Origin of the sequence: Massilia sp. ST3 (genome assembly GCF_018119405.1) — a bacterium.
GTDB lineage: Bacteria > Pseudomonadota > Gammaproteobacteria > Burkholderiales > Burkholderiaceae_D > Telluria.
The window spans coordinates 1-44,604 of record NZ_JAGPWC010000039.1 but is presented as its reverse complement, the minus strand read 5'-3'; the positions used below and the strand labels follow the sequence as shown (position 1 = coordinate 44,604).

Annotated in this window: 43 protein-coding genes; 23 read left to right on the top strand and 20 right to left on the bottom strand. The window is 67.8% G+C overall.

Annotation, left to right across the window (positions count from 1 at the left end; genetic code table 11):
* The first annotated feature begins 306 nt into the window (after positions 1–306).
* Positions 307–1,119 carry a helical backbone metal receptor gene (locus KBW98_RS14570; RefSeq protein WP_211520870.1) on the top strand — a complete coding sequence of 271 codons (813 nt, stop codon included), beginning with the start codon at positions 307–309 and terminating at the stop codon, positions 1,117–1,119.
* Positions 1,120–1,152: 33 nt separating this feature from the next.
* On the opposite strand, the gene KBW98_RS14565 is transcribed toward KBW98_RS14570, so the two are convergent.
* The gene (locus tag KBW98_RS14565) at positions 1,153–1,527 is read right to left on the bottom strand and encodes an HPF/RaiA family ribosome-associated protein (RefSeq protein ID WP_211520869.1); all 375 of its coding nucleotides are present in this window, start codon (positions 1,525–1,527) and stop codon (positions 1,153–1,155) included.
* Between the two features lie 174 nt (positions 1,528–1,701).
* Between KBW98_RS14565 and KBW98_RS14560 the strand changes: the two genes are divergently transcribed.
* On the top strand, positions 1,702–1,992 hold the full coding sequence (locus KBW98_RS14560) for a hypothetical protein (protein WP_211520868.1): 291 nt from the start codon (positions 1,702–1,704) through the stop codon (positions 1,990–1,992).
* 37 nt (positions 1,993–2,029) lie between these two features.
* Complete coding sequence (locus KBW98_RS14555; protein WP_211520867.1) at positions 2,030–3,583, top strand: methyl-accepting chemotaxis protein; 1,554 nt, start codon at positions 2,030–2,032, stop codon at positions 3,581–3,583.
* Between the two features lie 6 nt (positions 3,584–3,589).
* Here KBW98_RS14555 and KBW98_RS14550 read toward each other — a convergent pair whose 3' ends face one another.
* The 5 genes from KBW98_RS14550 to KBW98_RS14530 form a co-directional block, all read right to left on the bottom strand.
* Positions 3,590–4,492, bottom strand: a complete 903-nt coding sequence (locus KBW98_RS14550) for a PHB depolymerase family esterase (protein WP_211520866.1) — start codon at positions 4,490–4,492, stop codon at positions 3,590–3,592.
* 31 nt (positions 4,493–4,523) lie between these two features.
* Positions 4,524–5,747 (bottom strand): HAMP domain-containing sensor histidine kinase, encoded by a 1,224-nt coding sequence (locus tag KBW98_RS14545; RefSeq protein ID WP_211520865.1) that lies wholly within the window; start codon positions 5,745–5,747, stop codon positions 4,524–4,526.
* Positions 5,740–6,462: a response regulator transcription factor gene (locus KBW98_RS14540; protein WP_211520864.1), complete on the bottom strand. Its 723-nt coding sequence runs from the start codon at positions 6,460–6,462 to the stop codon at positions 5,740–5,742. The genes KBW98_RS14545 and KBW98_RS14540 overlap by 8 nt, the downstream gene beginning before the upstream one ends.
* A gap of 49 nt (positions 6,463–6,511) precedes the next feature.
* Complete coding sequence (locus KBW98_RS14535; RefSeq protein ID WP_211520863.1) at positions 6,512–7,741, bottom strand: MFS transporter; 1,230 nt, start codon at positions 7,739–7,741, stop codon at positions 6,512–6,514.
* Between the two features lie 184 nt (positions 7,742–7,925).
* Positions 7,926–8,948, bottom strand: a complete 1,023-nt coding sequence (locus KBW98_RS14530) for a CDP-6-deoxy-delta-3,4-glucoseen reductase (RefSeq protein WP_211520862.1) — start codon at positions 8,946–8,948, stop codon at positions 7,926–7,928.
* Positions 8,949–9,108: 160 nt separating this feature from the next.
* Here KBW98_RS14530 and KBW98_RS14525 point away from each other — a divergent pair, with 160 nt between their 5' ends.
* Positions 9,109–9,990 (top strand): NAD-dependent epimerase/dehydratase family protein, encoded by an 882-nt coding sequence (locus KBW98_RS14525; RefSeq protein ID WP_211520861.1) that lies wholly within the window; start codon positions 9,109–9,111, stop codon positions 9,988–9,990.
* Positions 9,991–10,012: 22 nt separating this feature from the next.
* On the top strand, positions 10,013–10,237 hold the full coding sequence (locus tag KBW98_RS14520) for a hypothetical protein (RefSeq protein ID WP_373888949.1): 225 nt from the start codon (positions 10,013–10,015) through the stop codon (positions 10,235–10,237).
* Positions 10,238–10,415: 178 nt separating this feature from the next.
* Here KBW98_RS14520 and KBW98_RS14515 read toward each other — a convergent pair whose 3' ends face one another.
* From KBW98_RS14515 to KBW98_RS14505, 3 genes are all read right to left on the bottom strand, one after another.
* On the bottom strand, positions 10,416–11,123 hold the full coding sequence (locus KBW98_RS14515; protein ID WP_229429201.1) for a glycine-rich domain-containing protein-like: 708 nt from the start codon (positions 11,121–11,123) through the stop codon (positions 10,416–10,418).
* A 296-nt stretch (positions 11,124–11,419) separates the two neighbouring features.
* Positions 11,420–13,273, bottom strand: coding sequence for a CHASE domain-containing protein (locus tag KBW98_RS14510; RefSeq protein WP_229429200.1), 1,854 nt, complete (start codon positions 13,271–13,273; stop codon positions 11,420–11,422).
* 244 nt (positions 13,274–13,517) lie between these two features.
* A complete protein-coding gene (locus KBW98_RS14505) occupies positions 13,518–15,269 on the bottom strand; it encodes a glutamine--tRNA ligase/YqeY domain fusion protein (protein WP_211520859.1) in 1,752 nt (583 codons plus the stop codon).
* 144 nt (positions 15,270–15,413) lie between these two features.
* Here KBW98_RS14505 and KBW98_RS14500 point away from each other — a divergent pair, with 144 nt between their 5' ends.
* The 6 genes from KBW98_RS14500 to KBW98_RS14475 all read left to right on the top strand — a co-directional run bounded on the left by KBW98_RS14500 (position 15,414) and on the right by KBW98_RS14475 (position 19,388).
* Positions 15,414–15,566 carry a hypothetical protein gene (locus tag KBW98_RS14500; RefSeq protein WP_211520858.1) on the top strand — a complete coding sequence of 51 codons (153 nt, stop codon included), beginning with the start codon at positions 15,414–15,416 and terminating at the stop codon, positions 15,564–15,566.
* 87 nt (positions 15,567–15,653) lie between these two features.
* Complete coding sequence (locus tag KBW98_RS14495) at positions 15,654–15,944, top strand: DnaJ domain-containing protein (RefSeq protein WP_211520857.1); 291 nt, start codon at positions 15,654–15,656, stop codon at positions 15,942–15,944.
* Positions 15,945–15,995: 51 nt separating this feature from the next.
* Positions 15,996–16,511 carry a hypothetical protein gene (locus KBW98_RS14490; RefSeq protein WP_211520856.1) on the top strand — a complete coding sequence of 172 codons (516 nt, stop codon included), beginning with the start codon at positions 15,996–15,998 and terminating at the stop codon, positions 16,509–16,511.
* A complete protein-coding gene (locus KBW98_RS14485; protein ID WP_211520855.1) occupies positions 16,508–17,296 on the top strand; it encodes a hypothetical protein in 789 nt (262 codons plus the stop codon). Before KBW98_RS14490 ends, KBW98_RS14485 begins: the two co-directional genes overlap by 4 nt.
* 11 nt (positions 17,297–17,307) lie before the next feature.
* Positions 17,308–18,180 carry a DUF6178 family protein gene (locus KBW98_RS14480; protein WP_211520874.1) on the top strand — a complete coding sequence of 291 codons (873 nt, stop codon included), beginning with the start codon at positions 17,308–17,310 and terminating at the stop codon, positions 18,178–18,180.
* Positions 18,177–19,388, top strand: a complete 1,212-nt coding sequence (locus KBW98_RS14475) for an MFS transporter (RefSeq protein WP_211520854.1) — start codon at positions 18,177–18,179, stop codon at positions 19,386–19,388. The genes KBW98_RS14480 and KBW98_RS14475 overlap by 4 nt, the downstream gene beginning before the upstream one ends.
* Here the strand turns inward: KBW98_RS14475 and KBW98_RS14470 are convergent.
* Positions 19,385–20,308 carry an EamA family transporter gene (locus KBW98_RS14470; RefSeq protein WP_211520853.1) on the bottom strand — a complete coding sequence of 308 codons (924 nt, stop codon included), beginning with the start codon at positions 20,306–20,308 and terminating at the stop codon, positions 19,385–19,387. The two genes, KBW98_RS14475 and KBW98_RS14470, sit on opposite strands and share 4 nt — an antisense overlap.
* Between KBW98_RS14470 and KBW98_RS14465 the strand changes: the two genes are divergently transcribed.
* The 5 genes from KBW98_RS14465 to KBW98_RS14445 all read left to right on the top strand — a co-directional run bounded on the left by KBW98_RS14465 (position 20,307) and on the right by KBW98_RS14445 (position 26,188).
* Positions 20,307–20,486, top strand: a complete 180-nt coding sequence (locus tag KBW98_RS14465; RefSeq protein WP_211520852.1) for a hypothetical protein — start codon at positions 20,307–20,309, stop codon at positions 20,484–20,486. The two genes, KBW98_RS14470 and KBW98_RS14465, sit on opposite strands and share 2 nt — an antisense overlap.
* Positions 20,487–20,506: 20 nt before the next feature.
* Positions 20,507–21,727, top strand: coding sequence for a Xaa-Pro peptidase family protein (locus KBW98_RS14460; protein WP_211520851.1), 1,221 nt, complete (start codon positions 20,507–20,509; stop codon positions 21,725–21,727).
* A 100-nt stretch (positions 21,728–21,827) separates the two neighbouring features.
* Positions 21,828–22,880, top strand: coding sequence for a sigma 54-interacting transcriptional regulator (locus KBW98_RS14455; protein WP_229429199.1), 1,053 nt, complete (start codon positions 21,828–21,830; stop codon positions 22,878–22,880).
* A gap of 390 nt (positions 22,881–23,270) precedes the next feature.
* Positions 23,271–23,546 (top strand): hypothetical protein, encoded by a 276-nt coding sequence (locus KBW98_RS14450; protein ID WP_211520850.1) that lies wholly within the window; start codon positions 23,271–23,273, stop codon positions 23,544–23,546.
* Positions 23,546–26,188, top strand: a complete 2,643-nt coding sequence (locus KBW98_RS14445; protein ID WP_211520849.1) for a tyrosinase family protein — start codon at positions 23,546–23,548, stop codon at positions 26,186–26,188. The genes KBW98_RS14450 and KBW98_RS14445 overlap by 1 nt, the downstream gene beginning before the upstream one ends.
* Positions 26,189–26,224: 36 nt before the next feature.
* Here the strand turns inward: KBW98_RS14445 and KBW98_RS14440 are convergent, their stop codons facing one another.
* Together KBW98_RS14440 and KBW98_RS14435 are read right to left on the bottom strand one after the other, a co-directional pair.
* Positions 26,225–26,671, bottom strand: a complete 447-nt coding sequence (locus KBW98_RS14440) for a cytochrome C (protein ID WP_229429198.1) — start codon at positions 26,669–26,671, stop codon at positions 26,225–26,227.
* Positions 26,672–26,924: 253 nt separating this feature from the next.
* Positions 26,925–28,010, bottom strand: a complete 1,086-nt coding sequence (locus KBW98_RS14435) for a tartrate dehydrogenase (RefSeq protein WP_211520847.1) — start codon at positions 28,008–28,010, stop codon at positions 26,925–26,927.
* A gap of 93 nt (positions 28,011–28,103) precedes the next feature.
* Between KBW98_RS14435 and KBW98_RS14430 the strand changes: the two genes are divergently transcribed.
* From KBW98_RS14430 to KBW98_RS14415, 4 genes are all read left to right on the top strand, one after another.
* Positions 28,104–29,000 (top strand): LysR substrate-binding domain-containing protein, encoded by an 897-nt coding sequence (locus tag KBW98_RS14430; RefSeq protein WP_373888948.1) that lies wholly within the window; start codon positions 28,104–28,106, stop codon positions 28,998–29,000.
* 76 nt (positions 29,001–29,076) lie between these two features.
* Complete coding sequence (locus KBW98_RS14425; RefSeq protein WP_211520846.1) at positions 29,077–29,463, top strand: hypothetical protein; 387 nt, start codon at positions 29,077–29,079, stop codon at positions 29,461–29,463.
* 25 nt (positions 29,464–29,488) lie between these two features.
* Positions 29,489–30,271, top strand: coding sequence for a hypothetical protein (locus tag KBW98_RS14420; RefSeq protein WP_211520845.1), 783 nt, complete (start codon positions 29,489–29,491; stop codon positions 30,269–30,271).
* A gap of 132 nt (positions 30,272–30,403) precedes the next feature.
* Complete coding sequence (locus KBW98_RS14415; RefSeq protein ID WP_211520844.1) at positions 30,404–30,727, top strand: hypothetical protein; 324 nt, start codon at positions 30,404–30,406, stop codon at positions 30,725–30,727.
* A gap of 199 nt (positions 30,728–30,926) precedes the next feature.
* Here KBW98_RS14415 and KBW98_RS14410 read toward each other — a convergent pair whose 3' ends face one another.
* Genes KBW98_RS14410 through KBW98_RS14385 form a run of 6 tightly spaced genes read right to left on the bottom strand, consistent with a single transcriptional unit; the run spans position 30,927 to position 35,648 of the window.
* On the bottom strand, positions 30,927–32,180 hold the full coding sequence (locus KBW98_RS14410) for a CaiB/BaiF CoA-transferase family protein (protein WP_211520843.1): 1,254 nt from the start codon (positions 32,178–32,180) through the stop codon (positions 30,927–30,929).
* A 34-nt stretch (positions 32,181–32,214) separates the two neighbouring features.
* On the bottom strand, positions 32,215–32,568 hold the full coding sequence (gene speD / locus KBW98_RS14405; protein WP_211520842.1) for an adenosylmethionine decarboxylase: 354 nt from the start codon (positions 32,566–32,568) through the stop codon (positions 32,215–32,217).
* Positions 32,569–32,570: 2 nt separating this feature from the next.
* Positions 32,571–32,732 (bottom strand): hypothetical protein, encoded by a 162-nt coding sequence (locus KBW98_RS14400; RefSeq protein WP_211520841.1) that lies wholly within the window; start codon positions 32,730–32,732, stop codon positions 32,571–32,573.
* Positions 32,733–32,739: 7 nt separating this feature from the next.
* Positions 32,740–34,182: a DUF4178 domain-containing protein gene (locus tag KBW98_RS14395; RefSeq protein WP_229429197.1), complete on the bottom strand. Its 1,443-nt coding sequence runs from the start codon at positions 34,180–34,182 to the stop codon at positions 32,740–32,742.
* 14 nt (positions 34,183–34,196) lie between these two features.
* Positions 34,197–35,222 carry an SPFH domain-containing protein gene (locus KBW98_RS14390; RefSeq protein WP_211520840.1) on the bottom strand — a complete coding sequence of 342 codons (1,026 nt, stop codon included), beginning with the start codon at positions 35,220–35,222 and terminating at the stop codon, positions 34,197–34,199.
* A gap of 39 nt (positions 35,223–35,261) precedes the next feature.
* Entirely contained in the window at positions 35,262–35,648 is a 387-nt protein-coding gene (locus KBW98_RS14385) for a DUF350 domain-containing protein (RefSeq protein WP_211520839.1), read from the bottom strand.
* A 55-nt stretch (positions 35,649–35,703) separates the two neighbouring features.
* Between KBW98_RS14385 and KBW98_RS14380 the strand changes: the two genes are divergently transcribed.
* Both KBW98_RS14380 and KBW98_RS14375 read left to right on the top strand, forming a co-directional pair.
* Positions 35,704–37,215, top strand: coding sequence for a polyamine aminopropyltransferase (locus tag KBW98_RS14380; protein WP_211520838.1), 1,512 nt, complete (start codon positions 35,704–35,706; stop codon positions 37,213–37,215).
* Positions 37,215–38,831: an NAD(P)/FAD-dependent oxidoreductase gene (locus KBW98_RS14375; protein ID WP_211520837.1), complete on the top strand. Its 1,617-nt coding sequence runs from the start codon at positions 37,215–37,217 to the stop codon at positions 38,829–38,831. The genes KBW98_RS14380 and KBW98_RS14375 overlap by 1 nt, the downstream gene beginning before the upstream one ends.
* A gap of 46 nt (positions 38,832–38,877) precedes the next feature.
* Here the strand turns inward: KBW98_RS14375 and KBW98_RS14370 are convergent, their stop codons facing one another.
* Together KBW98_RS14370 and KBW98_RS14365 are read right to left on the bottom strand one after the other, a co-directional pair.
* Positions 38,878–40,635, bottom strand: coding sequence for a cation:proton antiporter (locus KBW98_RS14370; protein WP_211520836.1), 1,758 nt, complete (start codon positions 40,633–40,635; stop codon positions 38,878–38,880).
* Positions 40,636–40,796: 161 nt separating this feature from the next.
* Positions 40,797–43,121, bottom strand: coding sequence for a family 1 glycosylhydrolase (locus tag KBW98_RS14365; RefSeq protein WP_211520835.1), 2,325 nt, complete (start codon positions 43,119–43,121; stop codon positions 40,797–40,799).
* A 304-nt stretch (positions 43,122–43,425) separates the two neighbouring features.
* Here KBW98_RS14365 and trpS point away from each other — a divergent pair, with 304 nt between their 5' ends.
* Positions 43,426–44,448 (top strand): tryptophan--tRNA ligase, encoded by a 1,023-nt coding sequence (gene trpS, locus KBW98_RS14360; RefSeq protein WP_211520834.1) that lies wholly within the window; start codon positions 43,426–43,428, stop codon positions 44,446–44,448.
* Positions 44,449–44,604 lie beyond the last annotated feature (156 nt).

Here is a 44,604-nt window from a genome sequence, read left to right as displayed (position 1 = left end):
GGGCGCGGCCCCCCCCCCCCCCCCCCCCCCAAAACCCCCCCCCCCGCCCCCCCCCCCCCCCGCGGCCGCCCCCCCCCGCCACCCGCACTACCGCGCAGGACGCCAAGGCGGCGGCCACGGCGGGATCGACTTCGCCGCGGAACAGTTGCAGGTCGCGGGCGGTGTAGCGGGAAGCACCGAAGGTGCCGATGTGTTCCAAGTGATCCTCGAGCTGTCTAGACGTCCTTACAATCAAGGAATAATAACGCATTGCAACTGCGCTGCGGTGGGTGGCGTTTCATAAACAACAGTGGTCCAATAGCGGCCATGACAACTTTTACTCCCTACCCGAGCGACGCCCTGGGCGTCCGGCACCCGCCGGCGCCCGGCGCACGCATCGTTTCCCTGGTGCCCTCGATCACCGAGCTGCTGTGCGACCTGGGCCTGGCGCCCCAGCTGGTCGGCCGCACGGGTTTTTGCATCCACCCGCGCGACACGGTGGCCGCGATCCCCAAAGTGGGCGGCACCAAGGATGTGAATATCGAGAAGATCCGCAAGCTGGCGCCGACCCACGTGATCGTCAATATTGACGAAAATGAAAAACCCACCGTGGACCGGCTGGCCGAGTTCGTCCCGCACATCGTGGTCACCCACCCCCTGGTCCCGCGCGACAACCTGGACCTGGCGCGCCTGATGGGCGGCATCTTCGGGGTGGCGGACAAGGCCGAAGCCTGGTGCGCGGCCTTCGAGCACGAGCTGGCGCTGCTGCGCGCGCGGCCGCCCGGCCCACCGCGCACGGTGCTGTACTGCATCTGGCAAGACCCCTGGATGAGTATCTCGAAGGACACCTATATCGCGGCGATGCTGGCCGAGCTCGGCTGGCGCATCCCGGACCTGGGTGAAGCGCGCTATCCATGCTTCGACTGGTCGGAGCAGCTGGTTGGCCAGCTCGACGCGGTGCTGCTGTCGACCGAGCCCTACCGCTTTACGGAGGCGCATGCGGACGCGCTCGAGAAGCAGATCGGCATTCCCGTGTTGCTGGTCGATGGAGAGATGATGTCGTGGTACGGCAGCCGCGCGCTGGCGGGCCTGCGCTACCTGCGCGAACTGAGGACGATGCTGGAGGGCGGGGAGGCGTAGCGCACGCCCCTGAGGCGTGCGCTTGGGGCCGGATCAGGAATCCGTCAGGTGCTTGTCGGACAGCGGATCGTCGACGACCGGGGAAGTGTGCTTGTTCTTGTCCTGCAGGCGGCCGAGGGCGCTGTCGAGCGCACGCGCCAGCTTGCTGCCTGCGTTCTGCACCGCCTGGTGCAGGTCGGCCGCGTGCTCGTGCACGACCACAGGCGCGTAGCCGGAGACGCGCGCCTCCATCATGCAGGACTGGCCGCCGTCGGCTTTCTTTTCCTTGACCTCATTACTCAGGTGCACGTCGACACGGGTGACCTGATCGCTGAAACGTCCGATGGAGGAGTTCACGACGTTTTCCACGTGCTCGTCCAGGCCTTGGTGCTTGTCGATGGTGTTATCGGTATTGACATTGATTTGCATGAGTTTGCTCCTGTTGTCACGTTGACTTCATCTTACACGCGCCCGTGAATTCGCCGCGCCCGGTCCGCGCAAGCATGCGCCGCAGCATGTGTTGTATTTTCTCGAGTGCAACAATCCGTGAGACTTCGCAAGTTTCCGGTTCGTACAACAGGCATTTTCACATCGAGCGCTAACATGGCAAACGTATTCAGGCATCCAGGCACGGGACGCGAGGCGGTCGTCAGCGCCCGCTGCGTGCCCTGTGTCCTGTTTGCGAGCGTGGCCTACCTGGCGTACAAGAGGCTCTGGACGCATGCCCTGATGGGCTGCGTCATCCTCCTTGTGCCGGTATTCCTGTGCTGCGCCTGCCTGCTGAGTTTCACCTTGCCGCTCGTCCCGGTCGCGTACTCGATCGTGATCCAGGATCTCCTGGCCGCGGAATACCTCGACCGCGGCTGGGTCGAGATCGGCCCAGCCCGGCAATAAAGCGCTCCAACACACTCCTTCTCTCCGAAAGACCACCGTGTTATCCAACCTGAAAATCGGCACCCGCCTCGCGCTCAGCTTCGGGCTCGTGGCCACGCTCATGCTCGTCATCTCGGCGCTGGCGCTCAGCCGGCTCGGCACTACCGCCAGCGCCATCGACGCCGCCACCGCGATCTGGCGGGAACAGGTGGCGCCGCTCTACGAGATCCGCGAATCGCTGGCGCAGACCGGCATTGCGGCCCGCAACAGCTTCATCGTGCAGGACGAGGCCCAGGTCGGCGGCGAGCTGGCCATGCTCGACCAGCAGCGCCAGGCCTACATGGCGCGGCTCGACGCGCTCGAACCGGTGCTGGGCGGCAGGCCGGAGTTCGACAAGGCCAGCAAGGGCCTGCGCCAGATGGCCAAGGAGCTGGTGCGCCCGCGCCAGTTCCGCGAAAGCGGCCAGATGGAGGCTTTCTCGGCCTTCCTGATCAACGAGTGCAGTCCCTTGCGCCGCCAGATCGTGGAAGACCTCGACGCGGCCATCAAGGCGATCGAGACCGACATGAACCAGGCCGGCGACAACATCGCCACGGTGGCGGCCCAGTCGCGCTGGATCCTGGTCGCGATCTCGGCGCTGGCTCTGCTCACCGCCGCCGCCTTGGCCGCGATCGTCACGACCAGCGTCACTCGCCCGATTGCGCGCGCCTGCGCCTTCGCCCAAGCGATCGAGGGCGGCGACCTGACCGTGCGGCTGAACTCGCGCGCGAAGGACGAGCTGGGTTCGATGATGCGCACGCTGCACGGCATGCGGGTGGGCCTGGCCTCGATCGTGCAGGAAGTGCGCCAGGGCGCCTCGGCCATCTCGGCGGTCACCGACGAGATCGCGAGCGGCAACCGTCACCTGTCGGAACGCACGGCCTCGCAGGCGTCGTCGCTGGAACAGACCGTCGCCTCGATGGCGACCCTGACCGGCACGGTGCGCAGCAACGCCGAATCGGCCCAGGCCGCGCGCCAGGCGGCGGCAAGCGCTTCCTCGGTCGCGGCTACCGGCGGCGAGCTGATGGACAAGGTGGTCGACAAGATGAATACCATCGACGCCGCCTCGGCGCGCATCGTCGACATCATCGCCGTCATCGACGGCATCGCTTTCCAGACCAACATCCTGGCGCTCAACGCGGCGGTCGAAGCGGCGCGCGCGGGCGAGCAGGGACGCGGTTTCGCGGTGGTGGCGGGCGAGGTGCGCTCGCTGGCCCAGCGTTCCGCCGTCGCCGCCCAGGAAATCAAGGCCCTGATCGGCGAATCGGTGACGGCCATCGGCCAGGGTTCGCAGCTGGTGGGGCAGGCCGGCCAGACGATGGCGCAGATCGTCGCCAACGTGAACCGGCTGGCAGGCACCATGCAGGAGATCGCGGACGCCAGCCACGACCAGGCGAGCCGCGTGCACGAGATCAACCAGGCGCTGGGCCACGTGGATGGGCTGACCCAGCAGAATGCCGCGCTGGTGCAGGAAGCCTCGGCCGCGGCGCATTCGCTGCATGAGCAGTCGCAGCACCTGTCGGGCCAGGTGGGCAAGTTCCGTACCGTCCCCGCGGCCCTGTCCCTGGCCTGACCAGTCTCACTTGCGGTGCTGGCTGAAGAACTGCCACATCAGTTCATTGGCATCGACGTCGCGCGTGGTCTTCCCGATCGGCAGGCCGATGTTGAAAGGGTCGGCGCCCGGCCAGGTGTGGCCGCCGTCCTTGACCGTCACCAGCGCGACCTTGCGGCCGGCCTCGCCCTGTTCGAGGTAGCGCACCTCGGTGCCGTCGCCCTTGTCGGCATCGATCACGCGCGACTGCGCGGGCAGGGCGGTCAAGCCGTTGCGTTTCGCCCAGTAGCGCTGGCTGTCCTCGGCGGACAGGTAGCCGGTGCCGGTCGCCTTGCCGCCGTAGGCCACCACCTGGTCGGCCGTGCCGTGGATCAGCATCACGCCGACCTTGCCCGGCTTCGTCGGTGCTTCCTCATGCTGGACCAGCGGTTCCGGGGTCGGGCCGCCCACCGAGGCCACCGCCGCGAACACGTCCGGCAGGTCCGCCGCCAGGCGCAGCGCGAAGAAGCCGCCGCGCGACAGGCCGGTGGCGTACACGCGCGCCGCGTCGATGCGGTAGTCCTGCTTCAGCTTCGCCAGCAGCGCCGCGGTGAAGCCGACGTCGTCGGTTCCCCCCAGGTAGGGCATGTCGAAACCGACGTTCCAGTCCGACTTGATGCCCTGCGGGTAGACCACGATGAAGCGGTGGCGGTCCGCGCTCCGGTTCATCTGGCTGTACAGCATCTGCTCGGTCATGCTCATGCCGCCGCCGTGGAAGTTGAAGACCACCGGGAAGGAGCGCTGCGGCTCGCTGTCATAGGATGCGGGCGTGTAGACGATGTACTTGCGCTTTTCTTCCTTGTGGACGAGTTTGCCGACCTGGGCAAAGGCCGGGCTGCAGGCGCAAGCGAGGGCGAAGGACAGGGGGACGACGGCGATCAGGAATTTCATGGACGTGCTCCGAGTGAATGGAGCGCCCAGCTTATTCAGGCCTTGGTGAAATCGCGGTGAAATCCGGGCGGATTTCCACGCGATAGCTGGACGGGCCGGGATGGAAGGCGAGCTCCCAGCGCAAGGCCCGGGCGATGCGGGCGAGCAGGTCCTGTCCGTGCGAGAAGCCCTGCACGCGCCTGGGGCCTCCCGGCGCCAGGCTGTTGGCGATCACCAGGCGCCCGCCCGTCCACTGGATATCCAGGCGCGCGTCCGGGCCGCCGTGGAAGAGGGCGTTCCCCACGCAGTTGTTGACCAACAGCGCGGCCAGGTGAGGATTGCCGCTGGCGTCCAGCCTGTCCGGCAGGTCGATGTGCCAGCGGCTGGCGTCCCGGCCGCCCTGTTCGAGCACCCGCAGCAGGCATTGCTCGATGCAGGCGCGCAGGTCGAAGGTTTCGGCGCCGACCTGTTCGGCGCGCGCGAGTGCGAACAGGACATCGACCGTGTTTCTGATCTCGTCCAGGCTTGCACGCAGCTGCGCGGTTTCCGCGCCGCCGAGCGGGGGCGCCATGGCCAGGGTATTGTTCATGATGGTGAGCGGCGTGCGCAGCTCGTGGCCGACGTCGCGCGTGAAATCGTGCTCGCGCTGGAGGGCGGCCTGCAGGGCGCTGAAGCCCGATTCCAGGCGTTCGGCCAGGTAGCCGATTTCGTCCGGCCGGCCGCGCGCGCTGAAGGCGATCGGCTCGCCCGGACGCAGTGCGCGCGCTTCGGCGGCAAGGGCCTGTAGCGGCAGCACCAGCCGGCGCGCCAGCAGCCAGGCCAGCAGCAGGGCCAGACCGATCAGGCCCAGCGCCACGAAGACCAGGACGCCGCCCACGTCCTGGATCACCTTCGAGACCACCAGCAGGGGGGCGACATCGGCCAGCAGATAGATGCGCTGCGCCCCCGGCTCGAGCGCCATCAGGTGGTAATGGCGGCTGGCGCCGGCGAACACCTCGGCGCGGCGCTCCGACGGTCCCACGGCCTGGCGCACCGCGGCGGGCAAGGAGGCGAAGCTTGTGTGGACGGTGATCAGCTCGTTGCGCGCCGCCGGCACGCTGCCGTGCAGTGCGACATGGCGGGCGACGGCGCGCGCCTCGCGTTCCAGCAGGCGCTCGACCAGCATGTCCTCGGTGACGTAGGCGATGACGACCGCCAGGCCGGTGTAGCACAGGCAGATCAGCACCGTAAAGCCGGCCAGCGCGGAGAACAGGCCTTGCCGGATCGTCCTAGCCATCCCGGCCCGCCCCATCCGGATCGGCGCTCTCGTCCAGGTCCAGCCGGTAGCCCAGGTGTAGGACGGTGGCCAGCAGATTGCGTCCGGCGGCCTGTTCGAGCTGCTTGCGCAGGCTGTAGATGTGCGACTTGAGCGCGTCGCTGTCGGGCGGATCGTCGCCCCACAGCTGCCGCACCAGGCTGGAGCGCGCCACCGCCTGCGGGTGTTCCCTGCACAGCTGCAGCAGGATCTTGAACCCGGTCTGGGTCAGCGCCAGCGGCGCGTCCCCGTACAGGGCCCGCTTTTCGCGGGGCAGCAGGGTCAAGGGGCCAAGCCGCAGCTCCTGGCGCAGGTGCAGCTGGCCGCGCCGCGCCAGCGCTTCGCAGCGCAGGGCGAGTTCGCGCAGGTCGAAGGGTTTGGTGAGATAGTCGTCGGCGCCGTCGCGGAAGCCGCGTGCCTTGTCCTCGAAGGCGTCGCGTGCGGTCAGCATCAGCACCGGCACGTTGCTGGGCGCCTTGGCCTTGATCGCGCGGCAGACTTCCAGGCCGTCGATGTCGGGCAGGTTGAGGTCGAGCAGCACCACGTCGTAGGTGTTGCGGGTGGCCAGCTCGATGGCGAGGCGGCCGTTGCCCGCGTGGTCGCACTGCCAGCGCAGGCCGTCGAGGAAGCCCGCGACCTGGCGCGCAATCGTCGGATGGTCTTCGACCAGCAGTACGCTCAGCGAGGGGTGGTTCATCGATCGGGCAGCCGTGACAGGGAGCCCGATTGTAACGCGGCTGCAGCGCCTAGGCGCCGCTCTTTTGCCCGGCCTGGTGGGGGAAGCGGTCCATCCTCGAGAGCACCGGGAACAGCAGCGCCCACAGTCCGGTGACGAACAGGGTCGCCGCGCCGCCCAGCAGGATCGCACGCACCAGGCCCAGCCAGCCGGCCGTCACGCCCGATTCGAACTCGCCCAGCTCGTTGGAGGCGCCGATGAACACGGCGTTGACGGCGCTGACGCGGCCGCGGATCTCGTCCGGCGTCTCGTACTGCACCAGCAGGTGGCGGATGTAGACGCTGACCATGTCGCCCGCGCCCAGCAGGAACAGGGCGCCGAGGGCAACCGGGAAGCTGGCGGTCCAGCCCAGCACCAGGGTGCACAGGCCGAACACTGCGACGCCGCCGAACATCCAGGCGCCGACGCGGCGCGTGATGGGGAAGAAGGCCAAGGCGATCGAGCACAGGGCCGCGCCGGCGCCGGGCGCGGTGCGCAGCAGGCCCAGGCCGGTGGGGCCGGCGTGCAGCACGTCGTGGGCGTAGGCCGGGAGCAGGGCGGTGGCGCCGCCGAACAGCACCGCGAACAGGTCGAGCGAGATCGCACCCAGCACGATCGGGCGCGAACGCACGAAGCGCAGGCCTTCGAGCAGGGTATGCCAGCTGACCGGCGCCTTGCTCACGGTCTGCTGCACGCTGCGGGTCGCCGACATCAGCAGCACCGCCAGCGCCAGCAGGCAGCTCGACGTCATGTGCACCGTCTGCGGGCCGAACACGTAGAGCAGGCCGCCGATGATGGGGCCGGCGATCACGGCCACGTGGAAGGTCGAGGAGCCGAGCGCCACGGCCTGGCTGAAGTCGCGGTCCGGCACCAGGTTCTTCAGCACCGCCTGCGAGGCCGGCATCATGAAGGCGCGCGCGCTGCCGAACAGCACCAGGATCGCGAACACCGGCCACACCACCGTGCTGCCGCTGGCCGTGAAGGCCACCAGCATCAGGCTGCACAGGAGCTGGGCGGCCATGCAGGCCACCACGATCAGGCGGCGGTTGTGGCGGTCGGCCACGTGGCCGGCCCACAGGATCAGGACCAGGAAGGGCGCGAACTGCGCCAGGCCGATCAGGCCGAGGTCGAACAGGCTGCCGGTGATCTGGTAGACCTGCCAGCCGATGGCGACGCTTTGCATCTGGACGGCGAGGGTGCCGAGGAAGCGCGCGGACAGGTAGAAGGAGAGGTTGCGGTTGCGCAGGACGGCGAGGGACATGGAGCGTGCGGGGAAGGCGGGACGAACCTGTCATTGTGCACGAAACCACCAAAGCGCGCCGGCGTGCCTGTCTGTGGCTGGTGATGCATCGTAGGGTTGGCGGCTTCGCCGCCGACGCGTTCGGCAAGCCTTCGCGCGGCTATGCATGCACTGGTTGAACGCGTCGGCGGGAAACCCGCCGACCCTACGCCAGATCCGCTTCCGAGGTAAATGCGTCGGCGTAGAACTCCTCGGCCGGCAAGCCGCACTTCTCCGAATAATCGCTGCGTGCCGAATCCACCATGATGGGCGCCCCGCAGGCGTAGACCTGCCAGCCCGACAGGTCCGGGATGTCCTGCATCACGGCCGCGTGCACGAAGCCGGTGCGGCCTTGCCAGTTGTCCTCGGGCAGGGCGTCCGACACCACCGGCACGTAGCGGAAGTCCGGGAGCGTGGTTTCCCAGGCGCGGCACAGTTCGTCCATGTACAGGTCCTGGGGACGGCGGCCGCCCCAGTACAGGCGCACGGGACGCTCGGACTTCAGGTGCATCAGGTGCTCGACCAGGGCCTTGACCGGCGCGAAGCCGGTGCCCGAGGCCAGCAGCACGATCGGCTTGCTGGACTCCTCGCGCAGGAAGAAGGTGCCGAGCGGGCCTTCGAAACGCAGGATGTCGCGCTCCTTCATGGCGCCGAACACGTGGTCGGTGAACAGGCCGCCCGGCAGGTGCCGGATGTGCAGTTCGAGCGGGCCCTCGAAGGACGGCGCGTTGCCGATGCTGTAGGCGCGGCGCTTGCCGTCCTTGAGCAGGAACTCGATGTACTGGCCGGCGCGGTAGGCCAGCGCCTCGTTGGCCGGCAGCTGCAGGGTGACGATGGCGACGTCCGGCGCGGCCTTGCGGATGCCCGCGATCCGGGTCGGCATCTTGCGCACCGGGTAGTCGCTGCTGCCGCCCACTTCGCGCGCCTCGATCACGAGGTCGCCTTGCGGCACGGCGCAGCAGAACAGCGACACGCCCTGGGTCTTTTCGAGCTCGCTCAGGGCGCGCTCCTGGTGCGGCTTGTGGCCGACGGCGCCCTCGAGCACCTTGCCCTTGCACGAGCCGCAGGCGCCGTTCTTGCAGCCGTAGGGCAGGCCGATGCCGGCGCGGATGGCGGCGGCGAGGACGGTTTCGTCGTCCTCGCAGGTGAACTGGTGGCCGCTCGGCTGGACGGTAACTTGGTAGGTCATGCGATATCGTCGGTTAGGCGCCTGCTGGTGCAAGCTGTTGATCTGATGGGGCTTTTGTACGTAAGGGCGCTATTCTACACCGGCCCCGCGAGGGCCGGGGAACGCCTCCCGGGACGCTGTGCTAGAGTACCGGGCCTTGACCTGTCCTACGTGTCCCGCCATGACCCAGCCTTCCGCCTTCGACCGTCCGCGCCTGCTCATCGTCGGCTGCGGCGACGTGGGCATGCGCCTGCTCCCGCTGCTGCGCGGGCGCTTCCGCGTGTTCGCCCTGACCAGCCAGCCGGAGCGCCGCGCCGCGCTGCGCGCCGCCGGGGCGGTGCCGGTGGTGGCCGACCTCGACCGCCAGCACACCCTGGCGCGCCTGCGCGGCCTGGCGCCCTGGGTGCTGCACCTGGCGCCGCCCCAGCCGGACGGCGCCCAGGACCTGCGCACGCGCCGCCTGGTCGCCGCGCTCGGCGGCGTGACGCACATGGTCTATGTCAGCACCAGCGGGGTCTATGGCGACTGCGGCGGCGCCCTGGTGGGCGAGCAGCGTCCGGTGGCGCCGCGCAATGCGCGCGCCCGGCGCCGGGTCGATGCCGAACGCGTGCTGCGCGCCTGGGCCATGGCGAGCGGCGTCCGGCTGGCGATCCTGCGCGTGCCGGGCATCTATGCGCAGGACCGGCTGCCGCTCAAGCGCCTGGAGCAGGGCACGCCGGCCCTGCGCGCGGAACAGGACGTGTACACCAGCCATGTGCATGCGGACGACCTGGCGCGGATCGCCATCCAGGCCCTGGTGCACGGCCGGCCGGGCCGGGTCTACCATGCGGTGGACGATACGCGCATGAAGATGGGCGAGTATTTCGACGCGGTGGCCGACGCCTTCGGCATGGCGCGCCCGCCGCGCCTGCCGCGCAGCGAACTGGAAGCGGTGGTGTCGCCGGTGCTGCTGTCCTTCATGTCCGAATCGCGCCGGCTGGACAACACGCGCATGAAGCGCGAGCTGCGCGTGCGCCTGCGCTATCCCGACGTGGCCACGGCGCTGCGGCTGGCCGTACAATGACGGCCCCGATGGAGAAACCCCGATGATGACCTACGAAGAATACCTGGACGAAGTCACGACCCTGATCGCCGAAAAGTACAATCTCGACGATGCCGCCGCGATCAAGATCGTGGTCGACGCCCAGAACGCCGAATACTTCGTCGCCCACGACGACAAGCCGGCCATGCGCACCCTCGACCGCGCCCATGCCGACGCACGCACCCTGTACCAGGCAAGCGCCTTCGCCAAGCCGGGCCGCCGCAAATAAGGGCGGGCGCCAGCCGCCTGCCCGTTTCACCCCTGTCGTTTCACCGGCCGCGCCGCGCGTGGCCGGCGTCCCCGTGCAAACTCACATGTATTTCTTGCCGAGTACTTAGGAAGGAAAAAGAACCGCGGGCGGCGCGGCGGAAGCTGTCCGCCGTACCGGCCGCGGGTGGATGGGTGGATCAGGCCGCGAGCAGCGCCTTGCCTGGCGAGGCGCACCAGGCGGTCTGGTTCGCCGTGGCCAGGGCCTTGCCCGGGGCGGCGCACCATGCGGTCTTCACGGCCTCGGCCAGGACCTTGCCGGGCGCGGCGCACCATGCGGTATCGCTGTCCTTGGCCAGGGTCTTGCCCGGCGCGGCGCACCATGCGGTATCACAGCCTTGCGTGGCCTGCTTGCTGGGCGCCGCGCACCACGCGGTGTCCTTGCCTTGCGCGGCCTGCTTCCCAGGCGCAGCGCACCATGCCGTCTCTCCCTGGACCAGGGCCTTGCCTGGCGCGGCGCACCACGCGGCGTCGCCGGCTTCGAGCTGCGGCTTGCCGGGGGCGGCGCACCAGGCTTCCTGGCCGCTCGAAACCACGCCGAATTCGGCGGCAACCAGTTCGCGCATGCGTTCGCCTGCGCGCACCTGTTCGCCCTCGACGGCCCCCTCGCCGATGCCGACGTAAGGATAATGGTGCAGGAAGTAGCCGAACACCTGCTCGCAGTCGCGCGCGTATTTCATGGTGTCGAGGATGTGGTAGTGCCAGAAGGTGTCGACGTCGACCGTCGGCGATGCCTGCTCGTCGGGGTATTTCTTCATCAGGAACAGGAAGCGCCGGTATTCCGCTTCGACAGCGTTGGCGCGCACTTCGGACCAGCCTTCGCCGGATTCCACGTGCATGAGTTTCATCTTGATCGGTGTGAGGTCAAGTGCTTCAAAAGCTGCAAATTCAGTTTTCGTCGACATCGTGTTCACCTCTATTGTCAGTATTTTGATGGTGGGTACTGCGGATCCCTGTGTTTGGTGTGAAGCGGTACGGCGATAGTCCTCCTGCATAAATGGATGTGGAACAAGACCAGACGGCGTCTTGACGGGTGACAGCGATAACCATTTTCCTGCGGGCAGTCAGTGGAACTGTTGAGCTTGCTCAAGCAATAACAGGTGTGATTTTTTAACCACAACTTCCTGCGGGCATCATTTTTCTGCTAGGCGGCAACCGCTTCCGGCGCCACGCGGCCGGGGCCGCCGTCCAGCGCGTTGGGACCGGTCACCGGGATCGTGACCACGATCGTGGTCCCGGTCTCGGGGCCGCTGCTGACCGAGAACGAGCCGCCCAGGATGCCGACCCTTTCCTCGATCCCGACCAGGCCGAAGGAGCCGTTGCGGTTGCGGCTGCCCGGCTGTATGCCGACACCGTTGTCGCGGATGGTCATGGTGAGCATGTCGGCATGCTGGCGCAGGTCGATCCAGACCCGGGTGGCGTGCGCATGGCGCGCCACGTTGTTGAGCGATTCTTGCAGGATGCGGAAGAAAGCGGTGGCGCAGTGGTCGTCGATGCGGTAGTCGCCGTCGTCGTCGAGCAGCTCGCAAGCGATGCCGGTGCGGCGCGAGAAATCCGCCACCTGCCAGTCGACCGCCGCGCTCAGGCCGAGGTCGAGCACGTTGGGGCGAAGGTCGTTGATGATCTGGCGCACGCTGCGGATGGTGACGTCGATCTGGCGCACCGTGGCGTCGGCGCGCGCATGCAGGCGCCGGTGTCCGCCGCGGGTGCGGTTGGCCAGGAATTCGGCCTCGATCTTGAGCGCCAGCAGGCTCTGGGCCAGGTCGTCGTGGATCTCGCGGGCGATGCGCTTGCGTTCGCCTTCCTTGATCTGCTCGGCGTGCGCCGCCAGCATGCGCAGCTTCTCGTGGCTGGCCTGGAGCTTGGCCTGGCTGGCGCGCAGTTCGCGCGTCATGTCCTCGGCCATGCGCAGCGCATTGCGGCGCGAGAAGGCCATGGTCTGGAACAGGGCGTAGAGCAGGGCGGTGCTCATCCCGCCGGCGAAGCCGGCCAGCCACGGGTAGTACATGTCGAAGCTGGTGTACAGGGCGGAGCGGGCGATGCTGAAGTCGGCCCGCCACAGGCGCTGGTTGAACTCGATCGGCAGGCTGGTCGAGAGCACGCTGTCGTCGTCCGGCGGCAAGGCCGGATGGGGATGCTCGGCCGTGGCCATGCTGTCGTAGAGGATGGCGCGCGGCGGCGCCTCGCCCGGCTCCGGCGGCACTTCGGTCAGGTCGGTCAGCACCAGGCGCGTGCCCTTGACCGGGAATTCGTCCAGGATGCCGCCCACCAGCCGGGCCACGCTGAAGCCGATGCCGGCCGAGCCCATGTAGGCCAGGCGCCGTTCCGCCACGGTGCCGGTCGGCATGCCGCTGCGGTACACCGGCAGGCGCAGCGCCTGGCTGCTCTGGTTCGGCCCGGGCTGGAGGGCGATGCGTGTGCCCGAGGCGCTCAGCACATTGGCGTCGCGCGCATGGGCCAGCACCTGGCGCGTGTAGCCGCGCGCTTCCAGGTCCATGCCGAGTTTTTCCAGGGAAGGCTTGAGGCGCGGCTCGATGTAGAGCAGCACCGTGTAGCTGTCGCGGCCGGTCAGGGGCACCAGCGGCGGGGCGTCGCCGCGGACGCCGAGCGCGCGCATGCGCCCGCGCAGCTCGCGGTCGACCTCGGCCAGGCCCTCTGCGTCGACAGTGCGCGCGTAGTTGATAACCTCGATGCCGGGAAAATTGCTGCCGATGTCGAGCTGCTTGACGTACTCGCGGAACTCGTCGGCGCTGGTGTATTCCGTCGCGCGGAACAGCCCGGCCGTGCCGCGCAGGACATCGCTGTAGCTCTTGATGCGGGCGTCGATCGTGTACTGCGCCGCGCGCGCCATGGTGCGGAAGCGGGCGACGGCGTCGCTCTCGATCGCTTGCGAAGTGGCGTGATGGGCGCCCGCGCCGACCACCAGCGACAGCAGGGTGCCTGTCAGCAGGGTCGCCGGATTGGCGAACAATCCGGCAGGGTGGCGGTCTGGCATCATCGGTAGGGCCTCGCAACAAAACTGGTACTTAACGCGAATCAATATTGTTACGGTAAGCAATGTGGCCGGGCATGATGCCTATCAAAACTTATAGGTTTTGCAAAAATACAACAGCAAATGTCTTTTCTGTACGGCCGTGCGGTGGTATAGAGCGGTTTCGCATGCGAGTGCTTTGAGCAGGCAATAAAAAACGCCGCGAAAACCGCGGCGTTCCTGATCAAAGAGCGGGTGCTTACTTAGGCACTTATTTACCCCAGCTGTCCTTGAGCGTGGTGACGCGGTTGAACACCGGCTTGCCCGGTTGGGAATCCACGCGGTCGGCGACGAAGTAGCCGTGGCGCTCGAACTGGAAGCGCTGGTCGGCCACCGCGTCCTTCATGCCCGGCTCCAGGTAGGCAGTGATGGTCTCGAGGGCGTTCGGGTTGAGCGCGGCCTTGAAGTCCTTGCCGCCCGCATCCGGCTGCGGTTCGAGGAACAGGCGGTCGTAGAGGCGCACTTCGGCCTCGAGCGCGCCGGCGGCGCTGACCCAGGTGATGTTGCCCTTGACCTTGTAGTTGTCGGCGCCCGGCGTGCCCGACTTCGAATCCTCGAAGTACTTCACGTGCACGGCCGTCACGTTGCCGTCGGCATCCTTGTCGTAGCCGGTGCATTCCACCACGTAGCCGTACTTCAGGCGCACGCGCGCGCCCGGCTGGTCGCCCACCGGCGGCGTGAAGCGGAAGTAGCCCTTGGTCGGCACTTCCATGAAGTCCTCGCGTTCGATCCACAGCTCGCGCGTGAACGGGAAGGTGCGCACGCCCCATTCCGGATGGTGCGGGTGGACCGGCGAGCTGCATTCGTGGGCTTCGCCCTCGGGGAAGTTGTCGACGATGAGCTTCAGCGGACGCAGCACGGCGATCGCGCGCGGGGCCTTCGGGTCGAGGTCGTCGCGCAGGGCGCCTTCCAGGGTGCCCATGTCGATCCATCCGTCGGCTTTCGAGACGCCGATGCGCTCGCAGAACAGCTGGATCGATTCCGGCGTGTAGCCGCGGCGGCGCAGGCCGACGATGGTCGGCATGCGCGGGTCGTCCCAGCCGGTCACGATGCCGTCGTCCACCAGCGAGCGCAGCTTGCGCTTGGAGGTGACGACATAGGTCAGGTTCAGGCGCGCGAATTCGTACTGGCGCGGCACCGGCTTGCGGAAGAAGCCGCCCTCGGCCAGGGTGTCGACCAGCCAGTCGTAGAACGGGCGGTGGTCGGTGAACTCCAGCGTGCACAGCGAATGGGTGATGTTCTCCAGCGCGTCCGAGATCGGGTGCGTGTAGTCGTACATCGGGTAGATGCACCACTTGTCGCCGGTGCGGTGGTGGTGCGCATGGCGGATGCGGTACAGGGCCGGGTCGCGGTTGGTCATGATCGGGGACGCCATCGCGTCTTCGCTCATCTTGGCGCGCAGGATGTGCTCGCCGTCCTTGTACTTGCCGGCCTTCATGTCGCGGAACAGCTGCAGCGATTCCTCGGCGGGGCGGTCGCGGAAGGGCGAGTTGGTGCCCGGCGTGCCGAAGTTGCCGCGGTTCTTCGCCATCTCCTCGGCGCTCTGGCTGTCGACGTAGGCCTTGCCGGTCTTGATCAGGTACTCGGCCATTTCGTACAGCTGGTCGAAGTAGTCGGAGGCGAAATACAGGTGCTCCTTGCCCGCCTGTTCCCAGGAGAAGCCGAGCCACTTGACGCTGTCCATGATGGTGTCGACGTATTCCTGCTCTTCCTTCTCCGGATTGGTGTCGTCGAAGCGCAGGTGGCACAGGCCCGCGTAGTCGCGCGCCAGGCCGAAGTTCAGGCAGATCGACTTGGCGTGGCCCACGTGCAGGTAGCCGTTCGGCTCCGGCGGGAAGCGCGTGATCACCGGCGGCAGGCCGTCACGCTTGTGGGTGCCGGCCGCCAGGTCGTTTTCGACGATGGCGCGCACAAAGTTCGACGACGGCGGGTTGGCCGCCGGGGTGTTCTTGTCGTTACTCATGAAGAATGGATGTTGGAAAGGTAAGTGGGGGGCATTTTACCGTACACGGGGCCGCAGAGGTCCCCTATGTGGTGGAGCGCACCGTCAGGAAGCTTCCCCAGGATCATACTTGGGGCCAGCTCAACCCCTTGCAAGGTCGAACCCATGAAAACCCTCGCCACCCATCCGGACCTGGTGCGCGCCTGGCTGCTGGCGCTCGCCGGCCTGCCCATGCCCGCGCTGCCGGCCGCCCAGGCCTTTGATCCCGCGCCGCCCGTCCATCCGCTGCCGCCGGCGCCGCCGGCCTACCGGCACTGAGGAGCGCCTGTTAACAGTCTGGCAAGCCTGACAGTTTATCCTTTTATAGTGGATAATCTTCCCTTTGCCGATTGCCGGAGAGCCCAAGTGGAAAATTTATACGCGATCCTCGGCGTCGCGCCGAACGCCAGCGACGACGAGATCAAGAAGGTCTACCGTTCGCTGGCCATGCGCTACCACCCGGACCGCAACCAGGCGCCGGGCGCGGAGGCGCGCTTCAAGGCCGTGACGAAGGCGTACGAGATCCTGTCCGACCCCGTCAAGCGCGAGGAATACAACCAGAGCGTCAACCACCGCATCGTGCTCGATGCCGAAGCCGAAGCCTTCGAGCTGTGGCGCTCGCTGTTCGCCCTCAATGGCGTGAGCCTCCAGGCCTGACCCGCCCGGGCCGCGCCTTGCGGCCACCCACCGAATCAACAGGATAGAACAATGAAACACGTACATCCCGAATTCTCGTTCCAGTCGCGCGAGCTGGAAGGCCAGATCGAGGGCACCCTGGGCGACCCGCCCAACCGCAAGAACTACGACATGATGGTCGGCGCCCTGATGTCCGAGTACGCCAGCGGTTCCGGCCTCGACGACGTCAACATGATGGCCTTCGCCCTGGTCGACCGGATCCGCTTCACCGACCCGAAAGGCCTGATGCGCGAAGCCGCCGACTACGAAGGCGGCGACCCGGCGCGCGTGTTCGCGATGGCCGAATGCGACGGCGACGGCGGCGCGGCCATGTACGAGGCGATGACCGCCAACTACCCGGACCTGGCGCGCCAGGCCATCATCACCGCCTTCCTGTACAAGAACCAGGGCCGCTGGGACGACGTCGACCAGTCGCTCGACCAGCTGGCCGAGGGCGAGGACGACGACCACGACGAGGACATGGACAGCAGCGCCGCGTCCGACGACTTCACCCAGCTGTTCGATCCGGAAGGAGGGGAGCGCGAATGAGCGACGAAGCGAACAAAGGCAGCAATCTCCCCGCGCTGGCCAGGCAGGTCGGCGACCTGGTGCTGGCCGGCTCGCTCGAGCACGCGGAGGAAGTGTTCTCGAAGGCGGCCGACGAGCACGGCGACTACGCCGTCGCCCAGGTGCTGCAGGACCTGCCGCCGCAGGTCACCGCGCTGCACCTGTCCGGCTTCGACGGCGCCAAGACCTCGCTGGCGACCATGCTGGTGCCGCCCAAGGCCTGGGCCGACAGCCTGGCCTACATCGCCGCGACCTGGCCGGACGACATGATCGAGGACGATCCCGAGCGCATCGCCGAGAACCTGTTCAACCACGTGCACGGCGTGGTCTACGCCCAGGACGACGAGGACCGCCGCAACGAACTGCTGGCAGAGGCGTCCGCCACCGACCACGGCGCCACCGTGTTCGCGATCCTGTGGTCGCTGGCGCCGAAGGACATCCTGGAAGTGGCGGGCGAGATCATCTCCAAGGGCCGCTACGTGACCGCCCAGACCAGCGGCGACAGCGACATCGTGCCGCTGGCGGTCGACCTGGCCAAGGCCAGCGAGGACGGCTGGGAGCGGTCGCTGCTCGAGCTGTTCCCGGAATTCCGCCACAGCGCCGAGATGGCCGACATCGAATTGCCGGACGACCCGGACGAGGAATCGGAATTCATGCAGCGCTCGACCCGCGAACTGCTGTACCGCCTGCGCAAGCAGGTGCCGTCGGTGCGCAGCCTGCCGCGCCGCAGCAGCCGGCGCAGCCTGGGCACGGACATCTTCTCGTGAGCCAGGGATTCATGCTGCCGGCCATCGTCATCGAGAAGCCGCCGCGCCTGGTGCGCGCGGTCAAGCTGCTGTCCACCGAGGCGACGCCCGACGAGGCGGCGATCCTGGCCGACGAACTGTCCGGGATCACCGCCATGGTGGCCGAGAAGTTCACCAACGACCGCACCGCCGAAGGCATCCAGCGCGCGCTGCTGCTCACCGTGGGCGGGGTCTCGCTCGGCCTCGAGCACCTGGTCGAAGGCGAGGACGACCTTGCCGCGCTCGACCTCCTGATCGAGGAGGGCGCCGAGCACGTGTTCCAGGCTGGCTTCCGCCTGATCCGCGAGCTGGCCGCGCTGCCCGAGGACAGCCTGATCGGCGAGTACGACAACGACCCCGTGTATTCGCAGCGGCGCCTGAAGGAGCTGTTCGTCGACATCTGCACCGCCGACCCGTCCGAGAGCTGGTCGGGCTACGAGCGCTACCTGGGCCAGGTCCAGCAGAGGAAGGGCGTGCAGGCCATCGTCCGGGCCGCCCAGTGGCTGCGCCGCCACCACTACGAAGGCCCGATCAACGATCCGGACCTGAACGCCGAGGGCGTGATCGCGCTGGCGATTATCTTCGCGGTGGAAGGGGGCGGGCGCATCACCGCGCGCGCCGGCCAGAAGGAGTTCGAGCGCTTCGTCAAGTCGGTGCGCAAGAACCAGCCCGACTTCGAGACCGGCTGGGCCGAGCTGATGGCGCGCGTTCCCGACGCCCACAAGGCCATCGTCGCCGAGCGCATCGATACCTACCGCAGCCAGTGCACGGTGCTGCAGAGCATCGCTACCCGCGCCAGCATGAAGCAGCTGTTCGCCGAGCTGGAAAACTACGCCGGCTCCGAGCTCGAGGCGGACTACCCGTGAATGCGCCGCGCGGTCGGATCGCGTCCGGGAGCATCGCTTTCCGGCGCATCAACCGCGCGATGGCCTTCGGGGGCTTCTCCATCTTCGCCCTCCTGTACTGCGTCCAGCCGCTGATGCCGCTGCTGGCGCAGGATTTTCATCTCACGCCCGCGCAGAGCAGCCTGGCGCTGTCGGTGTCGACCGCCACCCTGGCGGTGGCGCTGCTGGCCTCCAGCAGCGTGGCCGAGCGCTTCGGCCGCAAGACCGTGATGGTCGCGTCGATGTATTCCGGCGCGGCCTTGACCCTGCTGTGCGCCTTCACGGCCGACTATGCCCAGCTGGTGGGCGCGCGGGCGCTGCTCGGCCTGATGCTGGGCGGCCTGCCGGCGGTGGCCATGGCCTACCTGAGCGACGAGATCGAGCCGACCTCGCTCGGGCTGTCCATGGGCATGTACATCAGCGGCTCCGCTTTTGGGGGCATGAGCGGGCGCGTGCTCTCGGCCCTGGTCAGCGACTTCGTCTCCTGGCGCATCGCCGTCGGCCTGCTGGGCGCGGCCGGCCTGTATGCGGCCTGGGAATTCTCGCGCAGCCTGCCGCCGTCGCGCCACGCGGACACGCGCCCGCCGCGCGGCCCCGGCTTCATCGACGGCCTGCGCGTGCACCTGCGCGACCCCGGCCTGCCCTGGCTGTTCGCGCTGCCCTTCCTGCTGATGGGTTCCTTCGTCAGCCTGTACAACTACATCGGCTACCGCCTGCTGGCGCCGCCCTTCGAGCTGCGCCAGAGCGCGGTGGGGGCCCTGTCGCTGCTCTACCTGCTGGGGATATTCAGTTCCATGTGGGCCGGCAAGCTGGGCGACAAGCTGGGACGGCGCAACGTGCTGTGGCTCCTGATGGGCGTGATGATCGCCGGGCTGCTCGTCACCCTGCACGACTCCGTGTTCGCGGTGGTGCTGGGCGTGGGCGTGGCCACCTTCGGCTTCTTCGCCGCGCATTCGGTGGCCAGCAGCTGGGTGGGGCGGCGCGCCCGGCCGCCGCAGGCCCTGGCATCGGGCATCTACCTGTTCTTCTACTATCTCGGCTCGAGCGTGGTCGGCTGGGCCACCGGCTATGTGTGGGAGCTTTGGGCCTGGACCGGCGTCGTGGGGATGCTGGGCGCGATCCTGCTGGTGGGACTGGGCATCGCGCTGCGTCTGCGCTCGCTGGCGCCGGTGCCGGTGGCGCCGGGCTAGGCGGTCGGCTCGCCGGCGCGCCGCTTGTCCGCCTGCGCCCCGCTCTGCGCCGCGACGTGCGCCGTGATTGCCGTCCCGGCCGACGCGGCCACGATGGCGCCGATCGCCAGCAGCTCCAGCGCGCCCAGCAGCTCGCCCAGGAAGAGGAAACCCATCAGTGTCCCGATCGCCGGCTCGGCGCTCAGCAGGGTGCTGAAGGTGTTGGCAGGCAGGCGCCGCAGCGCCAGGGTTTCGAGCGCGTAGGGAATCGCGCTGGAGACGATGGCGACCCCGAGCCCGAGCAGGAGGATATCGGCCTGCAGCAGGCGCGCTCCCGCATGGGCGACGCCGGCCGGGACGAACAGCAGCGCGGCGATGCACATGCCATAGGCCGAGGCAGCCGCCCCATAGGCCTGGCCCGCGCGCCGTCCGGCCAGGATGTAGGCCGCCCAGAACACGCCCGCCAGCAGGGCGAGGCCGATGCCGCGCCAGTCGAGCGCCTGGCGCGCATCGATGGGCAGCAGCAGCGCCAGCCCGCCGGCGGCCAGGCCGATCCACAGGAAGTCGATGCGCCGGCGCGAGGTCAGCACCGCCACCGCCAGCGGCCCGATGAACTCGAAGGCGATCGCGATCCCCAGCGGGATATAGCTCAAGGCAAGGTAGAAGGCGAGGTTCATCGCGCCCAGGGAGATACCGTACACGGCAAGCGGCTTCCAGCGGCTCATCAGAGGCACGCGCCAGGGACGGAACACCGCGGTCAGCAGGATCGCCGCGAACAGCAGGCGCAGGGCGGTCGCGCCTTCAGGGCCGATCGCGGGAAAGAGCTGCTTGGCGAGCGAGGCGCCAAGCGTGATCGAGACCAGTGAGCCCAGCAGGGCGGCATAGGGGGCGAGGGCGGCGGGGCCCGCTGCGGGAGCGGACCGTGAGGCGGAAGGCGTCATGGCGATGCGGATTGCGTTGGCGGTGTGCAAAAGATATCATCGCCCGGCGTCGCCGGTGATCGATCTTTCGGCCGCCATGATAAAAATGATTGGTATTCGGCTGATGGGCGATAACCTGGATCTCGACCCGGCGGCCGCCGGAAAAAAACGCAGGCGCCGCCGCGGCGAGCATGAATGAACGCATACCGAGGAGAACACATGCGCATTGGCGGTACGACGAAGCAGGCGGCGCTGGACGCGCTGGAGAACATGACCGGGCATGCGGCGCCCATCACCGTGGACGAGCACCTGTCCCGGATCCGGCGCGCGCAGGCGTGGATGGGGGAGAACGGCGTCGCCGCGCTCTACCTGAATGCGGGCAGCAACCTGACCTATTTCTCGGGCACCCGCTGGAGCCCCAGCGAGCGCATGGTCGGCGCCATCCTGCCGGCGGCGGGAGAGCTGGTGTACATCGCGCCCGCCTTCGAGGAAGGCACGATCCGCAAGTTCATGCTGGTCCAGGGCGAGATCGCCTGCTGGGACGAACACGAGAACCCGGCGGCGCTGCTGCGCCGGGTGCTGGAACGGCGCGGGATCGCACCCGGCCCCCAGCCGGCGCCCAGGCTGCTGGTCGACGAGAGCACGCCCTTGCTGATGGCCGACGCGATCCGCGCCGCCACCGCCGGCTATGTGCTGGAGAACGCCTACCCGCTGACCTCATTCTGCCGCATGCGCAAGTCCGAGGCGGAGCTCGCGCTGATCCAGTGTGCGATGGACATGACGATGGCCGTGCACCGCGCCGCGGCGTCCATCCTCGTCGAGGGCATCACCACGGCGGAGGTGGAGGAGTTCATCCAGCTCGCCCACCGCAAGGTCGGGGCAAGCGGTTCGTACTTTTGCATCGTGCTGTTCGGCGAGGCGACCTCGTATCCGCATGGCGTCAACTACGTCCAGACGCTTGCGCGCGGCGATACCGTCCTGATCGACACCGGCTGCAAGGTCCACAACTACATCTCGGACATTACTCGCAGCTATGTCTTCGGCGAAGCGTCCGATAGGCAGCGCTTCGTGTGGAACGCGGAAAAGCAGGCGCAGCAGGCGGCCTTCGAGGCGGCCCGGCCGGGCGTGCCCTGCGAGGAGGTCGACAAGGCGGCCAGGCGCTCGCTCGAAGCGAACGGTTTCGGTCCCGGCTACAAGTTGCCTGGCCTGCCGCACCGCACCGGTCACGGCATCGGCCTCGACATCCACGAAGGGCCTTACCTGGTGGGCGGCGAGACCCGGCTGCTGGAACCCGGCATGTGCTTCTCGAACGAACCGATGATCTGCGTGCCCGGCGAATTCGGCATCCGCCTGGAAGACCATTTCTACATGACGGCAAGCGGACCGCGGTGGTTCACCCAGCCGGCCCACAGCCTGGACAATCCGTTCGGTCCGGACTGAAAGAAAAGGGGCCCGCCGGGCTTCCCAAACCCGCATTATTGGACTACCGTTGCGAGATCGATGGCGGCATGCCCGCCGCCACGGTGAGCTCGACAATTCCATGGTGCAGGGTGTCATGATGGATGCGTTCAACACGGAGTTTGGCGGAGCCGGTTTCCTGCGCGGCATGGTCGGGCAGTCTCCCCGGTTCCTGGATGTCCTGAGGCTCATTCCGCGCATCGCGTACTACGACGCGCCGGTGCTGATCGAGGGCGAGACGGGGACGGGCAAGGAACTGGCCGCCCGCGGCATCCATGCGGGCAGCCGGCGCCGCGCCAAGCCATTTGTGGCCATCAATTGCGGTGCGATCCCCGAGAGCCTGATCGAAAACGAACTGTTTGGCCATGTACGCGGCGCCTACACCGATGCGGGCGCCGGCGGCCCGGGATTGCTGCGCCTGGCCCACCAGGGTTCCCTGTTCCTCGACGAGATCGATGCGCTGCCGCCACGCGGCCAGGTGGCGCTGCTGCGCTTCCTGCAGGATGGCCACTACCGTCCGCTCGGCGCCCGGCATGCGGAATCGGCCGATGTGCGCATCATCGTCGCGTCCAACCGCAGGCTGAAGACGCTGGTGGGAGAACACGGCTTCCGGGCCGACCTGCTGTTTCGCCTGCATGTGCTGGCGCTCGACATGCCGGCCTTGCGCGACCGTCCCGGCGATCCGTGGTTGTTGGCACACCACTTCCTGGGCGAATTTACTCAACGTTATGGGGACACCGCCGGCATGACCCGGCGCTCGATCGATACGCGTGCGCACGCCTGGCTCGATGCCTATGCGTGGCCGGGCAATGTGCGCGAACTGGAGAACCTGGTCCACCGCGTTTTCCTGCTGGCGGAGGGGCCGGAACTCCTGCTGCCGGCGCCGGATGGGACGATATGCGGCCACCCGGCCCCCGTGCTGCTGCCGGATGGCGCCGCCCGCCAAACCTATACGGCGGCCCGTGCCCAGGCCCTCGACGCCTTCCACCGGCGCTACCTGATTGACCTGCTCCGCCATGCGCAAGGCAATGTGACGCACGCGGCCCGCCTCGCCGGCAAGGAAAGGCGGGCGCTCGGCAAGCTGCTGCAGAAGTACCACATCGATCCCGCGCGTTTTCGCACCCAGGATCGATGAGTCCCCGTGTGGGTCCGGAATGACCCGGTGGGAGGGCAGGATCGGGTACGTATCGACCCGGCTAGGGTCTGTCTGGCTGAGTCTGCGCCGCCGTGGATTTATTCGTAGGGTGGACGGCTTTGCCGTCCACGCGGTGATTGGTAGCGGCTCCGTTTTCGTGCGGGATGATCTCGACGCAAACTATCACCGCGTGGACGGCAAGCCGTCCACCCTACGACTCGCGCCAACAATGATATTGTCGCCTCCGCGTTCAGTCAGACAAACCCCGGCGACGCCGGTTCTCGTGCATTTCCCTTTTCGCCCATCACTGGCATGTGGGTTGCTTGATCCATGGAGACACGGGAAGGTTTGTCATCCCGACGACCCGACTGTCAGCGAAAGGAGCGCGCCATGCCATCACCATCGGACAAGCAGCCGGACCCCGTGACGAGCGAACATGAGGTGGACGGACATGTGGTCCGCATCGTCAGCGGGCCCGATCACGAGGAATTGTGGATCGACGGCGCGCGCCGCCGCTTCTTCAGGAATTCTGGCGGATACGTTCTAGCCGACAATGCCTATGTACCGGGGCGCGACAGCCTGCTCGAGGCGGTGCGCGTTTATCTGGGCCAGTCCGAGCGCGAGCGCGGCAGCCTGGCCCGAGAAGCACCACGGGGAGAACAGTGATGCGCTGCCGGAAAAACTTCATCGACCTGAGCCCGGTCGAGCGCGAACGGCTCGCCGACGCCTTCAACGACGCATTTAGCCGCGGCGTCATCGCCAGCATGGCGGGCGAGCACGATGCCCACTTCAACCACGGCATCCACTGGGGCCCGGCCTTCCTGCCCTGGCACCGCCACTTCCTGCTGCTGCTCGAAGGAGAGCTGCGCCAGTTCGACGACCGGGTCAGCCTGCCGTACTGGGACTGGACACGGCCGGACTCGCGCGACATCGACGTCGAACCCTGGAAATCCTTCTTCGGCGGGCGCAACAAGAGCGGCGGCCGCTTCGACCACTGGGACTTCGTGCGCCGCAGCGACGCCGCCGGGGTCGTGCTTCCCAGCATTGGGGACGTGCTCGGCGAACTTGGCGCCGCCGATTATCCGGCCTTCCGGGCGATCGAATGCGGCACCCACTTTCCTGCCCATAACTGGGTGGGCGAGAGCATGTCCGGCGGGCGCTCGCCGGACGATCCGCTGTTCTACCTGCACCACTGCAACGTCGACCGCATCTGGGCCATCTGGCAGCTCAACCATCCGGCACCTGGCGTCGAGCAGTATTCGGGAGCATCCAGCACCTGCAACGAGGACAGCGACGCCTTCGTGGACCTGAACTCGCCGATGCATGGCGGCGCCACGCCCGCATCCATGCTCAACCACGTCGCGCTCGGCTATGTCTACCATCGCGACGACGTGCTGCTCGCGGCGGCGCAGGCGCAGGGCATGGCGGGCTTCATCGCGGGCGACCCGCTCACTGTCACGCTCGACACGCCGCAAGTGACCTTCAACGACGTGCCCGAGGGCGACACGACCCACCGCGCGGCGCTGTTCAAGATCAGCGGCTGCGGCGGGCTGATGTTCGAGGCGGCGATCACCTCCGGGCCCTTCACCCTGGCCGACCCGAGTCCCTATTCCTTCCCCGGCAGCGCCTTCCCGACCGGCGAGTTCAGGATCTGGGTCCAGTTCACCGGGCAGGCGCCGGGCACGTCGGCGAACGGGACGATGCGTGTCGTCGCGCACAACAGCTTCGGCGACGAACTGTGGCGCGACGACGATATCCCGATCGCCGCCAATTCGGTGCGGCGCCCCAGGGCATCGGTCACCATGGTGCTCGACGAGTCGGGCAGCATGCTGGCCAATGCCGGCAACAACCGCATGCGCCTGGAGGTGCTCCAGTTCGCGGCCACGACCTTCGTCGACCAGCTCTACGACGACAACGGCGTGGCGATGGTGGCGTTTTCCGACGCCGCCCAGACCGTGCGCGACCTCGAGGTCGCGGGCCCGCTCACGTCCGGCGTGCGCAACGATGTGCGCCTGAAGATCACCCAGCACGGGCCGCCCGACGCCTATCCCCACACCTGCATCGGCGCCGGCATCCAGCAGGCGGCGGACCTGATCGGCGCCTCGCCGATCGCGGGCGATTTCGAGATCAACGCCACCATCGTCTTCACGGACGGCATCGAGGACCGCTCGCCCCGGATCGCCGACGTCCAGCACCTGATCACCGACCGGCTCTACGCCGTGGGCGTGGCCGATGCGGCGAATGTCCAGAACGACATCCTGCGCGCCATCGCCGACGGCACGGGCGGATTCATGCTGGTGACCGGCGCCCTGGCGCAGGACGACGAATTCCTGCTGGAGAAATTCTTCATCCAGATCCTCGCCGGCGTCCTCAACCGGGACATCGTGCGCGATCCCGAAGGCTCGGTGGGCTTCGGCGAAATCGCGCGCGTGCCGTTCTGGATCACCCGCTCGGACATCGCCTTCGACGCCGTGGCCCTGACGCGGGCGCCGCCCTTCCTGGCGATCGCCCTGCAGGCGCCGGACGGGACCATCATCGGCGTGCCCCAGCTGCCGGCGGGCGCCTACCGGCCGGGCGCGACCTCGCGCAACCTGCGCGTGACCCTGCCGGTCCTGCATGACGGCAAGGAGCACTGGGAAGGCGAATGGCAGCTGCTGCTGGCGCTAATGGGACGCGGCGATTCGGCCAAGCTGGCCAATATCCCCGGCGCCATGTCCGCGGCAGGACAGGCGCGCTTGCCTTTCCACGCCCTGATCCATGCGCGCTCCAACCTGAACATGCGCGCGGCACTCAGCCAGACCGGGGTGGCGCCGGGGTCGACCCTGTTCCTGCGCGCCAGCCTGAGCGAATACGGGCGGCCGCTCGGCACCCACCCCGTCGTCAACGCGACCGTCACGCTGCCGGACCACTCGAGCGCCCTCATGGCGCTCCACGAAACCGATACCGGGGTGTTCGAAGCCTCGGTGCTGGCGACCCAGAACGGGGTCTACCGCTTCCATGTGGTGGCCGAGGGCCATGCGACGCGCGGCGCCAGGTTCAGCCGCGAGCAACTGCTCTCGGCCGTGATCGGGCGCGCGCCCCAGCCCGGCGATCCGCGGCCGGGCGAGGGCAACGATGGCGGTCCCGGCGGCAAGGGGGACGATGGGGTGAAGGACCTCCTGTGCTGCCTGCTGAGCGAACGCGTGCTGACCGGCCAGTTCGCCGAGCTGGCCAAGCGCCTGGGCATCGATCTCGACCAGCTGAGGCGTTGCGCACGGCACGTCTGCCATCCCCGCGACGAGCCGGACCAGCCGCCGGTCCTGCGCTGAGCCGGGAGGGTGCCGTGCCTGGCCGGGGCAGTCCGCTTACTTGGGCGGCGGGCCGGGGAACTGGATGTGGGGCCCGGCCGGCGCCTGGTTCGGCGGCACGTAGGCCGGCGCCGGCGCGCCGGCCGGCCCCAGGTGGCGCACGAAGCGGTAGATCGCGCGCACGTCTTCCTTGTCCATGTCGCGCAGCGCGAACCAGGGCATGGGCGGGCGCAGCTTCACGGTCTGGGCGGTCTTGATCCAGTCGGCTTCGCTCATCTTGCTCAATGCCAGGCGCAGGTTGGACGGGTAGGTGGTGCCCCAGGGACCGCGCCAGCCGAGCTGGTCGCCGAGCAGCCAGTCCTTCTCCGCGACCTGCCCGGCGGACTGCGCATACCCGGCCGTGTGGCAATCGTTGCAGCCGGCGATCTTGACCAGGTAGCGGCCGCGTTCGATGTAGTTGCCCTTCGCCGCCGCTCCCGGACTGTCCGCGGAGAAGGCCGTCATGGGCGCGCAAACGGCCAGGATGGAAAGGACGTGAACGGCATGGACCGACCATTTGTTGCTCGTGTTCTCCATTGACTGCCTCCGCATCAGTAAGGATCGACAAGAAAACTGGCTCTACGGTATGGGGCTTACCAGGCCATTCTGCGCCGAATCCCTGGGCGAAAGAAGTGCTGAGGCCGCAAATAGCATAAATACAACAACTGGAAGTCGCTGGTCGAAAGCGACTTCACGGTGTGGCGCAGGACCGAAGGAATCAGGCCGCGGCAAGGAAGGCCGCGATGGCCCTGCCGACATCGGTCGTGTTGGCGCTGCCGCCCATGTCCGGCGTGCGCGGACCTTCCTGCAGGCAGTGTTCGATGGCGCGCAGCAGTGCGTCATGGGCTGCGGTATAACGGGCGTCGCCGGCGCCGAGGAAGTCCAGCATCATCGCGCCCGACCAGATCATGGCGATCGGGTTGGCGATGTTGCGGCCGTAGATGTCCGGCGCCGAACCGTGGACCGGCTCGAACAGCGAAGGGAAAGTGCGCTCCGGGTTCAGGTTGGCCGAGGGTGCGATGCCGATGGTGCCGGTGCAGGCCGGGCCGAGGTCGGACAGGATGTCGCCGAACAGGTTGGAGGCCACCACCACGTCGAAACGCTCGGGCGACAGCACGAAGCGGGCCGCCAGGATGTCGACGTGGTACTTGTCCCAGGCGACGTCCGGATAGGATTGCGCCATCGCAGCCAGGCGCTCGTCCCAGTAGGGCATGGAGATCGCGATGCCGTTCGACTTGGTGGCGGCGGTCAGGTGCTTCTTCGGACGGCGCCGGGCCAGCTCGAAGGCATAGCGCAGGATGCGGTCGGTGCCGTGGCGGGTGAAGATGGATTCCTGCAGCACCAGTTCGCGCTCGGTCCCTTCGAACATCTTGCCGCCCACCGCGGAATACTCGCCCTCGGTGTTCTCGCGCACCACGTAGAAATCGATGTCGCCCGGCTTCTTGTTGGCCAGCGGGCAGGGCACGCCCGGCATCAGGCGCACCGGGCGCAGGTTCACGTACTGGTCGAATTCGCGGCGAAACTTGAGCAGCGACCCCCACAGCGAGATGTGGTCCGGCACCGTGTCGGGCCAGCCGACCGCGCCGAAATAGATGGCGTCAAAACCGCGCAACTGGGCGAACCAGTCGTCCGGCATCATCTTGCCGTGCTGGGCGTAGTAGTCGCAGCTGGCCCATTCGAAGGTCTCGAAGGCGAGGGAGATGTCGAAGCGGCGGGCGGCGGCCTCGAGGGCGCGCAGGCCTTCGGGCATGACTTCCTTGCCGATGCCGTCGCCGGCGATGACCGCGATGCGGTGCGTGTTCATGGTGCGTCCTGGTAAGTGAAGGAATGGGCATCAGCTTAACTCGGGACGAAGTGTTTATAATCATCTTGATCGTTGATATAGGAAACACGTATCGTGAATAATCCAGTCGAAAATGAAGACCTGCGCGTGTTCGTCACCGTGGTGCGCAAGGCTGGCTTCGCGGCGGCCGCGCTGGAACTGGGCATGTCGTCCGCCTATGTCAGCAAGCGCATCGGCATCCTGGAGGCGGCGCTGGGCGTCAAGCTGTTCCAGCGCACCACGCGCCGCATTCTGATCACCGAGGATGGCGAGCGTGTGCTGGCGCATGCCCAGACCATCCTCGAGCATCTGGACAGCCTGGTCGATGCCGTCTCCGAACAGCGCCGCGACCCGCGCGGGCGGGTGCGCATCTGCAGCAGCTTCGGCTTCGGGCGCAATGTCGTCGCGCCCGTCATCGCGCGCCTGGCGGCCGACCATCCCGGCCTGCAGATCCGCTTCGAGGTGTTCGACCGGCTGGTCGACATCGTCGAGGAAGGCTTCGACCTGGACGTGCGCATCGGCGACGCGATTCCCCCGAACCTGATTGCCCGGCGCCTGAAGGAGAACCGCCGCGTCCTGTGCGCCGCGCCCGCCTACCTGGCGCGGCGCGGCGTGCCGAAGACGCTGGCCGAGCTGGCCGGCCACAACTGCCTGCCGATCAAGGAGCGCGACCACCCTTTCGGCACCTGGCGCCTGCGCGGCAGGCAGGGCGAGGAGACGGTCAAGGTAGCGGGGTCGCTGTCGACCAACCACGGCGAGATCGCGCTGCGCTGGGCCCGCGAAGGCGCCGGCATCGTGCTGCGCTCGCTGTGGGACGTGCAGCCTTGGCTCGAGGACGGCAGCCTGGTGCGGGTGCTGCCGGAGTATGCGCAGGAGGCCAATGTCTGGGCCGTGTATCCGCAGCGCCTGGCGGGGTCGGCCAAGGTGAGGGTGTGCGTGGAGGCCTTGGAACGGGCGTTGGAGCAAGGGTGACAAAGCACGTATTTCCAGGCTGCGCCGCATGCTAAGGTAGCGCTTTTCCCCTTGGCTTTTTTGGCGCTGGAGCGACATGGATGCAGGACTGATGCTCGGTATCGTCGTTTCGGCCGTGTGCGCAGCCGGAACCCATCTCTTCGGCCTGGGCCGGCGCGATGACGACAGCATCGTGCCGCGCGCCGAGGAAGAGTTCCGGAACATTCTCGTCGCCGGCGCCGATCCCCAGTACTGCTTTGACGGCCGCACGGCGGAAATCGTGCATGAGCGCCAGGACTGGATTACCGTGAACGACGTGCGGACGGTGACCTGTGTGCACCGCTTCGCGCGCAACGCCTATGGCGAATACTTCTACTTTGCGTCCGAGGGGCGCGGCATGCCGCTCTTTAAGTATGTCACGCAGGCCAACGCCAGGGTGGTCCTCGGGGACAAGTACCTCGCGCCTTCGCAAGTGCGTCTTTGACGCTTGAGCATCACCTTCTCCAATCATGAGCGACATTCCGGAACACGTGACAAGGATGAACGAGCTGAGCGAAGCAGGCCGCCACGACGAGCTGCTGGCGCTGCTGAGGCAATCCTTTGACGAGGTCGAGCAGGCCGTCGCGCCGGAACGGACGGACTTGTTCTTCACCATGTTCAGGTGGTCGATGCTGGCCGAGGAGTTCGCTCCGGCACGCAAGGCGCTCGAAGATGTTCGCGACGACCAGACCGCACGCTTGCTCGCCGGCGACCTGTATGTCGGGCGCGACCGGGAGACGAGCACGGATGAGGACTGCTATCTGCGCATCGGGCGCTTCTCGCTCGTGGTGCAGATGAATGAGACGCTCGGGGATGCGGGCTCGACGCACCGGCTGTTCGCGCGGCTGGATGCCGAGCAGCCTGGGCTGGCGCGCCGCTGCGCCTGGCAGGCGCTGCCGGCCTTGGTCGAGATGGAGGACTTCTCCCTTGCCGACCGTTACCGCAAGGATCCGCTGGAGCTGCTGGAGGAGGTCAATCGTGCCGCCATGCAGTGGCCGCTCTTTTCCTCCCCGCCGATGCCGCGCATGTCTGCTGAGTTGTCCAACCTGGCTCGAGACGTGCGAATCGGTATCGCGGTATTACGTGGACTCGGGCGCCCGGCCGAGGCGGAATCCTTGCGGGAAGCCTTGCTCTCTGGGTTGAAGTCCGACGAGTTGCGCGAGTGGGCGCGACGTGAACTGATCGAGCCTGGCGCAATCAGGCAAGCCTTCGTGGCCCATCAGATGGCGGAAGACGAGCGCGCTTCCGGATAGACCGTCCCGTGCCGTGGAGAACGCACCGCATTTGTCCCGAAGCTCTGCTTCACTTAACGCTTGATAAACCCTGAATCCGTCCTAAGCTGGAATGCTCCAGTGGAGTTTTCCGCTTACTTTCAGGAGGTCAACATGTTGCAAGCAGCCGAAATTCAGCAACGTTTCCGTCACGTCCAGCAGACCATCAACCAGGCCGAGGAAGCCTGCCGCAACGACCAGGCAATTCCGAACGAGATCCGCGACTGCATCCAGAAACTGGCCCGGGAATCGAGCCGGGCACAGGGCGTGATGCAATCGAACGACCAATCCGATATCGTCCAGTGCATCGACGACCTGGAAGCCATCGGCGACGAAGCCAAGCGGGTCTGCCGCACTGCGCAGCCGTCACCGCAGGTGCAGTCGATGGTGATGCGGGTGCATGATGAGCTGTCGGATTTCAAGCATCAGCTGCATTGATTGCATCTGGCGCTACGAGTGCGCTGCGAACTTGGGTCCCGGCCTTCGCCGGGACGACGGCTCGGAGGGTAATGGCAAGCTCAAATACCGTCGTACGCGCCACTGGCGCCTACGACTTCCGGCGCAGGCCGGAACCCAAGTTTCATGCACGCCGCGCAGCAACAAAAAACCGCGCCTCAGCGCGGTTTTTTTCGGTCCGTCACACGACACCCTTGTCACGTAGCGCCGCAATCTCTTCCTCGTTCCTGCCCAGCACCTCGCGCAGCACCTCCTCGGTGTGCTCGCCCAGCAGCGGCGGCGCCTTGGCGCTGGTCGCAGGCGTGGCCGACATGCGGATCGGGCTGCGCACCAGCTTCACTTTGCCCGCCTTCGGATGCGGCAGTTCGATCGCCACCTCGCGCGCCACCACCTGCTCGTTGGCGAACACTTCGCCGATGTCGTTGATCGGCCCGCAAGGCACGCCGCAGGCTTCCAGCAGCGCGATCCATTCGTCGCGCGTCTTTTCCTTGACCATCGCGGCCAGGATCGGCACCAGCTCCTCGCGGTTCTTCACGCGCAGCGGATTGGTGGCGAAGCGCGGGTCCGCGCCCAGTTCCGGCCGGCCGCCGGCTTCCACGAACTTCTGGTACTGGCCGTCGTTGCCGGTGGCGACGATGATGTGGCCGTCGGCGCAGGCGAAGGTCTGGTAGGGCACGATGTTGGCGTGCGCATTGCCCCAGCGCTTGGGCGGCTTGCCGCTGTTGAGGTAGTTGCTGCCCATGTTGGCGAGCATCGCCACCTGGGTGTCGAGCAGGGCCATGTCGATGTGCTGGCCTTGGCCCGTGCGGTCGCGGTGGGTCAGGGCCGCCAGCACGGCCACGGTGGCGTACATGCCGGTCATCAGGTCGGTCAGGGCCACGCCCGCCTTTTGCGGACCGCCGCCCGGCAGGTCGTCGCGCTCGCCGGTCACCGACATCAGCCCGCCCATGCCCTGGATCAGGAAGTCGTAGCCGGCGCGGTGCGCGTAGGGCCCGTCCTGGCCGAAGCCGGTGATCGAGCAGTAGACCAGGTCGGGCTTGATCTCCTTGAGCGACGCGTAGTCCAGGCCGTAGCGCTTCAGGTGGCCGACCTTGAAGTTTTCCAGCACCACGTCGCAGTGCTTGACCAGCTCGCGCAGCAGGGCCTGGCCGTCGGGGCTGGCGATGTCCACCGTCACCGAGCGCTTGCCGCGGTTGGCCGACAGGTAGTAGGCGGCCTCGCTGGTGTCGCGCCCTTCGGCGTCCTTGGCGTAGGGCGGACCCCAGGCGCGGGTATCGTCGCCGCTGCCCGGGCGCTCGATCTTGATCACGTCGGCGCCGAGGTCGGCGAGGTTCTGCGAGCACCAGGGCCCGGCGAGCACGCGCGACAGGTCGAGCACGCGGATGTGTCCCAGCGCTGTCGGCAGCGCGGAAGTAGAGATACCGGATTGCGTCATGTGGCTGTTCTAGTGTGAGATCGTGAAGGGCGGATTATAGCTGGCCGCGTTCCACCGTCCGCACCGTGCGCGTGGCGGGGGACAGGGCGCGTTCGATGAGGTCGAGGGCGCGCAGTGGCTGGGCCTCGCCGCACATGAAGATGTCGGCGGCGGCGAACCCGTGCTCGGGCCAGGTGTGGATCGAGATATGCGATTCGGCCAGCAGCAGCACGCCGGTGACGCCCATGCCGGGACCGAAGGTGTGGAAATGGCTGTGCAGGATGCGCGCGCCGGCGGCCAGCGCCGCCTCGCGCAGCAGGCTGTCGATGGCGGCCGCATCGAGCAGCAGGTCGGGTTCGATCCCGGCCAGGTCGGCCAGCAGGTGGATGCCGGCGGGACGGTGCGGCATGCTCACTTGTGGCCGCTCCCGCCGTAGTAACCGGAGCCGCCTCGTGAACTGCCGCTGCGCCAGCGGCCGGCATCGTCGGCCGAATCGAGCATGTCGACCCAGGAGACGATGGTGACGACGATCGTGACCGCGAGCGCATACAGAAAATAAGATCGTTTGTTCATGGCGTTTTCAGTCTTTCTTCGCGTCGAAGGAGATGAACAGCGCAAAGATGCCCGCTGCCAGCCACACGACGGTGTCGAAGAAGTTAAACAGGAGCGGCACCGCGTTCAGGCCCAGCATCCATAGCAGGAAGCGCCAGCGCAGGTCGTTCGGCGACATCGCAGACTTGCCGCGCGGCGCCGTGGGCGGCGCCGGCAGCTTGAACCAGGCGCGGACCTGGTCGTCGGCCACCGGCGTGGAGCGCGACCAGGTCAGCTCCTCGTCGTTCATCTCGGCGGCCAGGCTGGTCTGGCCGCGCTCGAACTCGCGTACCCGCACGCGCTCGCCGGCCGCCACCTTCCAGTTGAAGGCGCCGGCCGCCCAGCTGACGCGCGCCGGGTAGTCGAGCGTGCGTTCGTAGGCGATGTTGTGCAGCGCTACTTTCGGCGCCGCCGGCGTCCCCGGCTCGGGCCACTCGTCCAGCACTTCCGAGCGCCACCAGCCTTCGCCCGTCTCGACCAGCCAGAAGAACTGGCCGCGCGGGGTGTACAGCAGGTATTCGGTCCATTCCTCGCCGTCGTCGTCGAGGCGTTTCATGGCGCCGATCAGGTGGTAGTCCTGGTTGCCGATCCTGGCCACCGCGCCCAGCGTGAGCGTCAGCGGCACTCGCGCGGCGCGCTCGCCGGCGGCCAGCACCTCGGCCTGGGGCGTGGCGGCGTCGATGCGCGCGGCGCAGGCGGGGCAGACCAGGTTGGCGGCCATGCCGGGCAGGTAGCCGATCGGGCTGCCGCAGGAAGGGCATTGCAGGGCCTGGACCTTGCCCCGGTAGCGGCCCGCGCTGGCCTTGATCGCCTCGTCGTCGCGCAGCAGCTGGCACTGCATGGTCCCGAGCGTGGTGGCGAAGCCCGTGTACAGCACCGGCGTGTCGCCGTCGGAGTAATCGAGGGTGGCGAAGGCGGGGCCGCGGCGCAGGTCGGCCACGCGCGCCTGCCAGCCGTCGCCGACGCGGAAAGGCAGCTCGCCCTGGCCGCCGACGCAGGTAGCGACGCGCCGGTCCGAGACCGTGAATAGTCCGGCGCCCAAGTCGTACTGGGCGCCCACCCGGACCCGCTCGAAGTCCGGCCAGCCCGAGGGCAGGGGACGGGCGGTGGTGACGGTGTACTGGCCGGAGGCGTCGCCCAGCCAGCCGGACCCGCCATCGTCGTACATCAGGTACCACTCGTTCCACATGCCGGCCGCGTAGCGCAGCTGGATGCGGCCGATTACGGTAAAGCCGCGCCCACCCACCTTGCCCGAGGTGCCGATCTGGATCGGCGAATAGTCTTCCAGCACCTCGGACAGCCTGCCCAGGTCCTGCACCGCGCCGGCGTCCTTGTGCACCGTGGTGCGGCAGAACTCGCACACCGCCATCACGGAGGCGTGCGAACGGAAGGCGACGGGCGCGCCGCAGGAAGGGCAGGAAACGCTCAGCATCTAGGCGGGCTGCGTTATCCGATCAGCTTCTTGAGCAGCTCGGCCTTGGTGCTGTCGTAGTCGGCCTGCGAGATCAGGCCCTTGTCGAGCAGGCCCTTGAGCTTGCCCAGGCGGTCCTCGATCGAATCGCTCGAAGCGGGAACAGCGGGCGGCTGGGGCGGGGCGAAGGCGCCGCTCATGCCCTGGGCCATGGCCTGGCCGATGGCGATGCCCGCGCCGGCGCCGGCGCCGATACCGGCAATGCCGCCTTCGTTCTGGGCCGCGAGCGGAATGCTGCTGGCCACCTGGAACTGGGTGAAGCCGCCCATCTTGTCCGCGCCCAGGCTGGCCTTCATGCCGGCCGAGATGCGCTCGTCCAGGGCGGCCTGCAGTTCTTCCGGCAGGCTGACGCTGGTGACGTTGAATTCGTCCAGGCCCACGCCGTAGCGCCCGAAGGCCGCCGCCAGGTCGCCGCGGATCTGCTGCGCCATCAGGGTCTGGTTGGCGGCCATGTCGAGGAAGGCGATTTTCGATGCGCCCAGCGAGTTGGCCATGGTCGCCAGCATCAGGCCGCGCAGCTGGTCCTCGACCTCGTCGCGGGTGTAGACCGCACGGGTGCCGCTGATCTCCTTGAAGAACAGGCGCGGGTCGGCGATACGGTAGGAATACATGCCGAAGGCGCGCACCCGGATCATGTCGAAGTCCTTGTCGCGGATCGTCACCGGCTGGGTCGTGCCCCACTTGCGGCCGGTCTGGACGCGGGTGCTGAAGAAGTAGACATCCGACTTGAAGGGCGAGGCGAACAGCTTGTCCCAGTTCTTCAGGTTGGTCAGCAGCGGAAGGGTGGAGGTGGTCAGGCGGTGCGTGCCGGGCCCGAACACGTCGGCGATGCGGCCTTCATCCACGAACACCGCCATCTGCGATTCGCGCACCACCAGGGTGGCGCCGTTCTGGATCTCGTAGTCCTCCATCGGGTGGCGCCAGGCCAGCACGCCCTCCGTCTCCTCGTTCCACTGCAGGACGTCGAGAAACTGCTTCTTGATGAAAGAACCGAGCGACATGGTGGCCTCCGTATGCGGGCTGGATGAAATAGGGGTGGATCAGGAAATGCTGCCGGCGTTGATCAGGCCGATGGACAGTGAAATGGCGCCGAGCAGGCCGCCGAAAGCCATGTTGTCGGACTCGATCTGGTCCTTGGACATGCGCAGCAGGCGGGTGGCGATCACGAAGACCAGCACCTGGACCAGCATGGCGAACGCGCCCCAGCCCAGGAACTGGTAGTAATCGGCCGTGTACATCAGGCTTGCCGCCACCGTGACCGAGAACCCGAGCAGGGTGCCGCCCAGTGACAGCGCCGCCGCCCGGTTCCCCGCGCGGATCAGGTGCACTTCGTCGTAGGGCGTGACGCGGGTGTAGACCACGAAGAATCCCATCACCAGCGCAACAGCGGTTGCCAGGTGCAGCAGATAGTTTAGGATGGCGGGCACCTCGTCCTCCAGTGTCAGATTGGCAGCACCGCGATCTTAGAGCAAAAAAACACGCATGACCAAAAAAATCCTCATTCTTTCCGTTTTTGTCGTCGCTTCATGCGGCCTGGCTTACGAACTGATCGCCGGCGCCCTGTCCAGCTACCTGCTGGGCGACTCGGTGCTGCAGTTCTCCACCATCATCGGCTGCTACCTGTTCGCCATGGGCGTCGGCGCCCACCTGTCGAAATACGTGCGCGACGAGGACGTGCTGGCGCGCTTCGTCGACATCGAGCTGGCCGTGGGCCTGATCGGCGGCGTCTCGGCCGCGCTGCTGTTCATGACCTTCACCTGGATGGCTGCGCCTTTCCGGACCGTGCTGTATGTGACGGTGTTCCTGATCGGCGCCATGGTCGGCATGGAAGTGCCGCTGGTGATGCGCGCCCTGAACGAGCGCCGCACCGAGTTCGCCGAGATCGTCAGCCGGGTGCTCACCTTCGATTATCTTGGGGCGCTGGCGGTCTCGCTGCTGTTCCCGCTGGTGCTGGCCCCGCACCTGGGCCTGGTGCGCACCGGTTTCCTGTTCGGGATGCTCAACGTCGGCGTCGCGATCTGGACCCTGTACGTGTTCCGCGCCGAGCTGGGCAACCTGGGCGGGCGCGCAATCCGCGCCGGCAGCGTGATGTTCGTGCTGGCGCTGGGCTTCGGCCTGTCGGAGCGCATGGTGGAGTGGGGCGAGCGCGGCCTGTTCGGCGACGAGGTCGTGTACTCGACCACCACGCCTTACCAGCGCCTGGTGATCACGCGCTGGAAGGACGACCTGCGCCTGTACATCAACGGCAACCTGCAGTTCTCCTCGCGCGACGAGTACCGCTACCACGAAGCCCTGGTGCACCCGGCCATGCACGCCGTGCCCTGGGCCCGGCGGGTACTGGTGCTGGGCGGCGGCGACGGCCTGGCGCTGCGCGAGGTGCTGCGCTACCCGAACGTGCAGGAAGTGACCCTGGTCGACCTCGACCCGCAGATGACGGGCGCCTTCGCCACCCGGCCCGAGCTGGTCAGGCTCAATGCCGGGGCGCTGAAGGACAAGCGGGTCAAGGTGGTCAACGCCGACGCCGCCGTCTGGCTGCAGAACCACGCCGGCATGTATGACGTGGCCATCGTCGATTTTCCCGATCCGTCCAGCTTCGCCCTCGGCAAGCTGTACTCGGTGCCTTTCTACGGCGTCCTGCGCAAGCATGTCGCCGCCAACGGCATGATCTCGGTGCAGTCGACTTCGCCGTTCTTCGCGCCGCACGCTTACTGGACCATCGAGGCGACCCTGCGCGAGGTGGGCATGAAGACCTGGCCCTACCACCTGTACGTGCCTTCCTTCGGCGAATGGGGCTTCGTGCTGGCCTCGCCCCAGGGCAGCTTCGCCCCGCCCGAGCGCTACCGGCTGCCGATGCGCTACCTGGACGCCGAGACCACGCGCGCCATGTTCGCCTTCCCGCCCGACATGCAGCGCCTGCCCATGAAGCCCAACCGGCTGGATTCGCAGTCGCTGGTGCGCGAGTTCGAGCAAGACTGGCAGGGGGTGACCCGCTGATGGACCGGCGTTCCTTCATCGTCTCGGCCGGCGGCGCCGCGCTGGCCGGGCTGGGTAGCGCAGGGGGCTTCCAGCGCTGGCAGGAGATCACGCCCGGTGTGCGCTATCCCGGCCGGGCGGAAGGCCACCTGCTGCGCGACCGCGCGGCGCTGCCGCCGCCGTCGCACACGATCGAGACCGACGTGGCGATCCTCGGTTCCGGTATCGCCGGGCTCTCGGCGGCCTGGCAGCTGGACCAGCTGGGACGGCGCGACTACCTGTTGTTCGACGGGCCCGAGGCCTTCGGCAACGCGGCCGGCAGCACCTATGGCGAATACGCCTGTCCGACCGGCGCCCACTACCTGCCGCTGCCGGGCGTGGAATCGGCGCACGTGCGCGCCATGCTGGCCGATCTGGGCGTCATCCAGGACGGTGCTTTTGACGACGCGCCGCGCTACGACGAGCGCTTCATCCTGCACGGCCCCGAGGACAGACTGTTCCATCATGGCCAGTGGCAGGACGGCCTGATCCCGGCCGACGACCAGGTGGAGCAGCAGCGCTTCCTGGCCCACATGGACAGGCTGCGCCACGGACGCGGCGCGGACGGGCGGCGTAGCTTCGTGTTCCCCTCGGCGCTGTCGTCCAGCGATCCCGTCTTCGACGGCCTGGATGCGCTGAGCTTCGCCGCATGGCTGGACCGCGAGGGCTACCGTTCGCCGGCGCTGCGCTGGTACCTGGACTACTGCTGCCGCGACGACTACGGCGCCGGCATCGCCGCCGTCTCGGCCTGGGCCGGCGTGCACTATTTCGCGGGGCGCTTGGGCAGGGCGGCGAATGCGGACGATAACGGGCTCCTGACCTGGCCCGGCGGCCTGGCGCCGATTGCCGGGGCGCTGGCCGAACGGACCGGAGACCGGCGCCGCCCCGGCACGACGGTGTCGGTACGCGCGCGGGGAGACCGGGCCGAGGCCCTGTGCTTCGCGCTGGAAAACGGCAAGTCGCGCAGCTTCCTGGTCAAGGCGCGACGGATCGTGTGCGCCATGCCGCTGTTCGTCGCGGCGCGCGTGGTCGAGGGTATCGAGGCGCTGGGCTTCGATCCGCGCCGCCACCTGCCGGCCTACGCGCCCTGGATGGTGACCAACTTCGTGATGCGCGACTTCCCACGCGAGCGCGAAGGGGCGCCGCTGGCCTGGGACAACGTGGTCTATGGCGGCAAGGGGCTGGGCTATGTGGTGTCGACCCACCAGGACATCCGCGTGACGCCGCCCGCGAAGACCGTGTTCACGGCCTACATGGCGCTGGCGGACCGCACGCCGCTGGAGGCCAGGCGCTGGCTGCAGCGCGCCACGCCGGAGGAGCTGGTGGAGCTGGCGTCGAGCGATCTGCGGCAGGCGTATGGCTGGGCGTTCGCGGCCTGCGTGGAGCGGGCCGACATCACTTTGCGGGGGCATGCGATGGCGATACCGGCGCCGGGCTTTCGCGGCAATGCGGGGCTGGCGGCGCTGCGGGAGGCGAAGGGGCCGGTCCTGTTCGCGCATAGCGATTTGTCGGGGTTTTCGGTATTTGAAGAAGCTGCCTGGTGGGGATGCCAGGCGGCTCGGCGCGTAGGGTTGGCGGCTACGCCGCCGACGCGGTGATAGGTAGCGGCTCCGATATCGGGCTCGATGGCGTGATCGCCAACGATCACCGCGTCGGCGGAAGATCCGCCGACCCTACGAGCTTGGCGGCAAACTCGTCCCGCTCGCGATCGACGATGTCGTCCACGTAGCGCTCATCCAGCCCCATGGCCTCCAGCACGAAGGCCGACAGCTGCAAGCTCGCTTCCAGGGTCTCCGGCACCACCACGCTGGCCCCGGCCAGGCGCAGCGCCCGCGCATGCTTCTCGTCGCGCGAGCGCACGAACAGGCGCACGTGCGGGAATTCGCGCCGGATGCCGCGCACGGCCTGCATCGCCGAGGCCGGATGGTCCATGGTCAGCACGATGGCCGGCGCCTCGTCGGCATGCACGCGGCGCAGCAGTTCGGGGCGCGAGGCGTTGCCGAAGTAGACCGGCACGCCTTGCGCATGCAGCTTCGACACCAGCTTGGCGTCGTTCTCGAAGGCGACAAAGGGAATCTTCTGGTCGGTCAAGAGCTTGGCCAGCTGCTGGCCCACGCGGCCGAAGCCGGCGATGATGATGTGGCCGCGCGCCGAGGCCAGGCTGGCTTCGTCGGCCTCGGGCTGCTCGTCCTTGCGCTCCCAGCGTTCGCCGATGGCGCGGCCCAGGCGCGCCAGCACCGGCGTCAGGAACAGCGACAGGCCGACCGCCAGCATCACGCGCGCACCCAGCGCCGGGTCCAGCACCTTCGAGGTGACGGCGTAGCCGATCACGATGAAGGCGAACTCGCCGCCCTGGCCCAGCAGCAGCCCGCCCTCGGCGGCGCGGTTCCATGGCAGGTGGCCGATGCGCAGCAGCACGGCGACGACGACCGCCTTGATCAGGACCAGGCCGCCCACGAAGGCGGCCAGCCACAGCGGCGCCTCGAGGATCTGGCGGGTGTCGATGTTCATCCCGACGGTCATGAAGAACAGGCCCATGAGCAGGCCCTTGAAGGGCTCGACCATCAGCTCGACCTCGTGCTTGAACTCGGTCTCGGCCAAGAGCAGGCCGGCGATCAGGGCGCCCAGCGCCATCGACAGCCCGGCCGCGGCCGACAGGGCGGCGATGCCGAAGGTGGACAGCAGGATCAGGGCCATGAACACGTCCGGCTGGCGGTGGCGCGCGAAGGCCCGGAACAGCGGGTGGATCACGCGTCCGCCCGCCAGGTAGATCAGGGCGATGGCGCCCGCCGCCTTGGCCATGGTCACCAGGGCCAGCATCGCGACCCCGTCGCCGCTGCCCTTGCCCAGCGCCCCGATCAGGATCAGGATCGGCACTACCGCCAGGTCCTGCAGCATCAGGATGGCGAAGGCGGCCTGGCCCACCGGGCTGGCGGTGCTCTGCTGCTGGGTCATCAGCTGCATCACGACGGCGGTGGAGGAGAGCGAGAGCACCAGGCCGAGGATCAGCGCGGTCTGGCTCGGCTGGCCAAGCAGGGCGAGGGCGCCGCCGATCAGGGCCGCGCTCAGGATCACCTGGGCGCTGCCGGCCCCGAACACCCAGCGCCGCATGGCCCACAGGCGGGCGGCCGAGAGTTCGAGGCCGATCATGAACATCAGGAACAGCACGCCCAGCTCGGCCAGCATCGATACGCCTTCGCCGCTGGGGAAGGTGAACTGGGCCATGATCGGATAGTCCTCGGCCAGCAGGCCCAGGCCGTAGGGGCCGGCGACCGTGCCGACGGCCAGGAAGCCGAGGACCTGGTTGATGCGCAGGCGTTGCAGCAGGGGGATCAGGATGCCGGAGAGGATCAGGAAGAGGATGATCTCGCGGAGGAAGGGAAAGGCGTGTTGCTCTTGCACGGTTTGATGGCCTGGTTGTTATTCGGGTGGCCGGTGCATTTTAGCGTTTGGCTGCTTGTGGCTTCGGGTTGTGGAGGGGATTAGTCGGGTATTGGGGCTTCGGGAGGGAACTTGGGTCCCCGCGAAGGCGGGGGCCCAAGTTTGCATGCGCTACCAGCGGCTCAAGTCCCAGCCTGCACCGCCCCAACTTCAGTAGCCTCCTGCTGCCGATGCCCACTCGCCACCGGCTGCCGCGACTCGGCCGTCATCACCAGCTCCTCCATCTCCACTGGATCGCCGGCGCGCAGCTCCAGGTAGCGCCCCAGCGCGTCGTCCAGCTTCGGCAGCAGCACCCCGCGCTCGCTGTGCAGCGCGCAGTACGCCGGCCGCGCCGCGGCGAAGCCGAGCTGGGCGCCCGTGCGCAGTTCCAGGCGGCTGGCGTCGACGCCCGCCCGTTCCGCCGCGCGCAGCGCCAGGTCGGCCCAGGTCACGGCGCCGCCGTTCGACAGGTGCCAGATGCCGGCCTCGCGGTCGATCGCCAGGTCCAGGCAGGCGTGCACCAGGTCGGGCACATAGGTCGGGGTGATGGTCAGGTCGCTGGCTGCGACGAAGGGCTCGCCGCGTTCCAGCGCGCCCAGCGCCAGGGTCACGAAGTTGTACTGGTCCCAGGGGCCGAAGAAGGCGCTGGTGCGCACCATCAGGGCGTCCGGGTTCTTCTCGAGCACGATGCTTTCGGCTTCGGCCTTGCTGCGGCCGTAGACGTTGAGCGGGGCCACCGGGTCGGATTCGACATAGGGGCGGTCCTGGCGCCCGTCGAACACCAGGTCGCTCGAGAAGCTGGTGAGGTGCACGCCGTGGCGGGCACAGGCCGCGGCCAGCACGGCCGGGCCGATCGTGTTCTCGCGCATGCAGCGCTCGATCTCGCCCTCGGCATCGTCCACCCGCACGTAGCCGCAGGTGTTGATCACGGCCCAGGGCTTGTGCGCGGCCAGCGCGCGCTCCACGGAATCAGGGTCGGCGATGTCCATGTCCTGGCGCGACAGCAGCTTGAAGTTCAGGTTGCGCTTCTGGCAGACGCGCGCGAAGGCGCGGCCCAGGGTGCCGGTGGCGCCCAGCACCAGGATTGGCGCCGCGCCCGTGCCCACCAGGCGGTGGCCGTCGGCCGAGATCGAGGTCAGCGCCGCCGGCGTGGCCACCGGCGGATGGCACAGGAAGCGGCCCGGACGGCGCCACCAGCCCTGGCCGCGCAGCACCGGGTGCGACAGCGGCGCGCTTGATGCCAGTTCGCGCATCATCTTCGCCAGCGCGGTCGGGCGCGGCAGCGGCGAACGCACGTCGAAGGGCCCCGGCTCGTAGTAGCCGCGGTTCTGGGTCACCAGGCTGTTCCAGTCGAAGGAGCCGAGCAGCGACCACACGGTGACGGCGCGCACGTCCACGCCGTTGCGCTGCGACTGCTGGGCGGCTTCCCAGATCTCGAGCAGCCAGCGCAACTGGTCTTCGCGGTTGGCGTCGATGTGGGCCTCGGTCACGGCCAGCGGGATGCGGTAGCGGTCCCAGGTCTCGGCCAGCAGCGGGGCGATGCCGGCGGTCGGCGTGGCCAGCACGCGCGAGGCCTCGATGTCGGCGCAGGGCTTGCCGTCGGCGATGCCGCGGTGGTGTTCCGGGAAGCGCTCGGGACGGTGGTCGAGCCAGCGCTCGCTGGTGACGTAGTAGTTGACGCCGATGATGTCGGGCGGGCAGGGGTTGTCGCGGAACCAGAGGAATTCCTCGGCCGCGATGCCGGTCCTGGTCAGGTACTTCCACAGCTTGTGGCGCTCGTCGACCATGCCGCACAGCAGGTCCCAGGCCAGCCAGCGGCGCTCGTTGTAGAACTCGGCCACGTGCGCCATCTCGGGCGTGCTATAGGTCTTGCCGAGGTCGTCGGTCTGGACCAGCTTGGCGTCCGGGTTCACGGCGCGGATGGCGCGCATCGACAGCACCACGGCGCGGCACTGGTTGAGCAGGGCCTGCACGAAGGTCCGGTCGTCGCGGCCGTGCGGATACCACACGCCGTACAGGCCGGCGAAGCGGGCGGTGGTGCAGGGCTCATTGACCGGGGTGTAGTACTCGAGCCAGGGGTAGCGCGCGGCGACCGCGCCCGCATATTCCGCCAGCTGTTCGGCGAAGTTTGGATCGATGAGGCTGGTGTGCTGGGGACCGCTGCCGTGGTGGATCAGGCCGGCGATCGGCTGGACGCCGGCCTCGCGCAGGGCGGGCAGGCGCTCGTCGGGCCAGGTCCAGTCGGCGCTGCCCAGGCCGTTCGGGGCGGTGCGCTCCCACAGGATCGGATAGCGAATTGCGCGGATGCCGAGCGAGGCGAACCGCTGGATGTCGCAGGCGCGCTCAGCATGACCATTGCGGTCGAGCTGGCTGAAATATTCGTCGCGGACGCGGTTGACCGTGCATTCAAGGCCGCCCCAGAGTTCCAGGGACGGGATTGGATTGTTCGTGCTCGTGTTTGAATCCATAACATTCACCAATTATTAAAATTATTACAACATTGTGGTCCCAGGCGGGCGTCCGGATGAAAAAAGACCTGTGGGGAGCCCTGCCTGCCGTGTCATGGGGCCGGAAGCGGTTGACAGCGGGACGCCAACCTGCAACCATGCGGTCCATGAACTTTCCGAAAGCACATCTGATGTTTCGTACCTGGTGGCGCCGCTCGTAACGCGCGGCCCCAGGAAATGATGTGCATTTCAAACAACGCCGCCTCGATTCAGGTGGCGTTTTTACTTTGGCGCAGGAAGATCGGGGCAAGAACAAGGAACCTCGATGACCCAGCCAACCGCTAACCCTTCCACGCCCATCATCCTGACCGGTGACCGTCCGACCGGTCCGCTGCACCTCGGCCATTTCGTCGGCAGCCTGCGCAACCGCGTCGCCTACCAGGACACCTACCGCCAGTTCGTGATGCTGGCGGACTCCCAGGCCCTGACCGACAACATGGATGACATCGGGAAGGTACACCGGAACGTCGTCGAAGTGGCGCTCGATTACCTTGCCGTAGGGATCGATCCGGCAAAGACCACCATCCTGATCCAGTCGCAGATTCCCGAACTGACCGAGCTCACGTTCTATTACCTGAACCTGGTGACGGTGGCGCGCCTGGAGCGCAACCCGACCGTCAAGCAGGAGATCATCCTGCGCGGCTTCGAGCGCGACATCCCGGCCGGCTTCCTGACCTATCCGGCCAGCCAGGCCGCCGACATCACCGCCTTCAAGGCCAGCGTGGTGCCGGTGGGCGAGGACCAGATCCCGATGATCGAGCAGTGCAACGAGATCGTGCGCAAGTTCAACCGCAACGCCGGCCGCGACATCCTGGTCGAGTGCAAGGCCATCGTGCCGGAAGTCGGCCGCCTGCCGGGTACCGACGGCAAGGCCAAGATGAGCAAGTCGCTCGGCAACACCATCAACCTGGGCGCCTCCGCCGACGAGATCCGCGCCGCGGTCAAGATGGTCTACACCGACCCGCTGCACCTGAAGGTGTCCGACCCGGGCCACCTGGAAGGCAACGTGGCCTTCATCTACCTGGACGCCTTCGATCCGGACAAGGAAGGCGTGGCCGCGATGAAGGAGCACTACACCCGCGGCGGCCTGGGCGACAGCGTGGTCAAGAAGCGCCTGGAAGGCGTGCTGCAGGAGATGCTGGCCCCGATCCGCGCCCGCCGCGAGGAGTTCGCCAAGGACCGCGGGCAGGTGCTGCAGATCCTCAAGGAAGGCACCGCCCGGGCGCGCGAGATCGCGGCCGTGACGACCGACGAGGTGAAGAAGGCGCTGGGGCTGTCCTACTTCTGACCGGAACCGGCGCGACATCGTAGGGTTGGCGGCTCGGCCGCCGACGCGTCGATACGCACCGTCCGCATCGTCGTGCCGGGCGTCGCGCACGCCAACCATCCCCGCGTCGGGGGGGCCGCCCCCCCCCCCCCCGGGGCGGGGTGGGGCCGGGGGGGG

Coding starts and splice junctions, on each gene's coding strand:
- KBW98_RS14570 (WP_211520870.1), top strand. CDS start 307: ATGACAACTTTTACTCCCTACCCGAGCGACGCCCTGGGCGTCCGGCAC.
- KBW98_RS14565 (WP_211520869.1), bottom strand. CDS start 1,527: ATGCAAATCAATGTCAATACCGATAACACCATCGACAAGCACCAAGGC.
- KBW98_RS14560 (WP_211520868.1), top strand. CDS start 1,702: ATGGCAAACGTATTCAGGCATCCAGGCACGGGACGCGAGGCGGTCGTC.
- KBW98_RS14550 (WP_211520866.1), bottom strand. CDS start 4,492: ATGAAATTCCTGATCGCCGTCGTCCCCCTGTCCTTCGCCCTCGCTTGC.
- KBW98_RS14545 (WP_211520865.1), bottom strand. CDS start 5,747: ATGGCTAGGACGATCCGGCAAGGCCTGTTCTCCGCGCTGGCCGGCTTT.
- KBW98_RS14540 (WP_211520864.1), bottom strand. CDS start 6,462: ATGAACCACCCCTCGCTGAGCGTACTGCTGGTCGAAGACCATCCGACG.
- KBW98_RS14535 (WP_211520863.1), bottom strand. CDS start 7,741: ATGTCCCTCGCCGTCCTGCGCAACCGCAACCTCTCCTTCTACCTGTCC.
- KBW98_RS14530 (WP_211520862.1), bottom strand. CDS start 8,948: ATGACCTACCAAGTTACCGTCCAGCCGAGCGGCCACCAGTTCACCTGC.
- KBW98_RS14525 (WP_211520861.1), top strand. CDS start 9,109: ATGACCCAGCCTTCCGCCTTCGACCGTCCGCGCCTGCTCATCGTCGGC.
- KBW98_RS14520 (WP_373888949.1), top strand. CDS start 10,013: ATGATGACCTACGAAGAATACCTGGACGAAGTCACGACCCTGATCGCC.
- KBW98_RS14515 (WP_229429201.1), bottom strand. CDS start 11,123: ATGAAACTCATGCACGTGGAATCCGGCGAAGGCTGGTCCGAAGTGCGC.
- KBW98_RS14510 (WP_229429200.1), bottom strand. CDS start 13,273: ATGATGCCAGACCGCCACCCTGCCGGATTGTTCGCCAATCCGGCGACC.
- KBW98_RS14505 (WP_211520859.1), bottom strand. CDS start 15,269: ATGAGTAACGACAAGAACACCCCGGCGGCCAACCCGCCGTCGTCGAAC.
- KBW98_RS14500 (WP_211520858.1), top strand. CDS start 15,414: ATGAAAACCCTCGCCACCCATCCGGACCTGGTGCGCGCCTGGCTGCTG.
- KBW98_RS14490 (WP_211520856.1), top strand. CDS start 15,996: ATGAAACACGTACATCCCGAATTCTCGTTCCAGTCGCGCGAGCTGGAA.
- KBW98_RS14485 (WP_211520855.1), top strand. CDS start 16,508: ATGAGCGACGAAGCGAACAAAGGCAGCAATCTCCCCGCGCTGGCCAGG.
- KBW98_RS14480 (WP_211520874.1), top strand. CDS start 17,308: ATGCTGCCGGCCATCGTCATCGAGAAGCCGCCGCGCCTGGTGCGCGCG.
- KBW98_RS14465 (WP_211520852.1), top strand. CDS start 20,307: ATGGCGATGCGGATTGCGTTGGCGGTGTGCAAAAGATATCATCGCCCG.
- KBW98_RS14470 (WP_211520853.1), bottom strand. CDS start 20,308: ATGACGCCTTCCGCCTCACGGTCCGCTCCCGCAGCGGGCCCCGCCGCC.
- KBW98_RS14460 (WP_211520851.1), top strand. CDS start 20,507: ATGCGCATTGGCGGTACGACGAAGCAGGCGGCGCTGGACGCGCTGGAG.
- KBW98_RS14455 (WP_229429199.1), top strand. CDS start 21,828: ATGGTGCAGGGTGTCATGATGGATGCGTTCAACACGGAGTTTGGCGGA.
- KBW98_RS14450 (WP_211520850.1), top strand. CDS start 23,271: ATGCCATCACCATCGGACAAGCAGCCGGACCCCGTGACGAGCGAACAT.
- KBW98_RS14445 (WP_211520849.1), top strand. CDS start 23,546: ATGCGCTGCCGGAAAAACTTCATCGACCTGAGCCCGGTCGAGCGCGAA.
- KBW98_RS14440 (WP_229429198.1), bottom strand. CDS start 26,671: ATGACGGCCTTCTCCGCGGACAGTCCGGGAGCGGCGGCGAAGGGCAAC.
- KBW98_RS14435 (WP_211520847.1), bottom strand. CDS start 28,010: ATGAACACGCACCGCATCGCGGTCATCGCCGGCGACGGCATCGGCAAG.
- KBW98_RS14425 (WP_211520846.1), top strand. CDS start 29,077: ATGGATGCAGGACTGATGCTCGGTATCGTCGTTTCGGCCGTGTGCGCA.
- KBW98_RS14420 (WP_211520845.1), top strand. CDS start 29,489: ATGAGCGACATTCCGGAACACGTGACAAGGATGAACGAGCTGAGCGAA.
- KBW98_RS14415 (WP_211520844.1), top strand. CDS start 30,404: ATGTTGCAAGCAGCCGAAATTCAGCAACGTTTCCGTCACGTCCAGCAG.
- KBW98_RS14410 (WP_211520843.1), bottom strand. CDS start 32,180: ATGACGCAATCCGGTATCTCTACTTCCGCGCTGCCGACAGCGCTGGGA.
- speD (WP_211520842.1), bottom strand. CDS start 32,568: ATGCCGCACCGTCCCGCCGGCATCCACCTGCTGGCCGACCTGGCCGGG.
- KBW98_RS14400 (WP_211520841.1), bottom strand. CDS start 32,732: ATGAACAAACGATCTTATTTTCTGTATGCGCTCGCGGTCACGATCGTC.
- KBW98_RS14395 (WP_229429197.1), bottom strand. CDS start 34,182: ATGCTGAGCGTTTCCTGCCCTTCCTGCGGCGCGCCCGTCGCCTTCCGT.
- KBW98_RS14390 (WP_211520840.1), bottom strand. CDS start 35,222: ATGTCGCTCGGTTCTTTCATCAAGAAGCAGTTTCTCGACGTCCTGCAG.
- KBW98_RS14380 (WP_211520838.1), top strand. CDS start 35,704: ATGACCAAAAAAATCCTCATTCTTTCCGTTTTTGTCGTCGCTTCATGC.
- KBW98_RS14375 (WP_211520837.1), top strand. CDS start 37,215: ATGGACCGGCGTTCCTTCATCGTCTCGGCCGGCGGCGCCGCGCTGGCC.
- KBW98_RS14365 (WP_211520835.1), bottom strand. CDS start 43,121: ATGGATTCAAACACGAGCACGAACAATCCAATCCCGTCCCTGGAACTC.
- trpS (WP_211520834.1), top strand. CDS start 43,426: ATGACCCAGCCAACCGCTAACCCTTCCACGCCCATCATCCTGACCGGT.